Raw genomic sequence first — 42,349 nt, 5'->3', positions numbered from 1 at the left:
ATTATAATGGTCGTAATATAAAATTTTCGATCATAATTAAAAAGCTCATTTAATAGATGGGCTTTTTTATTGCCTAAAAACTCGGTTTCTTATAGAGGCCGAGTTTTTTTATATCTACGGATTGTTAGTTGTTGTCTATTGATAGCGGCTTAAAGCCGAAAATAACTGAAGGTGATTAAAATGAATTGTACAAATAAAATGATGCTGGGCACTTTCTCCATTAAACACTTAGATATTCTTTCTTATGCCGAGATTGTGCCTGCGATTATGCAAACAACAGCTGATCTCACAGCGACTGCATATATTGAAGGGAATGCTCAATTAGGTTCTGTCAAAGTGAAGGATGCGTGCCAAGTATCTTTATCTGCTTATTTCCAAGCACAGAGAGGTCAATTTTCTTTTAGCAGCGCAAATACAGTGCAACGGTCAATTGTCATTTTAGGTGTGGATCAGCAACCTGAACATCAGGTGAAGTTAAACCAAGTTGAGCGTGGATTTGTCATTCATAGCTATTTTTTGGATGATAAATTTGTGGTGACTTTGGGCGAATATAATAGTCTGAATAACGTCACTTTTATTGAAGATAACCCCTCAGAAAACCCAATTGTGACCTTTGAGATTACTGGTTCTCAATCGATGAAGGTCTATGTTGACTATGAACTTGTTGGAGAGTGGCATTCAAGCAATTCCCTAAAATTGCCGAAGTATTATCACATTGTTGCACAAGAAGATTTAAAGCAACTGGATTTTGATCTGCGAGAGGCCTATGTCAGCTTGGATTATAAAATGCCATCAGCACTTGAAGACAATATCTATTATCACTTAACCAGTAAAGGCGAAATCTTGGGCTTACAAGTGAATGCAGGTGATTTTGTACAGTTTCATGCTCAGCAAAGTTGGATGACGCATTATCCACAATAGTATGAATTTAAATTAAATAATTAAGCAATGGTGATCAGAATGAATTGAGAGTAGTCGGTTATATGGTTTTGCTTAAAATGTCAATCGAGGCCTTAACTTTGCATAAGTTAGGGCCTTTCTATTTATGGAGGAAAAATAATGACAGAGTTTGTTTCAACGGGTGCAGGGATTGCAGCCGTAATTAAATCTTATGGAGTTTTTTTTATTGTCATGATGGCACTCACTTTTATGTTTTTGGCTTGGATGGTTGTGATTATGACTCGGCTACCCAAGTCTCGACGAGAATGGGTGGTTTCACTCATTTCAACAGCAGTTGGCAGCATTGCAGGAGGTGCTTTTGTGATTCAGCATTTTGGCTTGCAAGAGTGGAGTCAAAACCCGTATGGCGCATTTGCCTTGGGAGGTCTGTACTTCCTTTGTGGTTTGCCAGTATGGGCAATTATTCGTTGGACCTTTAATTATATTAATGCACGAGAAGATTCAACCATTTTGGATGTAGCAAAAGAGGTGAAAGACTTTAAAGACAAATTCTAAAGAAAAAACAATCCAATGCCGCCTTCGGGCGGTTTTTTATTATAAAGAGGAAAATGACATGAAAATAACACAAGACGGTTTCGATATTTTGCGCCACACATTTGGAAAATTAAGTCAGTTGCAGGTAGATGGAATCAATTTTCTGGTTTCAGTGCTTGATGAAGATGGGGCGATCACATCTGCCCAAGCCGCTTATATCTTGGCAACGGCTTGGCATGAAACGGCTAAAACTATGCAACCCGTGATTGAATATGGTTCAGAAAAGTATCTAAAGTCTAAGCAATATTATCCCTATATCGGCTATGGCTATGTGCAACTGACCTGGTTGGCAAACTATAAGCGAATGGGGGATTACTTAAAAATTGATTTAGTGAAAAATCCGAAACTGGCTCTACAAGCGGATATTGCAGCTCGTGTCATGATTGTTGGAATGAAAAAGGGCATGTTTACTGGCAAGAAATTGTCTGATTACATCTGTCAAAATAAGAAAGATTATATAGGTGCTCGGCGAATCATCAATGGAACGGATAAAGCTGAGTTGATTGCAGCGTATGCAGAGACATTTGAGGCGGTCTTGCAGGCTTCAGAAGTTACGATTTTGTCTTGTTGAAAGAATAGAAGTTCACATCGATTCGATACGAACTTCTACTTTCATGTGATTTAGTCTGTGAACTTATGCCGTGGCATTAAATGCATCCGCATAAACTACTTCACCTGTCGGGACATCTTCTGTAAATCGCAAGATCTGGAAATATTCGGCAGGGACACCAGCTAATACCAGTCTTGAATCTGCTTTGAAACCGAATCGGCCGTAATATTGTGGATCACCAAGTAGAACGCAACCGACAGCATCTAAATCTTTGAGTGCTTCTAAGCCAGCATGCATCAGTTTAGAACCTACTCCTTGACCTTGATATTCTGGAAGTACCGAGATCGGACCAAGTCCATACCAACCAGTTGTGCCATCAGAAATCTGCACGGGTGAAAAGGCAATATGACCAATAATCTTATTGTTACAATCCGCGACTAGGGAAAGCGTGAGCTGATTGGAATTACGTAGTGCATTCACAATAAATTGCTCGGTATGGCTTGAATGCTCTTGTGTAGCAAAAGCAGCTTGGGTTAAATCAAAAATGCTTTGAATGTCAGATGGGTTTTCATCGCGAATGTGTATATTCATCTTCATTTTCTCTTGTGTTTCCTGATCTAAAATTGCTCGAATTTGTTTGAGTAGTGGAGAATCATTTGTATATTTTTCTCCATAACTTAAGTTAAATTCATAATCAAAATCAGGTGAGTTGATTCCTTGATTGTGTTGAAGGATCGTTTCTAGCTTATCTAGTGCCTTAACGATTTTTGCTTCTGGTGTTGTTGCATCTTCATATTCTTGCCAGAGTGATCGAATCAACATTTGAGGTTGGTCATCTAAACATTCGGTTAATTGATAAAGATCCTGTTTTTCCTGCTGATTCTTAGCTGGAAACTGATCTTTCAGAATGGCTGGAATATCACCATGAATGGCTTCGCCAAGATCATGAATTAAACACATTTTTAGTAATTTCTCCAAATCAATGTCTTTAAATTGATCTGCAAAAACCACCGCCATTAAGCATAATCGCCAGCTGTGTTCAGCGGTACTTTCCTGACGGCCGTTCGATGTATGCGAAAAGCGAGTCACGTTTTTTAATTTTTCCGCCTCACGTAAAAATGTTAAGCGATTTTGAATTAGGTTTAGTTCCATTTTCTTTCTCAAAAATAAACCATATGTAATTTGGATAGACCCGATTGACCTAACAGTAGGATAGACATATCTAAGAGCAATCATGGGTTTATCCAAACCCTATGATTGTTGGTTAACGATTGTCTAACTGAGGACGTACAGATCGAAGCCCATGTAAATTAATTTGGTAGGGCTGCCCATTACAGGATTTGATCAGTCTTTTCTTTCTTAGCTTATTAAAAACGTCGAGGTTGCAATCAGACAGCAAGAAACCTTCTCGGCTATAGCATTCTACAGCGATGGTTTGACCAGCGTCATTGCGAAGTTTTACGATTTTTCCGCCTTTAGCCAAGACGTGAAGTGTCCGTTGTTCGGACTTAGATAAGTTCATGTTGTTATCCAGATATAAGTAATCAGAAGCAAAATTAGGCTTGAAGCCAAAAAATTCGCGAAGATAACCAATTTCAATATGTAATTGAAATGTAGTTACCAGATTACTGCTATCTCCAACATAAAACCCTCGATATGGATGCGATACGATGTGTATCGCTAGAAATACTAAAGCAAGATAAATTAAAAAGCAATAATTGCGTGAAAAATAACATTTTGAAGTAGCGTCAAATCTTATTTTTTCGGTCGTTTTTCTTTGAGACGTAAATAGGCTGGTACAGATTTCTTTGCTTGCCGACGTAGCATAACTTTAATATATAAAACGATGGCAAAACATGCAGTGGCAACAGTGAGCATCAGGCTATTCATATAGCTCATAACAGAGCTAACATAACCTATGGTTGCTAAACGACGCTGCATACGCTCAACTTGAGTACTGGATTCAATTCCTGTGATTGCCCACGTGCATAAATGCTCACAGTTATTAATAATGAGGTGATAGTGATTTTCATGCATGCGTGAGCGCATACGCCGTACAACAGCTTTGGCTTTGTAGCGTGGGGATTGATAATGTCTCGTATAAATTGGCTTACCACGGGCAAAACGCTGGATAGACGTCATTTCAATAGGATGCTTTTTAAAAATATGAGCAAATCCAGAATAATGAATAACCCTTCCACGACCTGCATAGATACCATGATGGCTATAGCCAAAGTGTTTTACGATGAGGTGAGCGCCAATCGAATAGCGTGGGTGTTTTTGCTGCATGTCGATACTATGATGTTTACACTGGTATTTTAGTGAAAAAATGTGAATCAATCGAGCCTATTTGCAGCATCAAGTTCATGATTATGTGTGGTGTTTGTATCTGCTATTTTGCAGTATGCCTTGCTATGGGACAATGAGGTAAATCTAGGCTTAACTTCGTATTTATGATGAAAAAATGGTTTTTCCTATCGTTTGCATTTTTAGCGAGTTCACCTGTACATGCGATGCAGCATGAAACCTTGCAATTGAATCAACAAAAATATGATGTGATTAAAGTTGAGCATCTAAATCAGTTGCAACTATTTTTAAAGCAACCTCAGAGCAATCGTTATTATCAGAAGTTTGCAGCTATCCAAAAAGCGCTACCTGCTTGTGAGGAGCTTAATTTTGCAATGAATGCAGGAATGTATCATGCAGATTTTCAACCCGTAGGTTTGTATATCGAAAATGGCAAGGAGTTGGCTAAGCTTAATGTCGCGAAGGGCTTTGGTAATTTCTTTATGCAGCCTAATGGTGTGGTTGCTTGGAATGACCAACAGGCTGTGATTAAAAGCACTGCTGATTATAAGCATGATCAATTTAAAGCAAAATTTGCAACACAGTCAGGGCCAATGTTGGTCTATCACGGGAAAATCAACAGCCAGTTTATTGCTGACTCGAATTCATTAAAAATTAGAAATGGGGTGGGTATTAAAGGGAATCAGTTGTATTTTGTGATTTCACAGCAACGCGTCAGTTTTTATCAATTTGCCCAGTTTTTTAAGCAACAGTTGAAAATAGACAATGCATTGTATTTAGATGGCTCGATTTCCAGTGTGTATTCAGCACAAACCAAACGCCATGATAAAACTTTTAATTTAGGGCCAATCGTTGCAGAAGTGAATAGAGAGAACTGCATGTAATGTTGATGACCCTAATCTCTTGATAGAAAGAGATTAGGGAGGACTTATTTTTATTGGATCGGCGGCTTGATCATCGCAAGTAATTCTTTGCGGCTATAACCTCGAGAAATCAGTACTTTCTTAATGCCTTTAATGACATCTTCATCTGTTGCTTTCACTAAAGCATCCAACAGTTGTTCATTGGTTTTGCATGAACAATCATTTTCAACGCAAGAAGTTTGGTTCTTGTGTTCGTTATATTGTTCATCTGCATTGAACAGTTTTTGCCAAAAACTCATAGAGCCTTCATATACAACCTAACATAGGTCGAAATATAGCCGCTTTAAAATAAAATACAAGTCAGCTTAAGTGATAAAAGCAGCAGTTAAACTTCAATTTTTTCGATGAGTCTTTTAAAGTTTAACGAAATTATGACATTTGAATGACTTGACCTTTGAAAAATATCATTTTTTTATAAATATACTTCGAATAAAAATAAAGGGTTACTCGAACCCTTTATAAATTACTGTTACGTTGAAATAATTTGTTTAAATCTTTTCAAGCAAAACACCTGATTCCACATGATGGGTAAAAGGGAATTGATCGAACATGGCGAACTTCACAATTCGATGGGTTTGGCTAAGTGTTTTTAAGTTGTCATGCAAGGTATCTGGGTTACATGAAATATAGAGAATACGTTCAAAACCTTGTAATAGTTTGAGCGTTTCATCATCGATGCCTGCACGTGGTGGATCAACAAAAACCGTGTCAAAGTCGTAGCTTTGCATGTCGATTTCAGCTTCTTGCAAGCGTCTAAATTCACGTTCACCTTGATATGCCTGAGTAAACTCTTCGGCAGATAAACGTGCCACTTGAATATTCTCAATCTGGTTTTGTTCAATGTTCCATTGAGCTGCGTAGACTGAAGATTTAGCAAGTTCAGTTGCGAGAACACGCTTAAATTTCAAAGACAGTGGCAAAGTAAAGTTACCGTTACCACAATACAATTCTAAAAGGTCTTTTTCGGACTTCTGTGCAGCATCACAAGCCCACTCCAACATATGCTGACACACTTGCGCATTAGGCTGGGTAAAACTACTTTCAATTTGTTTATATTTAAAAGTACGACCGTGAACATTAAGTTGTTCAACCACATAGTCATCGCCAATAATCACTTTCTGGCCACGGCTACGGCCCATGATTTTAATATTCAGTTTTTCAGCTAAGGCTTTAGCCGCTGTTTCCCATTCAGCATCTAATTTACGGTGGTAAATCAGGGTGACCAACATCTCTCCACTTAAGGTTGAGAGAAAGTCTGCTTCAAAAACACGTTGCGATAAAATAGGAACTGCTTTTAATTCATCTAATAAACGTGGCATCAAATCATTGATGCTTTGATCTGCAATCGGAAACGCATCCACGCGGATAACTTCTTTTTGTTTTCCATCTTCAGCACGTTCAAACATGGCATAGAACAAATCATCTTCGGTATGCCAGAGACGAAATTCTGCACGCATACGGAAATGTTGTTCAGGCGATTGAAACACTTCTAAAGCTGGTGGATTGAACGATGCAAACTGTGCGGTAATACGTTCAACTTTCTCTTGAAGTTGCTGTTGGTAAGATACGGTCATAAAAAAGAAAACTACAGGTGAAATCTAAACGGGAATGGTATCAAAAAAGCACGCTAAGGTGCAGGAAATTATGATATTCACTTATTTATATGCTTAGCCTTGGGCGAGTACAGATTGGATAAAATCTGCTTTAATTTGCCGATATTGGTCTTGAGATAAGCCAATACATCTTTGTTTGAGCTGATTATATTGTTGGGTCAGGCTGGGTGAGTTTCTTAATAGATCACGAAAGGTAATGAAATTGCAAAACTCTGAACCTGTCACTACGATTTGCAATGCCACATCATGTTGTTGTAATTCCAGCATACAAAGTTCATGAGTACGTAGTGTGTTAAGTTTTTCTTTAAAATTAAGCTGTTGTAATTTTTCAATTGAATCTAAAAATTGATGGGCGGGTACTTCAATATAAATATCGAGATCACCTTTTGAAATTGCATTGGGAATGGCGGATGAACCAATATGTTCAACAAGCGCAAAAGGAACAAGCTGCTGGATCTTATTTTTATAATCTTCAAAAAGCTGAGTGCAGTTGGGTTGATATTCAGGAGCTGAGAAAAACTGCATATAAGTGATCTCATTTTATTATTGCTATTTAAAGGTAACGTTAAAATAATAAAAAACCCGAACCATGTAAACATGATTCGGGCTAGGAGATAGAAGACTGAAAATTAGTCTTCAGATAAAGTCATTAAACTCGCATTACCACCTGCTGCTGCAGTGTTTACGCTAATTGCTCGTTCAATGACTAGGCGTTCTAAAGGAATTTGTTCATTTGCTTGTAACTGGGTAATCCCGACAATCGCACCTGAACGATTCGCAACTTTAGTTTGCAAGTCTTGCAACTGTTCAACAGAACCATGATGAAGCACTGCATCAAACGCATCTTTTTCAACACTTGAAATCACAGTGATTGCATCTAAGACATCTTTTGGTAAAGATGCTTTGTGTTTTACTAAGAATGCATTGTCTTTCAACACAGCCGCAGTACTGCTGACGGAGAAAATTGCAAGTAATTGTTGAAGCTGGCTTGCTTCATCATTCGCAATCGAAAGCACACGATGACGAGGCAAGATAATGTATTGGTTGCTTTCACCCGTAGGGCCTTGCAACTCGTAGAACTTACCTACACCAAATGCTGGAATTGTTGGAATTGCTTGAGGCATGTTTTGGTTTGCCCAAGCCAATAAGCTTTGATAAGCAACATTTGATACTGCATCAAAGTTAGAGATTTCAGCTTTCACCGCAAATGGGGTTGCCAATACTTTCTCTGAACAATGCTCCATCAAACGGTACATATAAAGCGGACCACCCGCTTTAGGACCAGTACCAGATAAGCCTTCACCACCAAATGGTTGAACGCCTACAACTGCACCAACGATGTTGCGGTTGATATATAAGTTACCCACCTCAGCACGTTGGATCACTGTATTAATGGTTTCATCAATACGTGTGTGTAGACCCATAGTTAAGCCATAGCCTTTAGCATTGATACGGTCGATCAATTGCTCAAGCTCACCATATTTATAAGTGATGATGTGCAATACAGGACCAAAGACTTCACGCTCTAGATCGTCAAGGTTTGGCAATTCAATCGCTGTTGGTGGAACAAATGTACCTTGTGCAAGCGCTTGTTGGCTTACCGCATCGTTAAACATCAATTGATGAACAGGGTAGCCCTTAGATTTCATCTTTTGAATGTGTGTATCGATGGTTTGTTTTGCTTCAGTATCAATCACTGGACCAATGTCAGTTTTTAAGATTGCAGGGTTGCCTACGATCAACTGTTGCATTGCACCTTTCAACATTTTGATGACTGTTGCAGCGCTGTCTTCTTGCACACATAAGATACGAAGCGCAGAACAACGTTGACCCGCACTGTCAAATGCAGAACTGACGACATCGAGAACGACTTGTTCAGTAAGCGCAGATGAATCTACGATCATTGCATTTTGACCACCCGTTTCCGCGATTAGCGGAATTGGTTGACCATTTGGAGACAAGCGTTTTGCGACAGTCTTTTGCAAAATTTTTGCAACTTCAGTCGAACCAGTGAACATGATGCCTTGAACGCGATCGTCTTGGCTCAATTGCGCACCAACTGTTTCACCGCGACCTGGAAGAAGTTGAACAACGCCGTGTGGCACGCCAGCTTCCCAAAGCATTTGAACTGCTTGAGCTGCAATTAAAGGTGTTTGTTCAGCAGGTTTGGCAATAACACAGTTACCACTCACCAATGCCGCTGCAATCTGACCAGAGAAAATCGCAAGAGGGAAGTTCCATGGGCTAATACACAATACGGTACCCAATGGTTTTACTTGTGCATTTGCAGGCAAGTTTTCGATTTGTGTCGCGTAATAACGCAAGAAATCGACTGCTTCACGAACTTCTGCAATGGCATTGGCATAGGTTTTACCACTTTCACGGCAAAGTAATACCATTAACTCTTGAATACGAGTTTCCATCAAATCTGCAGCGCGCTTTAAGCAAGCTGCACGTTCAACTTTATCTGTTGCAGCCCAGCTTTGTTGTGCTTGTACGGCTGCTTCTAGCGCCAGTTGTACATCTGCGCTGGTTGCTTCATTGACATGACCAACAACCTCGCTGTTTTGTGCTGGGTTTGTAATTGCAATCGCATTGCTTTGATCGTGAACTGTTGATTCAAATCCAAGTAGCGGTGCACTTTTCCATACGTGAGTACGAAGTTTTTGTGCAGTTGCATCTAAGTCTGTTAATGGTTGATCGTTATTTAGATCAAAGCCATTTGAATTTGGACGTAATGGGTAAAGATCATGCGGAAGTGGAATCGTAGGGTGTTTTAAGCCAAGCTGACCTTCATCTTTCGCAGAAGTTTGAATATCTTTGATTGGAGACTGAATCAAGTCTTCAACTTTTAAAGTCTTATCAGCAATACGGTTTACGAATGAGGTGTTTGCACCATTTTCAAGTAAACGACGGACTAAATAAGCCAATAAAGTTTCATGGTTACCAACAGGTGCATAAACACGACATGGAACACCTAACTTGCCATCTTCTTTAGAACCAACCACTTGTTCATACAATGGTTCGCCCATACCGTGCAAGCATTGGAATTCGTATTGACCAGGGTAGTATTTGCTTGGGTCAGCCAAGGTATAGATCGTTGCAAGTGATTGCGCATTGTGTGTCGCAAATTGCGGATAGACTTGATCTGGTGCAGCAAGTAATTTTTTCGCACAAGCAATGTATGACAAATCAGTGTGAACTTTGCGGGTAAACACAGGGTAATCCGTCATACCATCAATTTGCGCTTTCTTGATTTCGCTGTCCCAATAAGCACCTTTCACCAAACGGATCATCAGGCGTTTGTTACTGCGTTTTGCTAGGTCAACGATGTAATCAACAACGTAGAAACAACGCTTTTGATAAGCCTGAATAACGAAGCCAATGCCTTTCCAATCAGCAAGTTTTGGTTCGAAACATAAACGCTCAAGTAATTCGAGGGAAATTTCTAAACGTTCAGATTCTTCAGCATCGATGTTTAAACCGATGTTGTACTGTTTTGCCAAGCACGCAAGTTCGAAGACTTTGTTATAAAGTTCATGATGAACACGCGCAATTTGTGCACGTTGGTAGCGTGGGTGTAAAGCAGAGAGCTTGATTGAGATACCTGGGCCATCATAAACGCCACGACCATTTGATGCTTTACCAATGGCATGGATCGCTTGAGTATAGTCGTTATAGTAACGCTCAGCATCATGTTCAGTTAACGCAGCTTCACCCAACATGTCGTATGAGTAGCGGAAACCTTTGTGTTCGAATGGTTTAGCATGTTCAAGTGCTTCTTCGATGGTTTCACCCGTAACGAATTGTTCACCCATCATACGCATTGCAACGTCGACCGCTTTACGGATAATACCGCGACCACTACGTGCCAAAAGACCCGTTAAAACACTCGATAAGCTGGTTTGCTTTGGTGTTTCCATTAACTTGCCAGTTAACATTAAGCCCCATGCAGCAGCATTTACGAACATCAGGTTGCTTTGACCGACGTGATCTTTCCAGTTACCTTGGTTGATTTTGTCGCGGATCAATAAATCACGAGTTGCTGTATCTGGAATACGAAGCAAAGCTTCTGCCAAACACATCAACGCTACACCTTCCTGTGAAGAAAGTGAGAATTCTTGTAGAAGACCTTGAACAATACCAGCTTTACCAGCCGAGCTTTTACGTTCACGTAAATTATGCGCTAGGCTAAATGCAAGTTCATAAATTTTGTGGTCAAGATCAGGAGAAATGCTTGCTGCTTCAGCAAGTACAGCGACTGCTTCAGGCTCAGCACGTCGCCAAGCTGTATTAATGCGTTGCTCAAACTCACTTTTTTCTTTAAATTCGGTAATATAACCGTCGATGTGAGCTGTTTCCATTTGTGCGGGAGTATCCAATGTATTCATACTAAATTCCAATAACAATCTCTAGAACATATTGAGTAGAGAGGTTTAGATAATTTATGATTACAGAATGAATCCCGAGTAACTCACTATAATTTACTTATTTTTTAGAGGAAAATTCAGTTGAATGGCCCTATTTATGCGTTAGATCGAACTGATCTGAAAATTCTGGATATTCTTCAAGCAGATGGGAGAATTTCTAATAGTAAATTGGCGGAATTAGTGAACCTTTCACCGACTGCGGTGATGGCACGTGTGCAGAAGCTGACTAAGGATGAATTTATCTTGGGATATGAGGCAAAACTCAATCCGAATAAGCTAAATGCCAGTTTTTTGGTCTTTGTGGAAGTGTTGCTCGATAAGACCACACCGCATGTATTGGATGATTTTATTGATGCAGTGACCCAATATCCTGAAATTGTGGAATGTCATATGGTTAGTGGGGGCTTTGATTTCTTGATTAAGCTGCGGAGTGCAGGCATGGAGGAGTTTCGCAGGATTGCGGGGCAGATTTTATGGCAGCTCCCTGGTGTGAAAGAAACACGAAGCTACCCAGTCATGCAGGTGGTGAAAGACAGTTCTAAAATAAAAATTAAATCAAAAACAAAATTTTAAGCAAAAGAAAAGGGGCTCGAAAGCCCCTTAAATTTTGATCAGAATTATTTCATTTCACGTGCATAGATTTCATCAGCTTGTTCAAAACGGCTTGTTACCGCTGCATTTGGTGCTTTACCAAGTAAGCTCACCACAACGATGCTGATCAAGGCAAAAACGAAGCCTGGAATAATTTCATAGATGCCTGTGTAACCAAAGAAGTTTTTCCATAGGATTACCGTCAAAGCACCAACAACCATACCCGCCAATGCACCGTTCAAGGTCATACGCTTCCAGAACAATGAAAGAATAATCAATGGACCAAATGCCGCACCAAAACCAGCCCAAGCATAAGCAACTAAGCCTAGTACTTTACTTTCTGGATTTTGTGCAAGAACAAGAGCAAGCATTGCAACCGCGATCACCATTGCACGACCAATCCAAACCAACTCTTTTTGAGATGCATTTTTACGGATAAAGCCTTTGTACAAATCTTCTGTCAAAGCACTAGAACATACCAGAAGCTGACAGCTTAACGTACTCATGATTGCAGAGAGAATTGCAGCAAGGATTACACCAACAACCCAAGGGTTGAATAAGATTTTGGTGAGTTCCATAAATACAGTTTCAGGGTTAGCTGTTACTGCTGCTGCGAACTCAGGATGCATTTGAAAATAAGCAATACCGATAAAGCCTGAACCAACTGCGCCTGCTAAGCATAAAATCATCCATGTCATACCGATACGGCGAGCAGCAGGAATTGATTTTGCAGAATCTGCAGCCATGAAGCGTACAAGGATATGCGGTTGACCAAAATAGCCTAGACCCCAAGCTGCTGCTGAAAGAATCGCAACAACACTTAAGTTTGTCGCAAAATCAAAAGCGTGCGGGCGAACAGATTCAACTACGGCAGTAAACTCTTCCATACCAATGCCTAGAGACATGTAGGTTACGATTGGAAGGAGCAACAATGCAAAAATCATTAAGCCAGCTTGGAAAGTATCGGTCCAGCTAATTGCTAGGAAACCACCAATACACACATAACCAATCGTCGCAAATGCACCTAACCACAAGGCAGTGCTATATGGTAATTGGAATAATGTTTCGAATAAACGTGCACCAGCGACCATGCCAGAAGCACAATAAATTGCAAAGAATACAAGAATAATCAATGCAGATGTGACGCGTAAGATTTTCTTCTGATCGTCAAAACGACCAGTAAAATAATCCGGTAAGGTGAGGGCATTGTTTTGTACTTCAGTATGTACACGTAAACGTCCTGCGACCAAATACCAGTTTAGCCATGCACCAATAATTAAGCCGATGGCAATCCACGATTCAGATAAGCCAGTTAAGTAAATAGCGCCAGGTAAGCCCATGAGTAACCAACCACTCATGTCTGATGCACCCGCAGATAAAGCGGTTACAAAACTGCCTAGACTTCGGCCTCCAAGAATATAATCGTCAAGGTTTTTGGTAGAAAAATAGGCGTACAAACCGATACCAAGCATGGCGGCGATATATACCACGAATACAACAACAGTGGGGTTAGAAAAATTCATAATGGATGCCTGTCCTTACATATCCATAATTTGCAATCACACCTGAATAGCTAAAAAAATGATTTACTATTCTTGGGATTGATAAGGTCACAGATTCAAGCACAAATGTTTTTTAAAATACTGTTATGTTTGTGTATTTATATTGTATTCTTTGTGTAATTTAAAATAAGTGTATGAATCTTAATTTTTTTATCAAAAAAATAGGATTTTTTTTCATCAAAAGATAGAATTGTTTCGCTCAAAAAAAACTCAAAATGTATATGGAAGTTACAATTAATAAAATGTACATCTGTAGATTAAATTTTTAGAGTTAAAAACTGAGCAAAATTTATGACACATAATGTTACAAAGGCAACAATCCAGAGAAATTCCACTATAAAAAAATATAATGTTAAGCAGTTTTGCTAATGAAAAATTAGTTGGAATATTTCATATTAGATCATTGCACCATAAGGGTGCATTGTCTGAGAGAAATGGAAGTGGAAACGGTTCAAACGGCAACGATAAGAATAGAGCATGATTTGCTCGGTGCGAAAGAAGTTCCAGCTGATTGTTATTATGGAATTCATACATTGCGCGCCATTGAAAATTTTAAAATTTCTTCGCAAAAAGTTGGACAAAATAGCTACTTTATTCGTGCATTGGCGCAAGTAAAGAAAGCTTCGGCTCAAGCGAACTTAAGTTTTGGTAAACTCACTGAAACTCAAAGTCTCACGATTCAACATGCTTGTGATGCTTTAATTACTGAAACTGAAAAATGGAAAGACTCATTCCCGATTGATATTTATCAGGGGGGTGCAGGCACTTCAATTAATATGAATACCAATGAAGTGATTGCAAATATTGCACTTGAATCATTAGGCCATCAAAAAGGCCAATACGATGTGATTCATCCAAATGATCATGTTAACAAGTCGCAATCAACCAATGATGTCTATCCAACAGCGATTCGTCTATCAACTTACTGTTCTTTGGATGCTTTATTCACGCAAATGGATAAGTTGATTACTTCATTTGAAAATAAAGCAATTGAATTCCGCTATGTGTTAAAGATGGGCCGTACTCAGTTGCAAGATGCTGTGCCGATGACGCTCGGGCAAGAATTTCATGCTTTTGCGACTTTATTAAAAGAAGATGTGCGTTTGATTAAGCGCACACGAGAAATGTTACTTGAAGTGAATTTGGGTGCGACGGCGATTGGCACAGGTGTTAATACACCAAAAGGTTATGCCATCAAAGCTGTATCCTGTCTAAAAGACATCACGGGTTTAAATCTAGTTGGTGCTGAAGATTATGTTGAAGCAACCAGTGACTGTGGTGTATTCATCATTTTATCCAGTACTTTGAAACGCCTTGCATGCAAACTCTCCAAAATTAGCAATGACTTACGGTTGCTCAGTTCAGGACCACGGACAGGTTTAGGCGAAATCCAGTTACCTGAATTACAGGCTGGCTCTTCAATCATGCCTGCAAAAGTAAATCCTGTGATTCCTGAAGTGGTCAATCAGATTGCATTTAAAGTGATTGGTAATGATTTAACCATTACCTTTGCAGCAGAAGCGGGGCAATTACAACTCAATGTAATGGAACCTGTGATTGCAATTTCATTGAATGAATCAATTGAATTGCTTACACATGCAATTCAAAGCCTAGATGAAAAATGTGTACGTAGCATCAAAGCAAATGAACAGGCTTGCCATGATGCAGTGATGCGTAGTGTCGGGATTATTACGCTGCTTGATCCACTCTTGGGCCATGCATTGTGTGATGAAATCGGTAAACAATGTATTGCTGAAAATAAGACCATTCAAGAGGTAGTTTTAGAGCGCGGTCTGCTGACTCAAGCGCAACTGGATGAGATTTTCTCTTTTGAAAACTTGGTTTCAGAAGTAGATGGCATTCCTATAGATTACGTTGCTTAACGTATCAACCTCAAAAAAGCCCAGTAAATGTACTGGGCTTTTTAGCCAAATCTCTTGAAGTTTTTGATATTAATAACCAACCCATACAGTGCAATTAGGATAGTGCTCTTTAATAGAATAAATAGCTTGTTCTACTCTAATATTATTTGTATGTTCCAAAGAATGAGTAAAAATTGTGATATCGAACCCTGAGCGACGTAAAGTAGTTATTTCATTACTCGATATAACTTCAGCTGATACCCATAGCGGAATGCTATAGGTATTTAGTTTTATAAAACTCTCATACCCTTGACGGTTTGTTGCTAGAAAAACCGAAGAAGAAATTTCCAAGAATTATAAACCTGATTCGTATTCACTATTTGAAAGCAGTTTTTCAACATCAGCCATATTGTCAGGCTTAATCTTATAGATCCAACCCTTACCATACGGTTCGTCATTGACAAAGTCAGGATCATCTTCAAGGTCAGTATTCACTTCAACCACGGTTCCAGAAACTGGTGCGTGAATATCAGAGGCAGTTTTTACAGATTCAACAATACCTGCTTGTTCGGTTGCGGTGACATGGCTGCCCACTTCTGGGGTTTCCACATAGACTAAATCACCCAACTCATCTTGTGCATGGTCAGTAATCCCTGTTACAACGAGGTCACCCTCAATTCTTACCCACTCATGCGTACGTGCATATTTCAATTCTGCTGGATGATTCATGACAACTCCTTAACAATCTGTCGTATCATTTTTATTTGGTTTATACATGCTTTTCAATAAAAACAAAAGCTTTCGTGAACTTATAAGTAAGGGTCTTTACGCCAGTTACTCGGGCTACGACCACTCCAGCGTTTAAATGCTCGGCTGAAATTCGCGACATCAGAATAACCGAGTTCATCTGCAATTTGCTCCAAACTATAATCGGTTCGAGACAGCAAAGAGGTTGCATGACGATAACGGACTTCATCTACGAGCGTGGAGAAGGATGTACCTTCCGCAGCCAATTGGCGTTTCAAGGTACGATCTGACATATGCAAGCGTTCAGCCACACTTTCAATACTCAGATAATGCTGTTCTGAATTGGTTAAAATATCACGTACGCGCATTGCTAAACGACGACGTTCGCCTAGCGCAGAAAGTTCAGTTTCACATTGGTTAATAGCAATTTGACTGGCAATTGGATCTGCATTGACCATTTTTAAGCCAAGATATTTTTTATCGAAGCTGGAAATCAGATGGGGCTGATTAAAACGCACTGTACTGGTTAATCGATCTTTATATTTTTCAAAGCCAGCGGGTTCAGGAAAGTCCAGATCAACTTCACCGCTGAGGTCATCAATGCCTGTGAGGGCTTTGGCCATGGTCATAATACCAATGGTTAAGCCTAAAATGATTTCAGTACGCAATGGCTCAACTTCAATATCACATTGTAGTTGTAAAGTTGCTTTAGGGCCGAAAGTCGAGAAATAAAGCTGTAAAAAGGGAAGGCGTAACTGGATGAAGCGACTTGCCAGTGCAATCGCATCGGTAATGTCATGCGCCGTCATAATGGCATAGCCAATAAAACCATGAATGGAAATACGCATCTGCGTACCTAGATGAAAGCCTAGTGTACTTTCACCCGTAAGGCGCAAAGAATGTTTCACCAATTCATTCGCAATTGGTGTTGGAATTCGATAGTTTGGATCAGCCAGTTGTTCGCTGGTTAAGTGAAACGGCGCAAACAATGTTTCATCGCTATATCCCCAGCGAGAAACGACATCTAATAGCAATAAACCATAGACGCCTGGTATTCCTTGATCTTGACGAGTTGAGGTTGTTTTCATGTGCTTTCCGTGGCGCTCATCAATTTTGCCAATATCTTTTAAACATTTAAGTCTTAAACATCTTTACATGAAAAAAAATAATCAATCATAAAAATTGTTGGACAAAAGAGTCACCGAATATTCAAGAATCAAGTTGGTTTTCTAAAGACCATAATTTTGGTTGTTGATATTAATAGCACATCACCATATTGGTTCAAAGCTTGTGTTACGTAGCTGACGATACCACGATCATTTTTGGTTTTAGATGGCACAATTGCAGTAATTTCAATCTCTACGTGAATTTTATCGCCAACACGAGTTGGTCTAGGCCAACGTAAGCTTGATTCTGTGCCTAACAGACCACCTGCAACAGGAAAGCATTCCGTCCATAAGCGCATAGTCACCGCAGAAGTATGCCAGCCACTTGCGGCTAACCCTTGAAATATAGGATGTTCTGCTGCTGCTTGCTCATCCAAATGAAAAGGTTGGGGATCGTATTGACCTGCAAATTGTTTCACTTCTTCAAGTGTCATTTCATATTCGCGGCTTGTAAAACGATCACCAATATTTAAGTCTTCTAAATACAACATTATTCTGTGTCCTGAGTCACTCGCTGTTCAACTAAAAAACCACCTGTTTGGCGTTTCCATAATTGTGCATACAAGCCATCATTAGCAATCAGTTCCTCATGTGTTCCTTGTTCAGCAATTCGACCTTGATCAAGGACAATAAGGCGATCCATTTGAGCAATAGTAGATAAACGGTGCGCAATTGCAATGACTGTTTTGCCAACCATCAAGTCATTTAAACTACTTTGAATTGCTGCTTCGACTTCCGAATCAAGTGCACTGGTTGCTTCATCAAGGATGAGAATCGGTGCATCTTTGAGGAAAACACGTGATATTGCAATACGTTGACGTTGTCCACCAGAGAGTTTCACACCACGTTCACCAACGTAGGCATCAAATCCAACGCGACCTTTCTGATCTGTCAGTTGGGGAATGAACTCTTCTGCTCTGGCTTTTTTAACCGCTAGTTGCACTTCCGCTTCAGTTGCATTTGGGCGACCATATTTAATATTTTCAGCAACAGTGCGGTGTAATAAAGAGGTATCTTGTGTGACTAATGCAATATTGGCGCGTAAGCTGTCTTGGGTTACATCATGAATATTTTGACCATCAATCAGAATACGACCTTGGTTGATATCGTAGAAATGAAGCAGTAATTGGATCAGTGTTGATTTACCTGCACCTGAACGACCCACAACGCCAATTTTTTCACCAGGTTTAATGGTTAAGTTAAAATGCTCGATGACATTTTTTTGGTTATAAGCAAAGCTAACGTCCTCAAATCGGATTTCACCATGTTGAACTTTTAATTCAGTCGCATCTTTCTTGTCCTGAATCTGGATCTGTTTGCCAAGGGTGGTCATACCATCTTGAATGGTACCGACATTCTCAAATAGCATGGTGACATGCCACATTAAAAACTCAGCCATACTGTCTAGCTTCAGTACCATCGCCGTAGTTGCTGCAATTACCCCAATCGCCGCTTGACCTTGTGTCCATAACCAAACTGAAGTGCCAATGACACCAATATATAGAAATGCACTGAGTAAACGAATGCTGATTTCGTATTTGACCCCTAAACGCATTTGCTTATAAACCGTAACCATAAACTCTTGCATGGATTCTTTGGCATATTGGCTTTCACGGCCCGCATGCGCAAAAAGTTTTACAGTTTGAATATTGGTATAAGCATCCGTTATGCGGCCTGTCATAACAGCACGTGAATCCGCTTGTTTTTTGGAAATTTTACCTAGACGTGGGATAAAATAGCTGGCGATCACAATGAAAAAAACCAGCCACAACATTAAAGGAATAATAAGTACAGGAGAAATGGAGCCTAGTACTACACTAATCGTAATGAAGTAGATCAGTACATAAACCAGCATGTCACCTAGAATCATCCAGAATTCGCGCACAGCCAATGCAGTTTGCATCACTTTGGCAGAAAGACGACCTGCGAAGTCAGTATGGAAGAAGTCTAGGCTCTGTTGTAATAACAAATTATGAAAGCGCCAACGCATGCGCATTGGGAAATTACTAAACAAAACTTGATGTTTCACCACAGATTGCAGGCTGACAAAGAAGATATTGGCAAAAAGGATGCTAATCAGGATGGTGAGGTTTTGTTGGTTATTTTCTAAGAATGTACTCGGGTGGCTTTGGGTCAGCCAATCGACCAATTTACCTATATAAGAGAAAAATAGTGCTTCGAAGCTTGCTGCGGCTGCAGTACATGCAATCAGAATAAAGAGATAAGGGCGGATGCCTTTGGTCGATTGCCAAACGAAAGCAAAAAAAGTTGTTGGTAATGGTTTGTTTAAGTCTTTCGTTGGATAGGGATCAACTAATTTTTCAAACCATTGCAGCATGCCGCATTTCCTCTAATTATACAGTACGATTCAGCTCACCCCTGTAGGATATCAGAAAAGCTGCCAGAAGATGGTAAAAGAAAATAAATGATAAGAAAGGAAACAGACAACAGATCAAACTTTTATTTTAAGAGAAGAAAACTATTAGATGAATAGATGAAAGAAAGAGTAATGATCTAGTTTATAACGTTAGGGAGATTATTTTAATCACAATCAATAATTATATTTTTGATAATATATTTTTTGTAAATGAAATGACTTCACTAATAGGTAAGGATAGAAATGAGTAATCAAGACGATAAAATAGCTGAACTAGCACAATTAGAAAATGAAGATAAGCAACAACAGAATTCGACAGCACATTCAATTGATGGTAGTTCGATTGATTTAGCTGAAATTGTGGTTGAAATGGGGAAGGGAGTACTCGATGTGGCTTCATCCATTATAGAGAATATAGATATCGATTTTTGATTGAAAAGTTTTTCTTAAAATTAAATTTGTTATGTTTTAATTTTATTCTATTTTATTTGTTTAGTTATTTTTAATATTTAATTTTATTTTCCTACAAATATCAAAGCTTGTTTTGAAGGCGATTTATTGATCTCTACTGTGGTATAATAGATGAAAATTAATATATATAGAAACGGTGATGAAAATAATATCCATAGTTATATTCATGTTTTTATTGAGTATATCTCGTATTGCAGATGCCAAGGGTTTTCAAGATGATTACATTAATTTATCTGATGTTTATTTCAAATCATTAGATGAGCAAATCCAGTTTGAGTATCGTTTAAGAGGAAAGGAAAAGTCGAAGATTGAGCAATTAGAAGCAAAGCAAAAAGAATGCTTGGTGGAACAGAGTAAATTGAAGTTACATAAGTTGATTATTGAGCATTACTCTGATTATGAACACTATATGAAAGGTGTTGCTGACAGTATCTTGGCTAAGAATGAGTTTAGCTTTACTCAAAATGAAGCAGAAAAGAATTATTTAGCACTTAAAAATGAGTTAAAGAAAACCCCATATCCTTGTTAAATAATGAGGTTTTTGTTTCTTGGAAAATTAACTCAAAACAGGTGTTTTGTTTGAGTTTTGCGCCATCTTCTCAAAATACTGTACTGCAGGTGAGCGAGACATATAAGCCAATGCTTGTTCGGTATCGCCTTCATGGACTGGATTAAATTTTGGAGAGGTCCAGCGCAAAGTTGCCTTCAACAAATACTTGATTGTTGGTAAGTTATCTGTTCGAGTCGCCGTCTTTTCGAATTCACGAATAAAACTAAAGAATCCACGACGCATCAATTTTTGAATATCTTGATGCTCTAAATCTTGTTGTCCAAGACTGCGTGCAAAATCGGCAAGGAAGAAAATAAATAGTGGGAAAACACCCATCATGATCACTTGTCGAGAAACGTAAAAACCCAATTTATTGGTAAGTAAGTGTTCAAATAAATCATAAGCCACACAACGATGCTCAACTTCTTCGGCAAGATGCCAGCGGAATAAGTCAGTCATCGCAGGATCAGCTTTATCCCAAGACTTGCTATCGAGTGTCCATTGCCCAATTGTGCCAGTGAAGTGTTCAATCGCGGCAATCACACCGACACGAAACAGTAACCAGTATTCATCGAGCTTTTCACCTTTTAAAAATGGTAGGCCCAATGGTTTATCACCTAAAAGAATATTAAAAATAAAGTGAGCACGATTTAACGGATCTTGGATGTCATAACCATTTTCTCTCAAGAAATCTTGTGCTTTTTCATGTGCACGCGCATGAGCTGCTTCTTGGCGAACAAATCCAATCACTTCTTGTTTTAGGTTTTCATCAGTTACATAAGGGAGTGCTTTATTAAAAACTCGGCAAAACCAAAACTCGCCTGCAGGTAACAACATATTGATACCATTAGCAATGTGAGAACATAGTGGGTCATTTGGCATCCAACAAACTGAAGACTCTGAAAAATCAAAATGCACTTTTCTTGCTTTTAGTTGATGATTTTCTGTGATCATACCTGTCACCCAATATAAAATTACGAATCAATTTGAATAAGTAATTTTTAGCATTGAGTAAAATCGTTCACCATGTGCTTATAGGACAAAAACAAGGTCTTAATCGATTTTAAGGACAAAACATGAAAGTTTTTACTTGGCGATGGGTTTTAAACCAGACATAAAAAAGCCATATCTATTGAAGATATGGCTTTAATAAACTGAATCAAACAGTCAATCTATGACTAAGCAATTAACCAAAGATTTGTAAGATACTTTGAATAACAACAACGTTTACCAGATCAATAAAGAATGCGCCGACAAGAGGAACAATCAGGAATGCTTTATGTGAAGGACCATACATGTTGGTAATGGCTTGCATATTTGCAATCGCATTTGGTGTTGCCCCCATACCAAAACCACACAGACCAGAAGCCAGTACTGCTGAATCGTAGTTTTTCCCCATCACACGGAATGAGATATAAACTGCAAAGACCCACATCGCGATAGACTGAGCAATCAACAAGATGATCATTGGAACTGCAAGATCTGCCAATTGCCAAAGTTTTAATGATACCAGTGCCATGGCAAGGAAAAGTGCGAGGGCAGTGTTACCAAATACATCAATTGAACGATCAAAGATTTCTTGTTTTAAGCCTGTTTCTAACACATTACGTAACAGAATACCGCCGCCCAATGCCCAGACAAAGGTAGGCAATTCAATTGCAGTACCAATCGTCAGGTTCTTCATTGTTTCTGCAAACGCTAGCGCAAATGCAAACATACCTAAGGTGACAATTGCGTTGTCTGCAGTGATCAAACGAACTTTCTGTGGTGCTTCAAATGTGTATTCGCTATCAGTAAGCGGGGCATCTTTATTTTCTTCGCGTATTTCAGCGTTTAAAGGTGACGCCAGATTATGCTTACGAATAAGATAACGCGCTAATGGACCACCCATTAAACCGCCAACCACCATACCAAAAGTTGCACTCGCAATACCCATTGGTAATGCGCCTTCAACTGCGTATTTGGTTTCAAAAATTGGACCCCAAGCACCCGCAGTACCTAAGCCACCGACTAAGGCAATTGAACCTGCAACGACGCCCATCAATGGATCAAGGCCTACGGCAGAGGCAATTGCCATACCAACGCCATTTTGAATGATGACAAAGAAGGAAATTGCAATTAAGAAGATGATTAATGGTTTGCCACCTTCTTTGAGTTTGGCGAAATTAGCACTTAAACCAATGGATGCGAAAAACATCAGCATAAAAGTGTCTTGCATTGGCTTATTTACAGAAATTGTATAACCCGCAAATTGATGGATTAAGTAAAAAATAATTGCGCCGACTAAACCGCCTGCAACAGGCTCTGGGATATTGTATTTTGTTAAAAACGGGATGTGCTTGTTTAAAATGCGTCCTACGTAGAGGACCAACACCGCTAGCATGAGCGTATATGTTGGATTAAGAATGAAATCCATAGATATCCTTAAAGTATGAACCGTCAAGAGAGTAAAAAGGCTCTCTTAGATCGCTAGAGTAAATTAAAAAAAGCAGCTTTAAAATATGTGATCTGGTTAACAATTAAACATTCTTATCTTGGACTCTGTAATAGTCGATATGCCGATTCATAAAGCGTAAAATTCCAGTAAATTTAAGCATTTAATTTAATGATTGTTTATTTGAGATGACATGTTGCTGCCATGGATTTCACATGAAATTGAGAAAAATTATTTTTTTGTCTGAATGGGATCTAAAAGGATATTTTTTATACGCTTGCTGCAGCATAATTTAGAATTTCAATCATGAATACGCTAGAAAAATGCAATATCAAGACGCTCTTATCGCGCAGGAACCATAAAATTGCAGAATTCATAAGAAGTTACATTTCGTAGCTTAAATCCCGCAAAGCGCTCTACAATAAAAACAGAAAACGAATCGTTTATTTTGAAAAAGTGAATATATTTATTGGCTTAATTTTTTATTGGTTGTCTAGGTTACTTAAATGAATAAAAAGCATATTATTTTATCCTTACTTATCGGTTTAGTTATTGGTGGTTTAATCGGTTCATTCGGTTATTCAAAGACTGCAGCACGTTATGATGCAATGACTACAGCTTGTGTCATGATGAATCAAGCGGTTGAAAATGAATTATTAACGCCAGAACAAGTTAAACAGTTAGGCACACTGACTGGACAAAGTCTTAAGCAAGACTATCAATCTGTCGCTTCCAAATTTCAGTTTTCTGAAAAACAGATGGCAAATGCTTCTGCAGGTTCAAATTGTAGCCAGTTTATCGTTGGGGTAAACGAAGCGAAATAATTTTGGTTCAAAAAAGCCCACTTCATGTTGGGCTTTTTTAACTTTAGAAATATATATGTTGGTTTTATAGTGCAATAGAAAAAGAAAATGCCCTAACTTACAGAGTAGGCGTATACTGTATATACGTATTAGAATCATAAGGAACCAAAAAATGCTTGTTAAATTTGCAGTCCGATTCATGGGTGTTTTATTCACAGTATTGGCTATCGTCGCTCTTGTGATTCATTTCTTCTTTTCTAGTAAGTTGACTACGGATTTATGGATTATCATGGTTCCGATTATTCTTGGTGTTCCAATGCTCACTTCAGTCATTGTTGCTAAAGATGATGAATTAAGTATCCAATAGAATTTATATTTAATTGTATAAAAGCTTATCAAATGATGGGCTTTTTATTTTTATGTGGTATAAAAATAATTCCAATAATAAAGGAGCATAAAGTGTTTTTTTCTCAACTTGTTCAAAATTTAGATCGTGAGTATGAATTATTCATAAACTCTCAAAGCTATCAATCCTATAAAAACAGTGACATACAAATCAAAGCATTATTTTTGAAAAATGCGCTAAAAGCAATTAAATATCCGCATACTAATTTCATCCCTTTAGGAGCAGGTCTTTATAAGTTGCGGAATTTTGATCATTTTGAACTGGATATTAACTTGTTTAATACACCTCAATTTAGCAATAAAACAGCTTTTATTGATTGGATTTATAGACGCTTAGATAAAGAGATTTATCGCTAAAAAAATATGAAAAACTTGGTAACGATTTTACTTTTGAAGGATTAACCAGACCTTAGGTGATTAAAAGTATTCATTTTATCAAGTTTTTTGTGTTTGATTATAAAGTTTAGATGGGTGCCTATCAGAGAATATATGACAGATATTCCTGTAGTTGAAGGGGATGCTATTTATTTCGACTGCTAGAGCTGTGTGCTTAAGTATTTGAACAATGAAAAAATTTATTAAGAATAATGCACCTATTTTTGTTCTTATCTTGATAATTATTGGTGGTTTTGTTTACGCATTTAAAGTGGATGATCGTATTCTTGTTCCGAGTATAGGCCAGACTGATTTGCAATGTGCTGGTGTTGCTGTACCAAATGAAATTAAATACGGTGATGGAAATCTTTTCTGCTCATGTATTCGATTAAGTAACCATCAAACAGCTCAAGAGCGTTATAACTACTGTGTGAATAAATTCACGAAAACGACCAATTAATTTACCAAATATCGGTTTCTCATTTTTATTTATAGTCTTTAAACAAAAAAGATTTTTTAAAAATTAAAAAATAAATTATTCTCTAAACTCTTAAATTTAAATAAAAATAGGCATTAGGATGAAAAAAATATTTGTCGGGGTGATGGGGGTAACTATATATCTCATGGGCGTAAATGGTTGGGCAGATGCTCCTTTACAAGTCAATTATGGCGCACCCCAAGAACTTGGGCAGCGGACAATCCAACCTTTAGATCAGGGTTATCGCAGTGAGACGAGTAGCGGAATTCAGAATTCTGTATTTGCAGAATATTATGGCTCTAGATTGCAGTCGGATGCGATTGATGGTCATGAGAAATTAAATGGCTTTGGTACAGGCGTTACATTTACAGCCTTGGATACCTTAAGTACAACATTTGGATTGAATTACCAAAAAAGTTCAGATTGGCATAGCACTGAAATTAATGTTAAAGGTGGCTATAAATTTTATAATCAAAACAACACTTATGCGAATGCAAGTATTGGTATTGGTTATGCGTGGCTTGATGCAGATGACTATGATACTAAACTGCGCTATGTAACTCTGCCGATTGATTTTGAATTAGGTCACTATTTTCAAAAGGATATTGCAGGCTATGCAGGGCTTGGATATAAATGGTTGTACATCGAAAACTTTGAAGACGTATGCACAGGTTATTTTTGTGAAAGCACAGCATCTGATGTGCTAGATCTGGATGGGATCACTTATAAAGTGGGTATTCGTTACAATTTCTAAGAATTTTTTTCAATGAAAGAGCTCGTCACAAGATGAGCTTTTTTATTGACCTGATTCAGTTTGGCTTTACATAAAGTCGAAATAATTGCGTTCTTTTTAATCAATCCTTACTCATGCAAACAGTCAAAAAATCATGATCGCTTAAGATAAAGATTCAGTGATTAATGAGAGCATTTAAAAAATGACAAATACTTTTGAATATAAACAAAAAAATTTAAAAACTACTCCCGCAGTAAGCATCCAAACTTCAATGATTAATCGTTTTAGTCCAAAGTACTGGCGTATTGATGGTCCACAAACAATGTCTTTTGCGATCACCAATTATGGGAATGGCTTTGAAGCATCATTTCGCTCACGTACCACAACCGATCTTGCAGGGATTATTTGGGATTCGTATGACGCGAAAGACCATAAATTTTTGGCTTATGAAACCAAGTATGATTACAGTGGTGTGATTTGGGATTTTGATATTGAACTCTCGGCATCTATGCCGATGTTAAATAATCCAACATTAACACCAACACTTACTGTGCAATACAAAGCCAATGGTGAGGACAAGGTTGCTTACATTGTCTTGTTTAACTATGCAAATCAGCCAGCATCTCGCTCGGCACATATTCATATCGATTGGAATACAGTCAAAGCAGGATTTTCAGCAACAGAGTCTTTTCCAGTCACCAATATTCAGCGAATTTCTTTCTCTGGATTTAGCTCAAGTTACAATGCTCATTCAACTCAACCATTGGCACAAGCTGAAGATGGCTATATTCGCTTAACAAATTCGGTAACCACAGGGCCAAATGCCAAACTTACACTCAAACGCGTTTCTGTTCCGCAACATGACTACGGCATCTGTACCAGCTACGATGATCATTATGATCTGAATCCACAGCGATTGGTCGATAATATGCAGGCTTTGGGCTATCACGGTTTGATCAATCATTATTGTGGTATGTCAAAGTATCCTGAGATGTCTTGGAACAGTAGTATTAATAAATGGCAAATTCCTGATACGTTGGTGAATAACCAAGCTGTTGTAAATCCGTGTACACGTAAATGGCATGAACGATTCTCGCAGGCTCTACAAAGCGCAGGGATGCAACCTGTATTTGGCGTGAGCTTTGAAATGTACTCGTTGGGTGCAAATGAGTTTTGGGCACAACGCGATTGGAATAGTAATTTAGGTCGTACCGGTTACGAGCCGCCTAGTTATTTTTTCAGCCCTTGTGATCAAAATGCTTTGGCTTATCTACATAAAGCATTTATTGAGTTTGCAGATACGATGGTCGCTGGTGGCTGTCCCGTGAATATGCAGATTGGTGAACCATGGTGGTGGTATAACCAAGGTACTGATTTGCCTTGTGTCTATGATTTTCCAACCAAATTGGCATTTAATGCAGACACTGGTTTATATGCGCCAGATTTGGGAACGATCTATGATGCTGTTCATAAAACTGGTACGCCATATGATGAGTTTAAAGCTTGGTTACGCGATAAACTAGGACAGACATGCCGAGATATCCGTACAGTGATTAAAGCCAAGTATCCAACAGCAAAAGTGTGCCCATTGATTTTCTTTCCAACGATTCGCACACCGATTGAAACTTTGGCGACAGATATCAATTATCCAAGCGAGCATTATAGCTATCCGAATTTCGATTACATTATGACGGAAGCCTATGACTGGATTTTGGAAGCCCGTTTAGGCTTGGCACATCAAGCTGTTGCAGAGATTCCAACACAAGATTTGAACTATCCAGCTGATAAAGTGGCTTATTTAGCAGGGTTTGTGCCTGATGCCTCAATTGCTCACCTCTATGGATTTGATAACACCAAACCTTATCGAACACCAATCTGGCAGCGTGTATTTGGAGACATGAACAATAATAATCCTTTAGGACTGATGAAGCAGTTTATCTGGGCCTATCCGCAAGTGATGCAGGATTCTGTGACGATGGATACTGTACAGGCACCGAATGGATTCTTTGTCGAAAATACACTGTATACGCCAATTAGCGATGATACGCCGTATCCACCTGAGATTTATTTATAATTAATACTTAGACTGGAAGTGGTTTTTTAAATTAAAAGCCACTTCTATTTTCATCCTTTGCCTAATTTTTTAATCGAATGATTTGAATCACGAAGTGAGTACTGGCGGAATATCCATAGAATTTTTGTTTGATCATACACCGTTAAATTTTTCTTACCCAACTGGTACAAAAGATATCTGCGGTGTCGCACTTTAATGATAAATTAGAACAAATGACCCGCAATGGCGGATTTCTATGAATTTATCGTATGCAGCATTGTTATGAAAATCAGAATTCTATCTCTAGGCTTAATCTCAATCTTATTTGTTGGTTGTAACAAGCAGCCTGAAGTTAAAAGTGAGAAAGCGCAAGAAAGTTTTGAAGTCGTGGACAATAAAATCTCCGAATACATGGACATCTTGGATAATCCAGATACACCAAAACAAGAGCAGACACGTGTACTTTGCAAAGATTATCCTAATCTATATGAATCAAAATATATTCCTGCTTTACTAAAACTTGCACCTAAGGACTATAGCAAAGAGAAGTTGATGTCTGATTTAAAAATATCGACTGATTATTATGCTGAAAAACTGGATATCAATTGTCAATAAACAGCTTGTGAGAGGAGATTTTCCTCTCTCAGTTTTAATCATCATACATTTTCTAATATTTAGAGTCGGTATTTACGCTCATTTAATTATTTTAAATAAGAATCAATCTCATCTTGTGCTAAGATCAGCCGTTTATAAATGTATAGATCTAAAATAATATCATGATGAAAATTGTTTCGATTACATCAATTTTGATGTGCAGTACATATGTTTATGCGCTTGAGTCTGACTTTCAGCAGTCGATTTATATTGAAGCTGCAGATACGCTTTATAGTCCAAATCAAAGTACTTTTTCGGCTTCTAATATCCAAATTAAACAAGGTACGATTGATATCCAAGCGGCTAAAGCCATAGGAACTCTGAAAAATGGCCAACCTTATCAACTTACGCTAACTGGAAGTCCTGTCAGATTTCAGCAAAAAGTGAGTGAGGAAAAGGGAATGGTTTATGGTAAAGCCAATCGTGTTGAGTACAACACTACAGCAACTGAAATTGTATTAAAAGGCAATGCATCCATTATCATGGATGGGTCAAGTATTTCAGGTGAAACGCTAAGATATAATTTAACGATTGGTGATGTTGAGGCTCGTGGTAGTTCGAATAAACGCGTTCAGATGGTTCTTCCACCTCAGAAAAATGTAGAAATGAAACCACTCAAAATTAGTCGGTGAATTGGGGGAGAAGAATGCCGCGAAAGGTTGCTGTGCTTATCAATGTCGATATTTTTTTATACAGTAGATGCAGGAAAATGGTTTGCGCGCCAAAATCTGTCGTTTAGTTAGCTCAGTGGGCTTGAAAAACTGGAAATAGAACATATTATAATTTTTTTCTTATTCTGATATCACAGGCGGAATACGGTGAACGAAGAAATTTTGTTACCAGCATCAAAAGCGACTGCAATTTCTAATGCAAATGTTAAAAAGTTAACTGTAGATAAAATTCTCTCAAAGATTTCCAGTACGATCAAATTAAGGGCCAATGACGGCGACCGAGATGCATTGCAACAATTTTCAAAACATGAGGTGAGTAGTGAGGATGCGGATATTGTTGTGACTGAATTAAAGGAGGCAGGTTACAGAGTTTTCTTAAATCCTAATTTTACCAACACCAATATTCAGTTTCAGTTAGAGTGGGACTGAGTTAAATCGTCCGCCTAAAGCCCCAAATGTTATTGGGGCTTTTTTAATGTTATAGAGTTTTGCGCTTCAAATGAAGAGCAGACTAAAAGCTGCTCAAAATTTTCTTTTACTAGAAGTAGAAACTTATCCCTAAATGTTTAATAAATTTGTTTATAATGTTGAAAAAATAAGCTTAGAGCAATGAATGAGTTTAAAAGGATTGTTCTTTGTCATGTTGGGGATGACATTGGCTTTTGTCTGTTACTTATATTGGGATTATAAAAAAACGGGTGGCTATCAGGAGAATAGTGATGGCTATTATGGTTATTCTTTTCCTAGGGACAATCGATTAAACAATCCCGCAGATTGTGAGTTAGCTAATACAGAAAATCCAGAAGAGCCACCGGTATCAGAGGAGTGGATGCAAGGGTGTAAGAAGTACTTTGAGATGAATCATTAAAAAAGCACCCTAAGGTGCTTTTTTAACTTTTTGATTTAAGCTTTTGTTTCTTGCTCTGTAGTAAGCATCTGGAAATCATGACCAGATGGCGCCTGATAAATTCTCAAGCCAAATTCAGGAATAATTGCAATCAAGTGATCGAAAATATCAGATTGGATTGCTTCATACGAAGCCCATGCAATGGTATTGGTAAATGCATAGATTTCTAATGGTAAACCTTCACTGGTTGGTTGCATTTGACGTACCAGAATAGTTTGGTTTTGGGCAATCCCGTGATGCTGACGTAAGTAAAACTCAACATAAGCACGGAAAGTCCCTAGATTGGTTAAACGGCGTTGATTGTATTGAGACTGATTGCTTAGGTGGTTATTAAACTCTTCAATTTCAGATTTCTTAGCATCAAGGTATTGATCTAATAGCAGAAAATCTTTTAATTTTTGCTGTTCTTCATCGCTCATGAAGTGAACACTGCTTTGATCCAGAAACAGTGAACGTTTAATACGACGACAGCCTGATTCGCTCATACCACGCCAGTTTCTAAAGGTATCTGTTACCAGTTTATTGGTCGGAATTGTGGTAAAAGTCTTATCAAAGTTCTGTACGGTCACCGTATGTAATGACATATCAATGACATCGCCGTCTGCATTTAAAGATGGCATTTCAATCCAGTCACCAATACGAACCATGTCATAAGAAGCGATTTGAACACTGGCAACCAAAGAAAGAATAGTATTTTGGAACACTAACATCAATACTGCTGCCATCGCACCGAAACCAGCAAGTAAGGTGAATACATCTTTTTTCAAGAAGGTGCCTAAAATCATTAGACCACATACAACGAATAAGATCAGTTTAACCAGTTGTAGATAGCCCTTAATCGGTTTGTTTCTTGATTTAGGGTTGCGTTGATAAACTAGATTAAAGATGTTGAGTGCTTCACTGACGGTAAGTGCAAGTGTCAGGAAGATAAAAGCTTGTGCACCCATTTGTACGAAGCTAATGAACTTTTCTGGCAAATGTGGAACAGTCGCAATGCCATTCATAATCACAAGCGCAGGAACGATATTGGCAAAGCGGCGAGTAACACTATGCTGTGCGAAGATTGCTTGGTTTGGGGATTTAAATTTTGTAATTAAATGGCGGATACCACGGACAATAATTCTTTTAGCTATAAAGTTAGCAAGTGCTGCAAATAAAATCAAAACTGCTAATGCAAGCGTAGTCTCTAACCATGGATAATGACTTAACTCGCTACGCATATAATTTAAATAATCCAAACCCAAAACACCTTATAAATTCTTTGAACAGGAATTGTAAGGTGTAATAGGGTTTTATATGAGTTTGATCACAGTTTACATACGATTTGTAAAGGCATTCTTACATAAGCCTAAGGTGATTTACCACATTAGATCATCTGGAATAACGTATGCTGCGTATGGATCTTCCTCATCTGTGGTTTGATCATTTTTCTCGGTATTGTTATTCACTAAAATGAAACCCTGCATTTTCTGATCAATTTTTTCTGCAAGTGCTTTAGGCAGATAAGCATAGCTGCCTTGATCTTTGGCAACCACCAGCGAGCCTGAAACCAGTGCATTATAAACTTGCTGTGAAAGATAGACTTTTTTGATTTTACCTTCATCAATAAATTGATAAGTGATATCGCCTTCAATTTCTTTTACTTTATGGTGTTTGATCATTTGGATGATAGATGCTTTTAAGGCTTTTTCTTCCAAAATGCTCTGCTTTTCTAAATTTAATGCTTGGTCTTTGGCTAACTTTTCTTGCTTGGCACGATCAATTTCAGCTTTTAATGCCGCATCATCATTTTGTCCAGTACGTTGCCCATGCTGTGCTTGCTTGGTTAATTTCTTTGCTTTCTTATTATCAACCAAACCCGCTTTTAACAATTGAGCTTGCAATGCATTTTTAACCATAATTCAATCCAAATTTGAGTTTGATGAAGAACGAAAATAGAAAATCCAATAGGCCATACTCATTGCTAGGCTTAAGCCTGCAGGAATGAGAAAGGTCTGTAATTTTAAATAAGGATAAAGCACACTCGCAATGAGCCCACCGCATAAAAAGCCTGTAAAGATGAGTAGATGGAGAAAAATGCGACGTTTTTCTACTTTTAATCCACGTGCTTTATAACCTAATGCTAAACCAATATCCGTGAGTACACCAGATAAGTGCGTTGTACGAATAATTGCGCCTTTATAATGGCTCACCATGGCATTTTGTACTCCCATCGCAACACAGGCCCACAATAGGCCATATCGAGGAAAATAGGGAAGTAACAACCAGGTCAGAAATAAAAAGATCGCAACTAAGCTAAGCGGGAGGCCATAGTGCCGACCAAAGGCAACATTGCCATTGCCAAGAATGAGGCCACTATAAAAAGAACCGATAATAAAGCAAATGACAATCAGACTGAGATAGATAAAATGTTCAGGCTGCCAGTCCAGCAAACTCATTGCGAGCATGCTGACATTACCTGTCATATGAGAAACTGATTGATGTAGGAGCGTAAATAAACCTAAAACGTTTACCATCCCTGCATTCAGTGCAAGTAAGAAAGCACCAAGTTGAATCCAGTTGGGTAAACGTTGAAGTGGCATATCAACCTATGAATTTGAACGGTCTCTGAAATCAACTGCAGCGGTAAACAATACATCAGTTGATGAGTTTAACGCTGTTTCTGTTGAATCTTGTAATACACTGATAATCATACCAATCGCAACAATCTGCATTGATATCTCAGATGATATACCAAACAAGCTACAAGCAACAGGGATTAACAGTAAAGACCCACCCGCAACACCTGATGCACCACAAGCAGAAACAGTGGCAACCACAGATAAAATAATCATGGTGCTTAAATCAACAGGAATGTCTAAGGTATGTACAGCTGCAAGAGTAAGTACTGTGATGGTCACTGCTGCGCCTGCCATATTAATGGTCGCGCCCAACGGAATTGAGACGCTAGCTGTAGCTTCATTTACGCCTAAACGCTGAGCCAAGTCCAAATTGACAGGAATATTAGCCGCTGAACTACGCGTGAAGAAGGCAGTAATTCCACTTTCTTTTAAGCAAGTGAATACCAATGGGTAAGGGTTAGCTTTCATTGTGATTGCAACGAGAATTGGATTAATCACAAGTGCAACAAATGCCATGGTTCCAATTAATACAAATAACAGCTGTGCATAGCTTTTTAATGTCGCTAAACCTGCATCGGCAAAAGTCACGGCAACTAAACCAAAAATACCAATAGGTGCAAAAGCAATTACGGTATGAATAATTTTGTTCACAGCATGAGCAACATCTGTCAGAACCTGCTTCGTCGTATCTGAACTATGGCGTAAAGCTAATCCTAGACCAATGGCCCATGCTAAGATACCAATAAAGTTTGCTTCACCAATAGCTTGTACTGGATTTGCAATAAAACTTAAAAGTAAATTCTTTAGAATTTCCGCAAGACTGCCTGGCGCTTGTAATCCAGTTTCAGCTGGCATATGTAAAAACAGCTGGCTTGGGAACATAATACTTGCTGTTACGGCACTAAATGCGGCAAGTAGCATGCCAACAACATATAGTACAAGCACAGGTCTGATATTCGAGCTCTGACCAATCTGGAAATTTGCAATTGAAGATAGAACCAAGACAAAAACTAAAATCGGTGCAACAGACTTTAATGCTTTAATGAATAATTCACCCAATAGACTTAAATAGGGTGTAAAGTTAGGAAAGAGAAGTGCTACTCCAATCCCTAGAAAAATAGCGATAATAATTTTGCTAACTAAACTCAAGCGAGACAATACATTAAACATATAAAGGCCTTATAAACCTATGCACGGTTTAAGGTTAAACAAGGGCGGTATTCTATACCTAAGAACCGTGAATAATAAATTTTTTTTTGCAATTCAATTACTTTAAAAATAACGAAAAAATTAACACAATGTTTTTTAAAAAAAATTAGTAAAACATGACACATCCTTTTGTATAAAAAAAATCCAATAAAAGCAGCTCATTCTACAAGCATTTCAGGGGAAAGTGTTTGTATTGCTTGATAATGTGATAAAAATATTTGTCCTGTCAGCTCTTTTATAAGTTGAGACTTAGACAGTCGATCCATGACTGGGCTCTTAATTTCAGACAAATGCATTTGGATCTGGAGTTGTTTTAGTTCTTGATTAAGATCTTCTAACATTTCTAATGCACTAAGATCGATATTGCTGATACTGGAGCAATTAATCACGACATGTTGCAACAGGGGGTTTTGACTGACTTCAGTAATTACATGACCTTTTAGAACATGTGCATTTAAAAAGCTTAAATTTTCATCTACGCGAAAGGAAACAATAGCTGGTGTTGTAATGACATTGTAATTTGAGATGTTTCTAAAGTGTTGAGTTCCCTCGATTAAGCCGATAACAGCAATATGTGGACGACTAATCCGCCATAGTAGTAAAGCAAAGGTCAGTACAATACCAATAATAAGCCCAGTTGAAATATCCAAACAGGTTACCCCGAAGAATGTGACCCACATTGCAAGACCATCTGCTTTTGAATATTCCCATGTTTCAATAAATGGTGTCAGCGTTACAAGCTTCCAGATAGAGACAAAAATTGTGGCTGCGAGTACAGCCAAAGGCAGGTTTTGAAAGAAGCCAGTTAAGTAGAGACTCACTACAATCATGAGTAAGGATGAAACTACACCCGACATCGGAGTTTTTGCTCCCGCATCTGTATTCACAACTGTACGAGATAAACTGCCAGAAACAGGGAATCCTGAATTAATTCCCGCAGCAATATTGGCCAAACCCAATGCGATCAGCTCTTGATTGCTATTCAAATCATCACGTTTCTGTAGTGCAGTAGCTTGGGCAATCGCTAAAGATTCAACAAAACTAATCATTGCGATCATAAAAGCGCTCGGTAACAATTGTTGAACGAGGCTGAGATTCCAAGTCGGGAAGTCTAAACTCGGTAAACCTGTCGGAATAATACCAACAGTCCTAATCGCCTGATCATCATTGCCTAAAAAGCTGATAACAGCGATAGAGAACAGGACAAGTAGCAAAGGTAATGTTTTATTCAGAAAATCTGATTGGATCAATTTGGGGAGGAAAAACAGTATTAAGACTGAAATAAATCCAAAGCTGATACCCGTAACACTAATCGCATGAAAATTTTGAGAGAAACTTATAATAAATTCAGGGATATTACTTGTTTGCAGTGGAACATCGAGCAGGAATTTAAGCTGCCCTAGGGCAATCAGCAAAGCTGAAGCAATGATAAAGCTTTGAATAACGGGGTGGCTAATCAGTTGAATTAGAAAACCAAAACGGAATAATCCTAAAAGTAGGGAAATGATACCGACTAATAGTGCCAATAAACACGCTGCTTCAATATAGGCTGTCGAGCCCACAGCAAATAATGGGTTGAGTGCTGCGAAGACCATCATTGAGATAATGGCGACAGGTCCAATTGAAAGGGTGGTGCTGCTGCCAGTAAATGCATAGATAATCATAGGTAATATACTGGCGTATATCCCCATAATTGGTGGTAATCCTGCCACCATAGCATAAGCCATGCCTTGAGGTACGAGCATGGCCAATACGATACAAGCTGCAATAAGATCAGACTTGAAACTCGAAAGTTGGTAATGACCTAACCATTTTCGTGCAGGAAATAGCTTAGCTAGGTTGAGGGGCAACAATTTCATGCACAATAGTCTAAATCATAAATTTATATATATTATGCAGAAAAAATGCTAAAGAAGGTATGGTTAAAACGTTTCCTGCAATATTATGCGTGGGGGCAATAATGCTCATATAAAGTATTTAAAACTACTTTCAATTTTGGATCCAAAATCGAGTAGAAAATTTGTTTGCCATCGCGTCGGGTAGAAACAGCATGGCTCTTTCTTAACATCATCAATTGTTGAGACAACGTTGGTTGAAAAATTTGGGTCAATTCTTCAATTTGTGAAACATTAAGTTCTTGTTTAGCCAAATGACACAAAATAATTAAACGATCAGTATTTGCCAGAGATTTTAGTACATTAACAATTGTACCAGCAGACTCTCTCATTGCTTCGATCTCGAAATCCTTTTGCATGCATATACTCACTAGGTTACAGCCGTGGCTAGTATAAAGTCAGACAACGAAAAAATTGTAGTAAAACTGAATAATTGCAATGGTTTTTAATGAAAATGTATATCAGTAAAAGTGATAAAATAGTGTGATAATGTGAAATATTCTGATTTATTTTAAATTAATGTGATTATATTTGCATTATTGCTATTTGGGCAAAGTTTTATCTAGTGCTATCATCTAGCAAGGGCATTTTAGAAATTTTATTATTTAAAAATACTACATAATAAAATTAAGTGGTTAATATATTTAATGAATATAAAAAAATTAAAAAAAAGATTGCGCTTTGGCAGAAAGCCTATATAATGGAAAACAAGACAGAACGATCTGTCTGCATAAGAAGGATCGGAAGTGCGAAAGTACAACCGCCAGAGGGTAATAATATTTATTATTCTTTTTTACACTCAGACGCAAGCGTGAGCCACAATAATAACTATAAATCACGCTTTATTTTTTTATTCAATTATATCCAAATTCTATTTTTAAAAAATATCCCTTTATTATTAAAGGGATATTTTGTATTTATGCGAGCTCTTTTTCAAAATTAATCAAATGTTCAACACGTTTCCAATACTCATCCATCTCGACTGAGTGTTTGTTGACATGTGCTTGAATCGTCATACCGTCCAAAATGCTCACAATCAGGGTCGCAAGATGGGTTGGGTTACGAATATCTAGATTTTTAAGTAAATTTTCGATGAGAGCGGTTAACCAAATTTTATATTGGGTAGCAGGCTGCAAAGTAGAAGGATAGATTTTAATCACTTCTTCTAAAGCTTTCTGGAACATACAGCCATTGAAGTCTTCGCTGTTAAACCAAGCAGCATACCAGCCAAAAATTGCTTTGAGTTGACCAAGATAATCGTCTTCATCACATTCTGCCAAAGTTGCATTCAGTGAGGTTTGAAGATTGGTATTACGTTGTATCAAGCATTCCTCAATTAACTTTTCCTTTGATGGAAAATATTTGTAGAACGTCATTTTTGCAACACCAGATTCACTGATGATCCGATCAACACCAATTGAATTATAGCTATGCGAATTAAAAAGTCTTAATGCAGTGCTAATAATATCTTCTTTTTTTGACATACAACGCCTCGAGTTCGCCCATCGCCAAGAGCATCATGTTGCATTTCATTATGCAATTTTGGCAGGGATTTTACATGGTATTTTGAAAATATCATAGGGGGAAATAATATTATTTATTTAAATGATTCTTTAGTCCGCATTTTCAAGTGCGGGGTTTGAAAATAGTGTTCTATATCTATAGAAAATAACTATTAATTAAATCTTAAAATACGATACAAGATTAGAATAATTTAAGTTTATTTGATTGATGATTATTCATCTAATTGTTTTCAAAGGATAACTGCTTTTTGTGATGATTGGGATTTAATAATGGTTTCTATCCTGAGATTTATTCTTGTTTGCAAGTTCGGGTATATTTAAGCAATGCTTTTACTTTTAATGCTTGCTCAGGAATCTATTTTGAAGGGTTGTATAATATAAAAAGTCAGTTAGTTATAGTTAAAATAAATAACTGACTTTAATCGTATAATTTTCTGTTTTAAGACTTGTTTTGTTGGGTTGGTAAGGTTGTGATGAGTTTCACAAAGTTGTGGTAAAGCATCGATTGTTGGCTTGGGGTATAGACCGAGCGTTTAATATTACCTTTGTCAGTCTCGATCGAAAGTTCAACATTTTGGGCTTTTTTCAACTCGTAAAGGAATGTGCTTGGCAGAATAAAGCTATTTGATGAACGTCTTGGAATAAGTCGGTTAATGTTTTTTTGTTGTGTTGGACCGACGGGTGTATAGGCAAAAGTTTTGTCATCAATTAAAAAGCTAATGCCTTTGATGTCATAGTAATCATAACTACTGTTTAATACCGTTTCTACTCTCAATTGCTCTTTGTGTTGTTTGTCCCATTCAACAAAAACATTCGGGCATAGTTCGTTTGCTTTGCAGGTCAAAGAGCCTGCGGTTGCTAGATTTTCTGTTGAAGCGGCAGATGAGTCTGGTAAGGTTGAGCAACCACTCATAACAATACAAAGGCTAAGTAAACATAAAGTTTTATTCATCTTTCAACTCTCTAGTATGTATTCAATATTTCAGTGTTAATGATGTAATTGCGGACCAAGAAATTCAAATGGTTTTGATATTTTAAATTGATCGGTTGCATCACCAGCAAAAGTATTTTGCTGATCTTTGCCAAGGTCAAGTTTACGTGTTAAACCATCTTTAAAGTTAATTTTCTTTAAATCTACCCAAAATACATTGGGTGAAACTGCCGATTCAAAGAAATAGAGCTGTTGTTTGTGATCGGCAACAGTTCTCCAGCGTGTAGAGGAGATATTCGGTTCCTCCGCTGTATTCAAGCCATAGGGTACAGATGCATTTCGAATAACGCTAAAAACAGAAGCTAAAGCATCTTTAGGATTATCATTTTTAGGAATGGCATTAATATAAAACGATGCGCGGGCGAATCGGTCAGCTGCACGATTGGTTCCTGGTAACATCACGGTTCCGCCAATTTGTTGCCAGTAAGTGTTGAGTGCCAGTTGTTGATCAAATATAGGTGAATTGGTCATGACTTGGTATTTCTTATTATGATGAATGACTTGTTTGCCACCAATATATTCAATAATTGCACTGTCTCCAGTTTTATCTGATATGGATAAATGTAGAGTTGCAAGTCTTTGTTCACCTGGAACACTGTCGGTAATTAGATCGAAGGGCTCTTTTTCTAACGCGCTGACTGCCTCCGCGACAGACGCATAATTATCCAGTACATATTGAGCCCAAGCCGAAATGCTCAGTTGAGGTTTTTTTGATTGTTTGGTATCTGGATATTGTGATTCAACTAGCCATAATACATTGGCAACTAATCCTGCTTCATTCATTCCATCAGTCGTTGAAATGTCATAGCCTGTGGCAATCACACTGCCGTATTTGGCTTTCCATTTCAAAGATTTTGGCCCAGCATTGCTGTCGCGAAGTACACCACTTGGTAAAATCCATAGGTTGGTTCCTACATCGACCTTCCAGTCCATTGAGCGCGCTGTGATGATATGGTCATTATTACCTAAATAGACTGCACGGGTACAGGCATGGCTAGTTTGAAGAATGAAAGACGATGCTAGAAATGAAAGGCATAATATTTTTTTAAACACAAGTCGTACTCCTTGTTGTTGTATGGAAATGATTTCTATTAAATATTTTTATAATGACGTCGTTTTAGTCTATTAAAAAACAATTCTTATTCAAGCATTAAAATGTAATCATTACAAAAAGTAGGGTTTTATTTAAATTCTATATTTTAGATAACTATGGATAGAGAATAATCTCTATCCATATAAGAATGAAGGTTCTAGTTTTCGTTTGGTGGTAATAACATTACAACAGCTGTATTAAGCAGTGTTGTGATATCTTCTAGAATCTCTATTTGATTAAATCGTTCATCTAGCAATAGGCTCTCACCATCTGCAATTTGCTTCAAAAATGGAATAAATGCTTCTGATACGCAAATCGTATCGCCATTTGCCCAAAACTCAAGAGACCCGTCTTGTTTTCTGTAAAGCAATCTAGAGGCGGGCTCTAAAATGATTTGGTAATCAGCACCAATCACTTCAGCTACATCATTGGCATCAACTTCTTCAGGTTCCGGAATGTTATTCGGATAACTTGCTTCACTCATGTAGGCCATGATAGCTGCATCAAATTCAGGCGCTTGCGTGAGATAGTCTAATAATTGAGTTTTTAAGTAAGCAAATTCAGTACTATTAATTTCACCCAAGTGCGCAGTCTGTTGACGTACGATATCGATCAATGGGTTTTTGAGTGAAGTGTTTTCTGAAAATTTATCACTGACTTGATCAATCATTTCTGAAAGGTTTGGCATACGGAAGCCAAACGAAAAGGTTAAGCAATCATCTTCTGCTACACCGTAATGTGCAAGGCCTGGCGGTACATAAAGTAAATCGCCAGGTGCAAGTACTTCATCAAATTGCACATCTATTTCAGGCAGTAGTTTTAATGGCTGATCTGGAATGAACTGAGTTGATTCATCACACATTTGACCGAGTTGCCAGCGACGGTGACCATGACCTTGAACCAAGAACACATCATAAAAATCGAAGTGTTTTCCAACTGAGCCGCCTTGAGGTGCATAAGACACCATGATGTCATCACGTCGCCATTGCGGAATAAAAGGAAACTTTTTCCATAATTCAGCAATATCAAAGGAATAATGATCTACAGCTTGAACCAGTAACGTCCATAAGTTAGGTAATTTCTGGAAGTCACCTTTGGTGAGTGGTGATGATTTTACATGCCATTCGTTTGGATTTTTATTTTTTTGACGAATTAAGCGCGCACTAACATGTTCTTCTAAAGCCAATTCCTGAACGTCAGTTGGCTCCAATAAGCCAATAATTTCTGGCATAGCATTACGGACCAATAATGGCTTTTTCTGCCAATATTCATTAAGAAATTGTTCTGCGGTTATGCCGCCGAGTACCGCTAAAGATTGAGACATGGGAAATGAAACCAACAACATAAAAATTGGTGCGTATTGTCACTTGAGTTGAATGTTGGCGCAAGTCTTGTGTAATAGTGATGAAATGCTGAGAAATCTCAATTAAAAGTAATGGAATGTATTTAATCTTGATCAATTAGATACGTATTCGTTCACAGCCTTTCAAAAAAACAGTATCCTTAACATGCAAAAAGGAGCATACATGTATCAAGTACTGGCAAGAAAATACCGTCCACGTAATTTCAATGAGTTAGTGGGGCAAAACCATGTTTCTCGTGCTTTAACCAGCGCGTTAGAACGTGGTCGTTTGCATCATGCTTATTTGTTTACGGGAACGCGTGGGGTCGGAAAAACCACAATTGCCCGTATTTTAGCCAAATGCTTAAACTGTGAGACTGGGGTTACTTCGACGCCGTGTGAAGTATGTGCTACTTGTAAGGCGGTGAATGAAGGTCGTTTTATTGATTTGATTGAAATTGATGCGGCATCACGAACTAAAGTTGAAGATACTCGTGAACTACTCGACAATGTTCCTTATGCACCGACTCAAGGCCGTTTTAAAGTCTATCTGATTGATGAAGTGCACATGCTTTCAACGCATTCGTTTAATGCCTTGTTAAAGACACTGGAAGAACCACCTGAGCATGTTAAGTTTCTCTTTGCGACAACGGATCCACAAAAACTTCCAATTACAGTGATCTCACGTTGTTTACAATTTACTTTGCGTCCTTTGGCAGTTGATGAAATTACTGAGCATTTAACTCAAATTTTAACGAAAGAACATATCGAAGCCGATCAAAATGCAATTTGGCAAATTGCTGAATCTGCACAGGGATCATTGCGTGATGCATTATCTTTAACTGACCAAGCGATTGCTTATGGTCAGGGTGCCGTACATCATCAAGATGTCAAAGATATGTTGGGGCTGATTGACCGAACTATTATTTATGATTTGATTTTAGCAATTCATCAAAATCAGCAAGCCCACGTCAGTCAGTTGTTATTGCAATTTAGACAGCAAGCGCTAGACGTTTCTTTAGTGCTAGATCAGTTGGTGTCAACTTTGCATGAATTGGCGCTGTTGCAATATTTGCCAGATCTTGCTTTGAAATATAGTGAAGAAATCAATCAGAAAATTTTGCAACTTTCAAAACTTATTTCTGCTCAAGATTTACAGCTTTATTATCAAATTGCCTGTAAAGGACGTACCGAGTTGCAGCTGGCGGTCACTCAAGAGCAAGGTTTTGAAATGACGGTGTTACGCTTACTTGCGTTTAGACCGATGAGCTTAAATGAAGTTACTGTAAGTGCAACACCTGTTACACAGATTGCAGCACCTGAAGTGCGCCAGCCAATACAGGATTTAAGTACAGAAAATCAGTTTGCAGTTCAGCAAGAAGCGGTTAGTGTTGAACCTGAACCTGAACCTGAACCTGAACCTGAACCTGAACCTGAACCTGAACCTGAACCTGAACCTGAACCTGAACCTGAACCTGAACCTGAACCTGAACCTGAACCTGAACCTGAACCTGAACCT

At 38.1% G+C, this 42,349-nt stretch carries 43 protein-coding genes; 19 read left to right on the top strand and 24 right to left on the bottom strand.

The window, feature by feature from the left end; translation table 11 throughout:
* The first annotated feature begins 180 nt into the window (after positions 1–180).
* The 3 genes from GBI66_RS18315 to GBI66_RS18305 all read left to right on the top strand — a co-directional run bounded on the left by GBI66_RS18315 (position 181) and on the right by GBI66_RS18305 (position 2,065).
* A complete protein-coding gene (locus GBI66_RS18315) occupies positions 181–921 on the top strand; it encodes a hypothetical protein (RefSeq protein WP_151717057.1) in 741 nt (246 codons plus the stop codon).
* Between the two features lie 138 nt (positions 922–1,059).
* The gene (locus tag GBI66_RS18310) at positions 1,060–1,455 is read left to right on the top strand and encodes a hypothetical protein (protein WP_004807705.1); all 396 of its coding nucleotides are present in this window, start codon (positions 1,060–1,062) and stop codon (positions 1,453–1,455) included.
* 58 nt (positions 1,456–1,513) lie between these two features.
* Positions 1,514–2,065, top strand: coding sequence for a hypothetical protein (locus GBI66_RS18305; protein WP_151717056.1), 552 nt, complete (start codon positions 1,514–1,516; stop codon positions 2,063–2,065).
* A gap of 63 nt (positions 2,066–2,128) precedes the next feature.
* Here the strand turns inward: GBI66_RS18305 and GBI66_RS18300 are convergent, their stop codons facing one another.
* From GBI66_RS18300 to GBI66_RS18290, 3 genes are all read right to left on the bottom strand, one after another.
* Positions 2,129–3,196, bottom strand: a complete 1,068-nt coding sequence (locus GBI66_RS18300; protein ID WP_151717055.1) for a bifunctional HD family hydrolase/N-acetyltransferase — start codon at positions 3,194–3,196, stop codon at positions 2,129–2,131.
* Between the two features lie 112 nt (positions 3,197–3,308).
* A complete protein-coding gene (locus GBI66_RS18295; protein ID WP_004807702.1) occupies positions 3,309–3,566 on the bottom strand; it encodes a YjhX family toxin in 258 nt (85 codons plus the stop codon).
* A 233-nt stretch (positions 3,567–3,799) separates the two neighbouring features.
* Complete coding sequence (locus tag GBI66_RS18290) at positions 3,800–4,333, bottom strand: lecithin retinol acyltransferase family protein (protein ID WP_004807701.1); 534 nt, start codon at positions 4,331–4,333, stop codon at positions 3,800–3,802.
* 164 nt (positions 4,334–4,497) lie between these two features.
* Here GBI66_RS18290 and GBI66_RS18285 point away from each other — a divergent pair, with 164 nt between their 5' ends.
* Positions 4,498–5,235, top strand: a complete 738-nt coding sequence (locus GBI66_RS18285; protein ID WP_151717054.1) for a phosphodiester glycosidase family protein — start codon at positions 4,498–4,500, stop codon at positions 5,233–5,235.
* Between the two features lie 50 nt (positions 5,236–5,285).
* Here GBI66_RS18285 and GBI66_RS18280 read toward each other — a convergent pair whose 3' ends face one another.
* The 4 genes from GBI66_RS18280 to putA form a co-directional block, all read right to left on the bottom strand.
* Positions 5,286–5,513, bottom strand: a complete 228-nt coding sequence (locus tag GBI66_RS18280) for a hypothetical protein (protein WP_004653128.1) — start codon at positions 5,511–5,513, stop codon at positions 5,286–5,288.
* 249 nt (positions 5,514–5,762) lie between these two features.
* On the bottom strand, positions 5,763–6,848 hold the full coding sequence (gene trmA, locus GBI66_RS18275; protein WP_151717053.1) for a tRNA (uridine(54)-C5)-methyltransferase TrmA: 1,086 nt from the start codon (positions 6,846–6,848) through the stop codon (positions 5,763–5,765).
* A gap of 93 nt (positions 6,849–6,941) precedes the next feature.
* Positions 6,942–7,412 carry a GrpB family protein gene (locus GBI66_RS18270; RefSeq protein ID WP_151717052.1) on the bottom strand — a complete coding sequence of 157 codons (471 nt, stop codon included), beginning with the start codon at positions 7,410–7,412 and terminating at the stop codon, positions 6,942–6,944.
* Positions 7,413–7,516: 104 nt separating this feature from the next.
* Positions 7,517–11,278, bottom strand: a complete 3,762-nt coding sequence (gene putA / locus GBI66_RS18265; RefSeq protein ID WP_151717051.1) for a trifunctional transcriptional regulator/proline dehydrogenase/L-glutamate gamma-semialdehyde dehydrogenase — start codon at positions 11,276–11,278, stop codon at positions 7,517–7,519.
* A 120-nt stretch (positions 11,279–11,398) separates the two neighbouring features.
* On the opposite strand from putA, the gene GBI66_RS18260 reads away from it, so the two are divergent.
* Entirely contained in the window at positions 11,399–11,890 is a 492-nt protein-coding gene (locus GBI66_RS18260; protein WP_005152404.1) for an Lrp/AsnC ligand binding domain-containing protein, read from the top strand.
* Between the two features lie 44 nt (positions 11,891–11,934).
* Here the strand turns inward: GBI66_RS18260 and putP are convergent, their stop codons facing one another.
* Positions 11,935–13,431: a sodium/proline symporter PutP gene (putP, locus tag GBI66_RS18255; RefSeq protein ID WP_005189254.1), complete on the bottom strand. Its 1,497-nt coding sequence runs from the start codon at positions 13,429–13,431 to the stop codon at positions 11,935–11,937.
* Between the two features lie 473 nt (positions 13,432–13,904).
* On the opposite strand from putP, the gene aspA reads away from it, so the two are divergent.
* Positions 13,905–15,353 (top strand): aspartate ammonia-lyase, encoded by a 1,449-nt coding sequence (aspA, locus tag GBI66_RS18250; protein WP_151717050.1) that lies wholly within the window; start codon positions 13,905–13,907, stop codon positions 15,351–15,353.
* A 333-nt stretch (positions 15,354–15,686) separates the two neighbouring features.
* Here aspA and gcvH read toward each other — a convergent pair whose 3' ends face one another.
* From gcvH to GBI66_RS18230, 4 genes are all read right to left on the bottom strand, one after another.
* Positions 15,687–16,061 (bottom strand): glycine cleavage system protein GcvH, encoded by a 375-nt coding sequence (gene gcvH, locus GBI66_RS18245; protein WP_005211933.1) that lies wholly within the window; start codon positions 16,059–16,061, stop codon positions 15,687–15,689.
* A gap of 80 nt (positions 16,062–16,141) precedes the next feature.
* Positions 16,142–17,167, bottom strand: a complete 1,026-nt coding sequence (locus GBI66_RS18240; protein WP_004807680.1) for an AraC family transcriptional regulator — start codon at positions 17,165–17,167, stop codon at positions 16,142–16,144.
* A 128-nt stretch (positions 17,168–17,295) separates the two neighbouring features.
* Entirely contained in the window at positions 17,296–17,736 is a 441-nt protein-coding gene (locus GBI66_RS18235; protein ID WP_005316063.1) for a MaoC family dehydratase, read from the bottom strand.
* Positions 17,736–19,583, bottom strand: a complete 1,848-nt coding sequence (locus GBI66_RS18230; RefSeq protein ID WP_005189223.1) for an ABC transporter ATP-binding protein — start codon at positions 19,581–19,583, stop codon at positions 17,736–17,738. Before GBI66_RS18230 ends, GBI66_RS18235 begins: the two co-directional genes overlap by 1 nt.
* 282 nt (positions 19,584–19,865) lie before the next feature.
* Between GBI66_RS18230 and GBI66_RS18225 the strand changes: the two genes are divergently transcribed.
* The gene (locus GBI66_RS18225) at positions 19,866–20,054 is read left to right on the top strand and encodes a hypothetical protein (protein WP_151717049.1); all 189 of its coding nucleotides are present in this window, start codon (positions 19,866–19,868) and stop codon (positions 20,052–20,054) included.
* A 205-nt stretch (positions 20,055–20,259) separates the two neighbouring features.
* On the top strand, positions 20,260–20,622 hold the full coding sequence (locus GBI66_RS18220; protein ID WP_005189215.1) for a hypothetical protein: 363 nt from the start codon (positions 20,260–20,262) through the stop codon (positions 20,620–20,622).
* A gap of 27 nt (positions 20,623–20,649) precedes the next feature.
* On the opposite strand, the gene GBI66_RS18215 is transcribed toward GBI66_RS18220, so the two are convergent.
* Both GBI66_RS18215 and gltS read right to left on the bottom strand, forming a co-directional pair.
* Positions 20,650–21,597, bottom strand: coding sequence for a metal-dependent hydrolase (locus GBI66_RS18215; protein WP_151717048.1), 948 nt, complete (start codon positions 21,595–21,597; stop codon positions 20,650–20,652).
* Positions 21,598–21,829: 232 nt separating this feature from the next.
* Entirely contained in the window at positions 21,830–23,059 is a 1,230-nt protein-coding gene (gltS, locus tag GBI66_RS18210; RefSeq protein ID WP_005203187.1) for a sodium/glutamate symporter, read from the bottom strand.
* Positions 23,060–23,583: 524 nt separating this feature from the next.
* Here gltS and GBI66_RS18205 point away from each other — a divergent pair.
* The 10 genes from GBI66_RS18205 to GBI66_RS18155 all read left to right on the top strand — a co-directional run bounded on the left by GBI66_RS18205 (position 23,584) and on the right by GBI66_RS18155 (position 30,117).
* Positions 23,584–23,901 (top strand): hypothetical protein, encoded by a 318-nt coding sequence (locus GBI66_RS18205; RefSeq protein ID WP_151717047.1) that lies wholly within the window; start codon positions 23,584–23,586, stop codon positions 23,899–23,901.
* A 151-nt stretch (positions 23,902–24,052) separates the two neighbouring features.
* A complete protein-coding gene (locus tag GBI66_RS18200; RefSeq protein WP_005189203.1) occupies positions 24,053–24,247 on the top strand; it encodes a hypothetical protein in 195 nt (64 codons plus the stop codon).
* Positions 24,248–24,339: 92 nt separating this feature from the next.
* Positions 24,340–24,642, top strand: a complete 303-nt coding sequence (locus tag GBI66_RS18195) for a hypothetical protein (RefSeq protein WP_151717058.1) — start codon at positions 24,340–24,342, stop codon at positions 24,640–24,642.
* 208 nt (positions 24,643–24,850) lie between these two features.
* Positions 24,851–25,120, top strand: a complete 270-nt coding sequence (locus GBI66_RS18190; protein WP_151717046.1) for a hypothetical protein — start codon at positions 24,851–24,853, stop codon at positions 25,118–25,120.
* Between the two features lie 118 nt (positions 25,121–25,238).
* Entirely contained in the window at positions 25,239–25,892 is a 654-nt protein-coding gene (locus GBI66_RS18185) for a hypothetical protein (RefSeq protein ID WP_151717045.1), read from the top strand.
* A gap of 181 nt (positions 25,893–26,073) precedes the next feature.
* The gene (locus GBI66_RS18180; protein ID WP_151717044.1) at positions 26,074–27,945 is read left to right on the top strand and encodes a phage capsid protein; all 1,872 of its coding nucleotides are present in this window, start codon (positions 26,074–26,076) and stop codon (positions 27,943–27,945) included.
* A gap of 261 nt (positions 27,946–28,206) precedes the next feature.
* Positions 28,207–28,539, top strand: a complete 333-nt coding sequence (locus tag GBI66_RS18170; RefSeq protein ID WP_151717043.1) for a hypothetical protein — start codon at positions 28,207–28,209, stop codon at positions 28,537–28,539.
* 158 nt (positions 28,540–28,697) lie between these two features.
* Entirely contained in the window at positions 28,698–29,210 is a 513-nt protein-coding gene (gene lptA / locus GBI66_RS18165) for a lipopolysaccharide transport periplasmic protein LptA (RefSeq protein WP_151717042.1), read from the top strand.
* A 186-nt stretch (positions 29,211–29,396) separates the two neighbouring features.
* A complete protein-coding gene (locus GBI66_RS18160; protein WP_005152440.1) occupies positions 29,397–29,678 on the top strand; it encodes a hypothetical protein in 282 nt (93 codons plus the stop codon).
* A gap of 184 nt (positions 29,679–29,862) precedes the next feature.
* A complete protein-coding gene (locus tag GBI66_RS18155; RefSeq protein ID WP_151717041.1) occupies positions 29,863–30,117 on the top strand; it encodes a hypothetical protein in 255 nt (84 codons plus the stop codon).
* A gap of 35 nt (positions 30,118–30,152) precedes the next feature.
* On the opposite strand, the gene GBI66_RS18150 is transcribed toward GBI66_RS18155, so the two are convergent.
* From GBI66_RS18150 to GBI66_RS18105, 10 genes are all read right to left on the bottom strand, one after another.
* Positions 30,153–31,394 carry a mechanosensitive ion channel family protein gene (locus GBI66_RS18150; RefSeq protein WP_151717040.1) on the bottom strand — a complete coding sequence of 414 codons (1,242 nt, stop codon included), beginning with the start codon at positions 31,392–31,394 and terminating at the stop codon, positions 30,153–30,155.
* A 120-nt stretch (positions 31,395–31,514) separates the two neighbouring features.
* A complete protein-coding gene (locus GBI66_RS18145; RefSeq protein WP_151717039.1) occupies positions 31,515–32,054 on the bottom strand; it encodes a DUF2058 domain-containing protein in 540 nt (179 codons plus the stop codon).
* A gap of 3 nt (positions 32,055–32,057) precedes the next feature.
* Complete coding sequence (locus GBI66_RS18140; protein WP_005189189.1) at positions 32,058–32,738, bottom strand: YoaK family protein; 681 nt, start codon at positions 32,736–32,738, stop codon at positions 32,058–32,060.
* A gap of 6 nt (positions 32,739–32,744) precedes the next feature.
* Complete coding sequence (gene sstT / locus GBI66_RS18135; RefSeq protein ID WP_151717038.1) at positions 32,745–33,947, bottom strand: serine/threonine transporter SstT; 1,203 nt, start codon at positions 33,945–33,947, stop codon at positions 32,745–32,747.
* 197 nt (positions 33,948–34,144) lie between these two features.
* Entirely contained in the window at positions 34,145–35,845 is a 1,701-nt protein-coding gene (locus tag GBI66_RS18130) for a SulP family inorganic anion transporter (RefSeq protein WP_151717037.1), read from the bottom strand.
* 83 nt (positions 35,846–35,928) lie between these two features.
* Complete coding sequence (locus GBI66_RS18125) at positions 35,929–36,240, bottom strand: metalloregulator ArsR/SmtB family transcription factor (protein ID WP_005152449.1); 312 nt, start codon at positions 36,238–36,240, stop codon at positions 35,929–35,931.
* Positions 36,241–36,798: 558 nt separating this feature from the next.
* Positions 36,799–37,365, bottom strand: coding sequence for a TetR/AcrR family transcriptional regulator (locus tag GBI66_RS18120; protein WP_005189184.1), 567 nt, complete (start codon positions 37,363–37,365; stop codon positions 36,799–36,801).
* Between the two features lie 478 nt (positions 37,366–37,843).
* Complete coding sequence (locus GBI66_RS18115; RefSeq protein ID WP_005189180.1) at positions 37,844–38,356, bottom strand: hypothetical protein; 513 nt, start codon at positions 38,354–38,356, stop codon at positions 37,844–37,846.
* A 36-nt stretch (positions 38,357–38,392) separates the two neighbouring features.
* Positions 38,393–39,448 carry a linear amide C-N hydrolase gene (locus tag GBI66_RS18110; protein WP_151717036.1) on the bottom strand — a complete coding sequence of 352 codons (1,056 nt, stop codon included), beginning with the start codon at positions 39,446–39,448 and terminating at the stop codon, positions 38,393–38,395.
* A gap of 197 nt (positions 39,449–39,645) precedes the next feature.
* Positions 39,646–40,812 carry a cupin domain-containing protein gene (locus GBI66_RS18105; RefSeq protein ID WP_151717035.1) on the bottom strand — a complete coding sequence of 389 codons (1,167 nt, stop codon included), beginning with the start codon at positions 40,810–40,812 and terminating at the stop codon, positions 39,646–39,648.
* 202 nt (positions 40,813–41,014) lie between these two features.
* On the opposite strand from GBI66_RS18105, the gene dnaX reads away from it, so the two are divergent.
* A partial coding sequence (gene dnaX, locus GBI66_RS18100; protein WP_151717034.1) for a DNA polymerase III subunit gamma/tau occupies positions 41,015–42,349 on the top strand: 1,335 nt, incomplete at its 3' end.

Origin of the sequence: Acinetobacter sp. TUM15071 (genome assembly GCF_008980925.1) — a bacterium.
Lineage (GTDB): Bacteria > Pseudomonadota > Gammaproteobacteria > Pseudomonadales > Moraxellaceae > Acinetobacter > Acinetobacter dispersus.
This window is presented reverse-complemented; position numbering and strand designations above follow the sequence as displayed.

Excerpts from the sequence above, each read along its gene's own strand:
- GBI66_RS18140 (WP_005189189.1), bottom strand. The coding sequence starts at position 32,738 with ATGCCACTTCAACGTTTACCCAACTGGATTCAACTTGGTGCTTTCTTA.
- GBI66_RS18130 (WP_151717037.1), bottom strand. The coding sequence starts at position 35,845 with ATGAAATTGTTGCCCCTCAACCTAGCTAAGCTATTTCCTGCACGAAAA.
- GBI66_RS18145 (WP_151717039.1), bottom strand. The coding sequence starts at position 32,054 with ATGGTTAAAAATGCATTGCAAGCTCAATTGTTAAAAGCGGGTTTGGTT.
- GBI66_RS18230 (WP_005189223.1), bottom strand. The coding sequence starts at position 19,583 with ATGCTGCAATGGTTTGAAAAATTAGTTGATCCCTATCCAACGAAAGAC.
- GBI66_RS18115 (WP_005189180.1), bottom strand. The coding sequence starts at position 38,356 with ATGAATAAAACTTTATGTTTACTTAGCCTTTGTATTGTTATGAGTGGT.
- putA (WP_151717051.1), bottom strand. The coding sequence starts at position 11,278 with ATGAATACATTGGATACTCCCGCACAAATGGAAACAGCTCACATCGAC.
- GBI66_RS18155 (WP_151717041.1), top strand. The coding sequence starts at position 29,863 with ATGAGTTTAAAAGGATTGTTCTTTGTCATGTTGGGGATGACATTGGCT.
- GBI66_RS18285 (WP_151717054.1), top strand. The coding sequence starts at position 4,498 with ATGATGAAAAAATGGTTTTTCCTATCGTTTGCATTTTTAGCGAGTTCA.
- GBI66_RS18225 (WP_151717049.1), top strand. The coding sequence starts at position 19,866 with ATGAGTAATCAAGACGATAAAATAGCTGAACTAGCACAATTAGAAAAT.
- GBI66_RS18305 (WP_151717056.1), top strand. The coding sequence starts at position 1,514 with ATGAAAATAACACAAGACGGTTTCGATATTTTGCGCCACACATTTGGA.
- sstT (WP_151717038.1), bottom strand. The coding sequence starts at position 33,947 with ATGTTTAATGTATTGTCTCGCTTGAGTTTAGTTAGCAAAATTATTATC.
- GBI66_RS18295 (WP_004807702.1), bottom strand. The coding sequence starts at position 3,566 with ATGAACTTATCTAAGTCCGAACAACGGACACTTCACGTCTTGGCTAAA.
- GBI66_RS18200 (WP_005189203.1), top strand. The coding sequence starts at position 24,053 with ATGCTTGTTAAATTTGCAGTCCGATTCATGGGTGTTTTATTCACAGTA.
- GBI66_RS18190 (WP_151717046.1), top strand. The coding sequence starts at position 24,851 with ATGAAAAAATTTATTAAGAATAATGCACCTATTTTTGTTCTTATCTTG.
- GBI66_RS18290 (WP_004807701.1), bottom strand. The coding sequence starts at position 4,333 with ATGCAGCAAAAACACCCACGCTATTCGATTGGCGCTCACCTCATCGTA.
- aspA (WP_151717050.1), top strand. The coding sequence starts at position 13,905 with ATGGAAGTGGAAACGGTTCAAACGGCAACGATAAGAATAGAGCATGAT.
- GBI66_RS18235 (WP_005316063.1), bottom strand. The coding sequence starts at position 17,736 with ATGTTGTATTTAGAAGACTTAAATATTGGTGATCGTTTTACAAGCCGC.
- gltS (WP_005203187.1), bottom strand. The coding sequence starts at position 23,059 with ATGGATTTCATTCTTAATCCAACATATACGCTCATGCTAGCGGTGTTG.
- putP (WP_005189254.1), bottom strand. The coding sequence starts at position 13,431 with ATGAATTTTTCTAACCCCACTGTTGTTGTATTCGTGGTATATATCGCC.
- GBI66_RS18220 (WP_005189215.1), top strand. The coding sequence starts at position 20,260 with ATGTTTTTATTGAGTATATCTCGTATTGCAGATGCCAAGGGTTTTCAA.
- GBI66_RS18180 (WP_151717044.1), top strand. The coding sequence starts at position 26,074 with ATGACAAATACTTTTGAATATAAACAAAAAAATTTAAAAACTACTCCC.
- GBI66_RS18125 (WP_005152449.1), bottom strand. The coding sequence starts at position 36,240 with ATGCAAAAGGATTTCGAGATCGAAGCAATGAGAGAGTCTGCTGGTACA.
- GBI66_RS18300 (WP_151717055.1), bottom strand. The coding sequence starts at position 3,196 with ATGGAACTAAACCTAATTCAAAATCGCTTAACATTTTTACGTGAGGCG.
- GBI66_RS18315 (WP_151717057.1), top strand. The coding sequence starts at position 181 with ATGAATTGTACAAATAAAATGATGCTGGGCACTTTCTCCATTAAACAC.
- GBI66_RS18185 (WP_151717045.1), top strand. The coding sequence starts at position 25,239 with ATGAAAAAAATATTTGTCGGGGTGATGGGGGTAACTATATATCTCATG.
- GBI66_RS18270 (WP_151717052.1), bottom strand. The coding sequence starts at position 7,412 with ATGCAGTTTTTCTCAGCTCCTGAATATCAACCCAACTGCACTCAGCTT.
- trmA (WP_151717053.1), bottom strand. The coding sequence starts at position 6,848 with ATGACCGTATCTTACCAACAGCAACTTCAAGAGAAAGTTGAACGTATT.
- GBI66_RS18120 (WP_005189184.1), bottom strand. The coding sequence starts at position 37,365 with ATGTCAAAAAAAGAAGATATTATTAGCACTGCATTAAGACTTTTTAAT.
- GBI66_RS18215 (WP_151717048.1), bottom strand. The coding sequence starts at position 21,597 with ATGATCACAGAAAATCATCAACTAAAAGCAAGAAAAGTGCATTTTGAT.
- GBI66_RS18105 (WP_151717035.1), bottom strand. The coding sequence starts at position 40,812 with ATGTCTCAATCTTTAGCGGTACTCGGCGGCATAACCGCAGAACAATTT.
- GBI66_RS18280 (WP_004653128.1), bottom strand. The coding sequence starts at position 5,513 with ATGAGTTTTTGGCAAAAACTGTTCAATGCAGATGAACAATATAACGAA.
- GBI66_RS18205 (WP_151717047.1), top strand. The coding sequence starts at position 23,584 with ATGAATAAAAAGCATATTATTTTATCCTTACTTATCGGTTTAGTTATT.
- gcvH (WP_005211933.1), bottom strand. The coding sequence starts at position 16,061 with ATGAATCATCCAGCAGAATTGAAATATGCACGTACGCATGAGTGGGTA.
- GBI66_RS18240 (WP_004807680.1), bottom strand. The coding sequence starts at position 17,167 with ATGAAAACAACCTCAACTCGTCAAGATCAAGGAATACCAGGCGTCTAT.
- GBI66_RS18310 (WP_004807705.1), top strand. The coding sequence starts at position 1,060 with ATGACAGAGTTTGTTTCAACGGGTGCAGGGATTGCAGCCGTAATTAAA.
- GBI66_RS18170 (WP_151717043.1), top strand. The coding sequence starts at position 28,207 with ATGAAAATCAGAATTCTATCTCTAGGCTTAATCTCAATCTTATTTGTT.